Source organism: Mycobacterium sp. 1164985.4, assembly GCF_001668575.1.
In the GTDB taxonomy this organism is placed as follows: Bacteria; Actinomycetota; Actinomycetes; order Mycobacteriales; family Mycobacteriaceae; genus Mycobacterium.
This window is the reverse complement of the sequence record NZ_LZMD01000115.1, coordinates 1-56,093: the sequence shown is the minus strand read 5'-3', so window position 1 is coordinate 56,093 and position 56,093 is coordinate 1. Positions and strand designations below refer to the sequence as shown.

Sequence of the window (56,093 nt, the reverse complement as noted above, 5' to 3'; positions counted from 1 at the left end):
CCACCATCGTGGCCGCGGGACGGATGTCGCCGAACACTTCGGCATGCATGGCCCCGACATCGCGCCACAGCGAGATGTCGGTGACGTAGATGCGGGTGCGTACCACGTCGGACAGCGATGCGCCCGCCTCGTGCAGGGCGGTCTCGATGCGTTTGAGGGCGTCGCGTGTCTGAGCGGCGACGTCCACTCCAACGCCCGTGGTGCCTGCCACGGCGACGTAGGGGCAGGTGCGCACCGCCCGCGAGTAGCCCACCGCAGCCTCATACTGCGAGCTGGAAGCGATGTTGCGCCGCTCTGGCATGGCTTCAAAGTAGTTCACGCACGAGGCCGGACCGACCCTACGTACAATTACAAATCGTGGGCATTTTGTTAGGTCTGGCACCGTGGATCGTCTACTGGGTGCTCGTCGGCAATGTTCCGTTCACCGTCGCGGTGCTGATCGCTCTGGCGGTCGCGGTTGCCGGTTTCACGCTGGGACAGCTGCGGGGCGGTCCCGGAAAGATGCTCGAAATCGGCGCTCTGGCAACATTTCTGGTGCTGACGGTGCTGACCTTTGTGCTCGACGAATCGTTCCTCGAACGCTGGATCTTTCCGCTGAGCAACCTGGGGATCTTCCTCGTGACGCTCACCAGTGTCTTGATCGGCCAGCCGTTCGTGCGGGAGTTCGCCGAAGCGGGGCAGCAGGCTCATGTCGTCAAGAGCGACCTGTTCGCCCGCATCACCTCGCAGCTGACCTGGATCTGGGTGGCGGCGTTCGGCGGCATGACGGTGTCGTCGGCGATCCCACCGATCGTCGACCGCGATGCGACGGTCCTGGATACCGACACACCGCTTTCCTTCCTCTGCTACTGGGTCATCCCGTTCGCGTTGGTGGCGGGTGCGGCGTTCGCGACGCGGGTGCTGCCGGACCGGATCGCCGCCGGCGCGGACGACATCGTCCGCAAGACGTCGTTCGTCGCATTCGCCGAAGCCGAGATCGACCAGTTGATGTATCTGGCCACCGAGCACGCCAACCGGGAGGTAGGCCCCGGCAAGGAGGCTTACGACATCAAGATCGGAAGCAAAGGCATTCCGCTGACCGGCGACGAGACGCGCGAATCGTGGCCGTCGACGTACAAGGTGCGCGACAGGAGGCGGTGAAGGTTAGATCGGGGACGCTTCGACGATCGAGATCGGCGTGACGGTGTCGATGATGCGGTCGAGCCGGAAACCCGCGCGGCGCAACAGATCTGAGTAATCGGCGCGAGTGCGCTCCTTGCCGCCCACGGTGACGAGCATCTCGAGGTCCAGTTGGAAACCGATGAACGGCGTGGCCCGTTCCGGCAGAACCATTTCCAGCAGCAGCAGCTTGCCATGAGGGGCGATCGCGGTGCGGACGTTACGCAGGATCGTCAGCGAGTTGGCGTCGTCCCAGTCGTGGATGATGTTCTTCATCACGTAGGCGTCGCCGCCTTCGGGAACCCGCTCCAGGAACGAACCGCCCTCGGCGATGCAGCGGTCCGCTACTCCCGCGGCCTTGAACGTCGTGGGGGCGTCGGTGACCACTGACGGCAGGTCGTAGACGATGCCGCGGGCATCGGGCGCGCCGTTCAGGATGGTCGACAGCAGCAGGCCGTGGCCGCCCCCGACGTCGACGATCAACTTGAAGTCCTTGAAATCGTATTGGCCGAGGGCGATTTCGTTGGTGATGCCGCTCGTGGCCGTCATCGCCTTGTTGAACACCTGGGCCAGGTCGGGATCGGTGTCCAGGTAGTCGAAGTACGGCATGCCGCGCAACTTGATGACCGACGGTTCGCCGGTCTGTACCGAATGCAGCAGGCTGCCCCAGTCCTCCCAGCGAGCCCGGTGCCCGATGAACAACACCATGTCGCGCATCGACTCCGGGTGGTCGGTGCGCAGGGCGTCTCCGACCTTGGTCAGGCTGAACGTGTCGTCACGGTGATGGTCGAGAAGGCCCTTCGACGACAGCGCCCGCATCAGCCGGTACAGCGCATCGGGGTCCGCTCCGACCCGCTCGGCGATGTCGGCGGCGCGTGCCGGCCCGCTCGCGAGCTCGTCGGCGACGCCCAGTTTCGCGGCGACGTACATTGTCTGCGTCTGCCAGGCACCGGTCGCCATTTCGAGGATGGCGACGCTCGCGGGCACCGTAGAGCGGTGAAGATGTTGCAGGGTTGCGCGCACCCGGTTGACGACGCGGACCACGGGCATGGGCGGAACCATCGCAGGCTTATTCGGCACGGCGGGAAACACTACAGGTTCCACGCCGGGTGCGTTTGCTAGCCCTGGACGAACGGGAACGTGTCGCGACGGGCCGTCCCGTGAGATCGCGTCATTCGCCCCAACACTCGCGGGCCCCCCGTTGATCGTAATTGCGTCCAGGCCCGGTCGCCCGCGTTGCATACTGCCGACACGCGAGCCGGACACGAAGGAGTGGGCATGGGAAGCAGGGGGGTGACCGCGGCGGCATTTGTCGTCGCGGCAGGGATGGTGGCGATCGGTGTAGCCGCCCCGGCGAACGGCACGGACCAGATCACACAGAATGCGCTCGGCACCTACGAAGCCGCTTACGAGTGGGGCCCGACGACGTGGGTGGTCACGCCCTGTGAAGGCGATGCGTTCCAGTGCGTGCACGTCACCGAGTACGGCGCGGGCGACACCGAGCGGAAGTCGCCGGGATGGAGCGCGAACGCCTATTGGCAGGTCGGCTGGTGGATCATTCGAGACACCCTGACACCCGATGCGCTCACCTGTGAGGACGGCTCACAACACGACCTACCCATGAACTACGCCTGGGATGCCGCCAGCGGAAAGGGCGTGCGCTCCTACCACGAACCGGGGATATGTGGGGACGCCTATAACGGCGCCAACGAATTCCAGCTGAACAGGGTCGGACCGCCGCCGCCACCGCGGCCGGCGTAACGCGACTAGTCGAGGTAGTCGCGCAACACCTGAGAACGGCTGGGGTGGCGCAACTTTGACATCGTCTTCGACTCGATCTGGCGGATCCGCTCGCGGGTCACGCCGTACACCTGACCGATCTCGTCGAGCGTGCGCGGCTGACCGTCGGTGAGCCCGAACCGCAGCCGCACGACGCCGGCCTCTCGCTCGGACAGCGTCTCCAGCACCGACTGCAGCTGATCCTGCAGCAGTGTGAACGACACCGCGTCGACAGCTACGACGGCCTCGGAGTCCTCGATGAAATCGCCGAGCTGCGAGTCGCCCTCGTCGCCGATGGTCTGGTCCAGCGAGATCGGTTCACGTGCGTACTGCTGGATCTCCAGCACCTTCTCCGGCGTGATGTCCATTTCCTTGGCCAGCTCTTCGGGCGTGGGCTCGCGACCCAGATCCTGGAGCAGCTCACGCTGGATGCGGCCGAGCTTGTTGATCACCTCGACCATGTGCACCGGGATGCGGATGGTGCGGGCCTGGTCGGCCATCGCACGAGTGATCGCCTGGCGGATCCACCAGGTGGCGTAGGTGGAGAACTTGTAACCCTTGGTGTAGTCGAACTTCTCGACGGCGCGGATCAGACCCAGGTTGCCTTCCTGGATGAGGTCGAGGAACGCCATTCCGCGGCCGGTGTAGCGCTTGGCCAGCGACACCACCAGTCGCAAGTTCGCTTCCAGCAGATGGTTTTTCGCGCGGTCACCGTCGCGACAGATCCACATCATGTCGCGGCGCTGCGCGGCGGGCAGCTTCTCGCCCTTCTCGGCGAGTTCGGCCATCAACTGGGTGGCGTACAGCCCGGCCTCGATGCGCTTGGCCAGCTCGACCTCTTCTTCGGCGTTGAGCAGCGCGACCTTGCCGATCTGCTTGAGATACGCACGCACCGAGTCGGCGGACGCGGTGAGCTCGGCGTCCTTGCGGGCCTGCCGCAGCGCCTCTGATTCCTCTTCGTCCCAGACGAAGTCGCCGGACGCCTTGTCCTTCTCGGTCGGCTCGGCGATCTCGTCGTCCTCGGCGACGGCTTCGTCGCCGGCCTCGGCGGCGGGGGCGTCGCCCTCGGCGGCCTCCGCGGCCTCCGCGGTGTCCTCGGTGGCCTCGTCGTCGACCTCGAGATCCTCCAGGTCGATGTCGGCGTCCTCGGCCGCGAGATCCTCGTCGGGTTCGGCTTCGAGGTCGTCGGTCTCGAGTTCGTCGGTTTCGCCGTCGAGCTTGGTGTTGTCGGGTTCGCCGACGGTGGCTTTCTTGGCGCGTCCGCGCGGTGCTGCCGTCTTGGCGGCCTTCGCCGCCTTGGCGGGTGCCTTGCCTGAGGTGGGTGCCTTGGCGGCCTTCTTGGCCGGCGCCTTGGTGGCGGCGCGGGTCTTGGTGGCTTTCTTGGCCGGCGCCGTCCCATTGGCCGACTTCGCCGCGGTCTTCTTGGCGGGGGCGGTTTTGGTAGCGGTGCGCTTCACCGGCTCATCGGTTGCCGGGCTTGCCTTTGTCGCTGCCACGAACACCCTTTCCTTGTGCTACTCATCGTGGGCTGGGCCCACCGCGAAGCGCGGGGGAGGTGTGCCCCATCGATGAGCGTTGGCTGTCGAATATTGGCGGTTGATAATCGCCGCTATCCAGGCTGCGGCCGCCATCGACCATTGTAACGACAGTGTGGGATAACGCCGCCTCCACCGGCAAATATCGGGACTTCGGCGTGGCTACTTGGCGGTAGCTGTGACGTCCACCTCAGCGGCCATCGCGGCGCCCACGATGCCCGCGGTGTTCTGTAGGGCGGCCGCCACGACGGGCGTGCGGTTCTTCAGCAGCGGGATCCACTTCTCGGCCTTGCGGCTGATTCCACCACCGGCGATGAACAGGTCCGGCCAAATCGCGTTTTCGATGGCTACCAGCACTTTCGTCACCTCGACGGTCCACCGCTCGTAGTTCCAGCCCTTGCGTTCCTTGACCGACGAGGCGGCGCGGTGCTCGGCTTCTTTTCCGCCCACCTCGAGGTGACCGAACTCCGTGTTCGGCAGCAGCGCCCCGTTGTGGATCACAGCCGAGCCGATGCCGGTGCCGAAGGTGAGCAGCACGATGACGCCCGTGTTGTCCCGCCCCGCGCCGAACTTTTCTTCGGCCAAACCGGCGGCGTCGGCATCGTTGAGAACCGTGACGGGCTGCCCGTCGAGGGCCCTGCTGTAGAACTCGCTGGCATTGCTGCCGATCCATTCCTTGTCGACATTGGCGGCGGTGCGCACGATGCCGTCGGTGACGACCCCGGGGTAGGTGACTCCGACCTTCTCCGTCCAGCCGAACTCGCGAACGACGGCCGCGACGGTCTTGCTCACCGCCTCGGGGGTCGCGGGCTGCGGTGTTGCGAGCTTGAATCGATCGCCGATCAACTGCCCGGTATTCAGGTCGACGATGCCGCCCTTGACACCGCTGCCGCCGACATCGATCCCGAACCCCCGCCGTTGGCTGCCGTTGACACTCGGGACGACGGAGGGCGGATCGGTCGCGGTCATGTGCGCTCCTCTACTTCGGGCAGGCGTGCCGCAGCCAGGTATGCGTCCCACACATTAGTGGCTCGGCGGAGGCTACGCGGGCCTGTCGGGGCACACAGTCGGCGACAACACCGGGCGGACATGCTGCGATGGATGGATGCCTCAACACGACGCCGATCCCGTCCAGCTGCGCTCGGTCGCCGAGCAGCTCGCCACCGAAGCGGCCGCTTTTGTGCGGCGGCGTCGTGCAGAGGTTTTCGACGGCCCGTCACACGACGCCCCCGGTGTGCGGACCAAGAGCTCACCCACCGACCCGGTCACGGTCGTCGACACCGAGACCGAGCGGCTGATCCGCGACCGGCTGGCCGAGCTGCGTCCCGGTGAGCATGTCCTCGGCGAGGAAGAAGGCGGTTCGCCTGCGCGTGGGGACGCCCTCACCTGGGTGCTCGATCCGATCGACGGCACGGTCAACTTCGTCTACGGGTTGGAGGCGTATGCGGTGTCGGTGGCCGTGCAGCGCAACGGAAATTCGGTGGCGGGCGCGGTCGCGAACGTGCCCGCCGGCACGGTGTACTCGGCCGCTCTCGGCCACGGCGCGCATGTGCGAGGCGCCGACGGCACCACACCGCTGCGTGCGAGCGCCGCCGACGATCTCTCAATGTCGTTGTTGGGCACCGGATTCTCCTACGACCGCGACCAGCGGGCCCGCCAGGCGGAGGTGCTGACGCTGGTGCTGCCCGAGGTGCGCGATGTGCGCCGGATCGGATCGTGCGCCCTGGACTTGTGCATGGTGGCGGCGGGTCAACTCGACGCCTACTACGAGAACGGCGTGCACCTGTGGGACTGGGCCGCCGGAGCGCTCATCGCGGCGGAGGCGGGTGCCGCGCTACGTCAGCCGCAGGGGAGTGGGGCGACCGGCGGGCCGGGGTTCATCACGGCCGCCGCACCGGGCGTCGCTGCTGCGCTCGATGACCTGCTGCGTCGTGCCGGCGCACCATAAAAGATCGAAATCCGCTGTCGGACAGCGAGATAGACGTCAGCAGGTTCCCGAGTGAACCTTGGACAACAGCGACGAGTCGGATGCCTGGGTCGCGTCGGGCCGCAGGCTGGCCAGCACGGCTTCGATGTCGTCGCTGCTGCTCAGCTCGCTGAAGTCGGTACCGAGAGCCAGATCGACGGTGTCGTCTTCGCGGTCGTCCTGGAACAGTTCGGTGCACGGCGCGACCAGCCACACCGCGGCGGCCGCGGCGCGTCCGGCCTCACCGAATCGGATCTGCCCCTGGCATTCCAGGCGGGCGGTGGTGTAGATCGGGTCGTTGGCCGCGGTGGGCTCGGCGAACCCGAGGTCCTTCAGGGCGCCGGCTACCTCGGCGGCCTGCCCGCCTTGGCCGCTGGCGTTGAGCACCCGGATCTTGGTGTCGGCGAGTCGGGCGGGGCTGACCTCGACCATGTCGGCGCTCGAGATCTGTTGACCCAGCCTCGGGGCGGGGGCGTTCGGGTCGGCGGGTGCGGGCGGCGGATTACAGATGGCGGCCTCGGGCACGTCGGCGGGTCGGCTCAGCGCGATGACCCATACGAGCAGCGTCACCACCGACAGCGCGACCAGCAACAAGATGCCCGGCAGGTAGTTCCGCCGTCGGAAGGGGCGCCCGTGTTCGTCGAACGCGGTTCCCTCTGTGATTTGCGCGACCACGCCTGCACTCTAAAGCCCCTGCTCCCGGGTTCTTCGCGTGGGATGATCCGGTATGTGACATAAATCACAGTGCAACGGGTACTCATACGGGCACGAATCGTTTGGTGGATGCGTTCGACGCTGGTACAAAGCTCTGCTGCACAAGGTTTATCCGGAGGGGACCACGATGGCTACCGATTACGACGCCCCACGGCGTACCGAGACCGATGATGTCTCGGAAGATTCGCTCGAGGAGCTGAAGGCGCGGCGTAACGAGGCCCAGTCGGCGGTTGTGGACGTCGATGAGTCGGAATCCGCGGAGTCCTTCGAGCTGCCCGGCGCTGACCTGTCCGGCGAAGAGCTGTCGGTGCGAGTGATCCCGAAGCAGGCCGACGAATTCACCTGCTCGAGTTGCTTCCTTGTCCACCACCGCAGCCGGCTGGCCAGCGAGAAGAACGGCGTGATGATCTGTTCGGACTGCGCCGCCTAGTCGCTCGCGGTTCACCCACCGGTCCCGATTCGCAGCTCAGCTGCTCCGGCCCAAATTCGCAGCTCAGCTGCTCCGCCTGAATTCGCAGCTCAGCTGCTCCGGCCCAAATTCGCAGCTCAGCTGCTCCGGCCCAAATTCGCAGCTCAGCTGCGGAGCGCCGCCAGGACCTTGTCCGGATGACGACAACTCACCAGCCAGTACGGCGTGGGATCGTCCGGATCGTCGAGCACGATGAGAACCATCGGGCCAATCCATGCCCGATGAACGACGTAGGCGGCCGGATCGAGTTGACGTCCCAGAGCCGCGGATTTGGCGCTGCGAGGCACCTCGGCCGACCGGGCGATCACCTCGGCGGGCAGATGCGCGGCGCCCGCCCACAGCTCGGTGCCCTGCGGCCCGCTGACCACTCGCACCTCCATGCGGCCCAGCCACAGCAGGACGACCGCGGCGACCGGCAACAGCAGCGCGAACGGCAACCATCCGGGAATGGCGGGAACACCCATCTCGATTTCGACCGCAATCAGCGCCGCGAGACCCAGGCCCGGCGGCCACCACCACCACGGCACCCAGAGCCGCTCGCGGTAGCGCACGGATTGCGTCGTGGCGCGCGTGTCGGACACGCGGCCAAGAGTAATCTCTGACGTCGTGCCCACTTCTCTGGCGGTCGTGCGCCTCGACCCTGATCTGCCGATGCCCAGCCGTGCCCACGACGGCGATGCGGGCGTCGACCTCTTCAGTGCGCTCGATGTCGACCTGGCGCCCGGGCAGCGTGCGCTGGTTCCGACCGGCATCGCGGTGGCGATCCCACACGGGATGGTCGGATTGGTGCATCCCCGTTCGGGTTTGGCTGCGCGCGTTGGGCTTTCGATAGTCAACAGCCCAGGCACCATCGATGCGGGCTACCGCGGCGAGATCAAGGTGTCGCTGATCAACCTCGATCCGCAGCAACCGATCATCGTGCACCGCGGCGACCGCATCGCACAGTTGCTGGTTCAACGGGTCGAACTGCCCGAGCTGGTCGAGGTCACGTCGTTCGACGAGGCCGGTCTCGGTGAAACCACCCGTGGTGAAGGCGGCCACGGTTCCTCCGGCGGACATGCGAGTTTGTGAGATGGCATTCGGTAAACGCAAAGACAACGAGACGCCCGACGACGTCGAGGAGGTCGTCGAGCAGGACGCCGTCGACGACGAACTGGACGGCCCGTTCGACATCGAAGACTTCGACGACGCCGAGACTGCTGCCGCCGGCCGGCTGGACCTGGGCTCGGTCCTGATCCCGTTGCCCGAGGGCGGGCAGGTGCAGGTCGAGCTCACCCCGCAGGGAGTGCCGAGTGCGGTATGGGTCGTCACCCCGCACGGCCGGTTCACCGTCGCGGCCTACGCCGCCCCCAAGAGCAGCGGTCTGTGGCGCGAAATCGCCTCCGAACTCGCCGAGTCGCTGCGTAAGGACGGCGCCGAGGTATCGATCCAGGACGGGCCGTGGGGTCGCGAGGTCGTCGGCGTCGCGTCCGCCAAACAGGCCCAGGCGGCCCAGCAGGGACAGCCGGGCGTGGTGCGCTTCATCGGCGTCGACGGCTACCGGTGGATGATCCGCTGCGTCGTCAACGGCCCGCAGGAACACATCGACGCACTCGCCGCCGAAGCTCGAGAAGCGTTGGCCGACACCGTCGTTCGGCGCGGAGAGACCCCGCTGCCGGTGCGCACCCCGCTGGCGGTCGAGCTGCCTGAGCCGATGGCCAACCAACTGCGCGAGGCCGCCGCGGCACAGCAGGCCGCCGCCCAGCAGGCTCAAGAAGCCCAGCAGGCCGGCCCGCCAGAACCGGTCGCGCGCCGCAGCGAGCAGGGCTCCGCGATGCAGCAGCTGCGGACGATCACCGGCGGCTGACCGGAGACCCGTCAGCGACCCACTCCGCGTAGGACGTCAAACCTCCAGTAGCGCGGCCACGCACGCGGCGCCCAGCACTCCCGGATCGGCGCCCATCTCGTCGAGCGTGACCGTGCGCAGTGCCGCCTGGGGCGCCGCAGTCACCCACTCGGCGGCCACCTCGATCGGATGCACCGGATCGTCGGGTGCCGCCGCCACGCCGAGCGGGACGACGAGCCGCTGCAGGTCCTCACACGTGGGCGCGACGTAGTTCGCCGCCTCCTCCATCGCCTCCGGCAGCGACGGCCATTGCCCGAGCCATGATCGGGTCAGCTCGTCGCCCAGCCACCGCGGGCTCGACGCCCGCATCGCTGCGCTGGTGGCCGCTAGCCCGTCGCGGCGCAGCAGTTCCGCCGAATGGCGCGCCGCGGCCGCCGCGGGGGCGTGCTGCGGGGAGCCGGTCCACGCCGGAAGAGCCGCGAGCACCGCCACCGCCCGGCTCGGATGCGTCAACGCCCACGCAGTCGCGACCGCCGCGCCGATCGACACGCCCCCCACCGCAATGGGTCCTGCCCGCGCCGCGTTGTCGAGTGCGTCCCGGTAGCCGTCTACGAGACGGTGCGGCTGTGGCGGCGGTGTGACAAGCGTCGCACCCTGCTCGTGCAGGGCACTGGAAAAGGCCCGGTAGACGAAGTCGTCATCGGAGCCCGTGCCAGGTAGCAGCACCGCGGTGACGCCGCGCAGAGTGACCGTCATGACTCGATCCTGCCGTGGGCGAAAACCGCTCGGCGTGCCGAGGTGACCCCGCGTGGCATCTCGTAACTGAGAGGGTTACCGTGGCGATTATCGGGGTAGGTCCAAGGTGGATCTGCGGATAGTCAGGAGAGGCCATGGCGACGGCCGAACGTTATCTGCGCCGGCTCACGCGGCGGTTGACGGAAGACCCCGAGCAACTGGACGTCGAGGAGCTGAGCGACGAAGCCGCCATGACCGGCGCCCAGAAGGCGATCGACTGTGAACGCGGCCAAGAAGTCACGATGATCGGCACCCTGCGAAGCGTGGAGTGCAACGGCAAGGCGTGCGCCGGAGGCGTGAAGGCCGAACTGTTCGATGGCACCGATTCGGTGATGCTCGTCTGGCTCGGTCAGCGCCGCATCCCCGGGATCGAGTCCGGCCGAACCCTGAAGGTGCACGGACGCGTCGGCAAGCTCGACAACGGCGCCAAGGCCATCTACAACCCGCACTACGAGATCCAGAAGTGAGCGACCCCGGAACCGAACCGGGGCAGTCCAGAACCCAGCAGCCGACCAAGGCGAACGCCGTCCTCGACCAGATGGGCGGGATCAGCGGCCTGATCTATTCGTCGCTACCCGTCGTCGCGTTCGTCCCGGTGTCCCAACTCGTCGGACTGATCCCCGCCATCGTCACCGCGCTCGGCGTGGCCGGAATCATCCTGGCGTGGCGGCTGGCTCGGCGGGAAACGGCGCAACCCGCCATCTCCGGCTTCTTCGGTGTGGGAATCTGTGCGTTGATCGCCTACATCATGGGGGAGTCGAAAGGCTATTTCCTGCTTGGCATTTGGTCATCATTGCTCTGGGCGGCGGTGTTCACGCTGTCGGTGGTGATCCGTCGGCCGGTCGTCGGCTACGTCTGGAGTTGGGTCAACGGGCACGGTCGTGACTGGCGCCATGTCCGAAGGGCGGTCACGGCGTTCGACGTCGCAACCTTGTTCTGGGTGGCGGTGTTCGCCTCGCGCTTCGTCGTGCAGCGGCACCTCTACGACGCTGACCAGACCGGGTGGCTCGGCGTCGCGCGCATCTCCATGGGTTGGCCGCTGACCGCCGTCGCCGCGGTGGTGACCTACCTGGCGATCCGGTCCGCACAGAAGGCTGTCGACGCGCGGGAGGCCTCCGTCACCGCGCACGGGGGATCGCCGTCCGAGCTCGGCGACGCGACCCACCCGGATGCCCGCTGAGGCCACCGATCGGCCGCTCATCGCGGTCGCGGTGCTCGCCTCGTTCGTGGCGTTCCTCGACGGGTCCGTGGTCAACCTTGCGCTTCCGGCGATCGGCCGGACATTCGGCGGCGGGCTGGTACTGCAGCAGTGGGTCCTCGACGGTTATCTCTTGGCGCTGGGCGCCTTGATCCTGGTCGCCGGCGCCGTGTCCGACCAGTTCGGCAGGAGCAGGGTTCTGCGGATGGGCCTGTTGATCTTCGCGGTCTCGTCGGTGCTGTGCGCGGTGGCGCCCTCGGGGTGGGTGCTGGTCGCGGCTCGGGTGCTGCAGGGCGTAGGCGCGGCGTTCCTGGTCCCCAGTTCGCTCGCCATGATCAACGCGCGGTTCTCCGGCGCCGCCCAGGCGCGGGCGATCGGAACCTGGACCGCGTGGACGGGTACGGCGTTCGTCATCGGCCCGGTGCTCGGCGGCGTCCTGGTCGACGCGTTGAACTGGCGGTGGATCTTCGGGGTGAATCTCGTTCCGCTCGCGGTGACGTTGTATCTCATGACCAAACTGCCGCCAGAGAACCGCAATCGGGAGGGCGGCCGGGGACGTGTCGACGGTGTCGGGGCGACGCTCAACGCCGTCGGGCTCAGCGGTGTGGTGTACGGGCTCATCGAGGGGCAGCGCCTCGGATTCACGCATCCGGCGGTGGCAACCGGATTGGTGCTCGGCGGGATCTGCCTGGCGATCTTCCCGATCTGGGAGCGACGCGCGGCGCATCCGATGATGCCGTCCGCGATCTTCGCCGCCCGTAACTTCGCGGTCGGCAACCTGGCGACCGTGTTCCTCTACGCCGGGGTATCGCTGGGCATGTTGATCGTGGCGCTGTTTCTCCAGGAGACCGTCGGACTGTCCGCGACACGGGCCGGCCTGGTGACTCTGCCGATCCCCGTGCTGTCGTTCCTGCTGGCGCGGCGGTTCGGCACGCTGGCCGGCGTGCACGGTCCGCGGTTGTTCATGGCGGTGGGGCCGATCGTCGCAGCGGCCGGTTTCCTGTGGATGTCGACGGCCCACCCTCCGGTTGACATCTGGACCCAGTTGATGCCTGGGCTCGTCGTGTTCGGTCTTGGGCTGACGATCACCGTCTCACCGCTCACGGCCGCGGTGCTGGCCGCCGTCGATCCGGCGCAGAGCGGCATCGGATCGGCGGTCAACAATGCGATCTCGCGGATCTCCGGACTGATCGCGGTCGCGCTCACCGGCGTGATCGTCGGTGCCGCAGTCGATTTCGACGGATTCCCGCGGGGCGCACTGGTGACCGCCGCGCTTTTCGCGGTGGCGGGACTTGTCGCGGCGGTGGGCATCCGCAACGAGCAGTGCGACCTCGCTCGGGTACGGCCGGAGTCCACCGCCGGCTGTCATGACCGCGCGACGCCCCCACCGGCGCACCTCGCGCGCTGAGATCAGCGCTGCTGCGGATGCAGCAGCAGATCCTGCAGCTGTTCCTCGACCTCGGCGACCGCGACGAACAACAACTCGTCGCCGCCCTCGAGCGGTTCATCGGACTCGGGCACGATCACGCGCGGGCCGCGCAGGATCGTCACCAGCGCACAGTCACGCGGAAGTTCTAGGCGCTTGACCGGTTTTCCGCCCCACGGGGTGTCGTCGGGCAGCGTGATCTCGACGAGGTTGGCTTGACCCTTGCGGAACTCCATCAGCCGCACCAGGTCGCCGACCGCGACCGCCTCCTCGACGAGCGACGCCAGCATGCGGGGGGTCGACACCGCCACGTCGACGCCCCAGCTCTCGTCGAACAACCACTCGTTGCGCGGATCGTTGACGCGGGCCACCACCCGCTGCACGGCGAACTCGGTCTTGGCCAGCAGGCTGACCACCACGTTGACCTTGTCGTCACCCGTGGCCGCGATGACCACGTCGAACTGCTCGAGCTGAACGGATTCGAGCACGGTCAGCTCGCACGCGTCGCCCAGCCGCCACTGTGCCGCCGGAATCGCGTCGACGTCGATGTGGTCGGGATTGCGTTCGAGCAGTGTGACCTCGTGGGTGTCGACGAGTTCGCGGGCGATGGACCGGCCGACGGCGCCGGCCCCGGCGATGGCGACCTTCATCCCTCGAGGTCCTCGCTCGGCGGCAGCGCCGCGATGGCCAGGGCCTCGGCGATGTGCCCGGCGATCGCGGCCATGAAGACCTGGTCGCTGGCCTGGATGACGGTCTTGGCGTCCGGCAGCAGACCGGCGCCGAACCGGATCAGGAACGCGACCCGGCCGCCGGTGGCCGCCTCGAGGTCGGTGATCCGCCGGCCCACCCACGCCTCGTGCAGCGCCAATTCGGTGACGCCGACGTTGCCGGTGGGGTCACGCCACTTGGTGGTCTCGGTCTCGCGGGTCAGCACGTTGAGCAGGCGATCCGTCGTCCACGGCACCGTGGCCACCGTCGGGATGCCCAGCCGCTCGTAGACCGCGGCGCGCTTGGCGTCGTAGATGCGGGCCACCACACGCTCGACTCCGAACGTCTCGCGGGCGACCCGCGCCGAGATGATGTTGGAGTTGTCGCCCGACGACACCGCGGCGAATGCGCCTGCTTCTTCGATGCCCGCCCGCAGCAGCACATCGCGGTCGAAGCCCATACCCAGCACCCGCTCCCCGGAGAACTCCGGCGAGAGCCGGTGAAACGCCGTGCTGTCCCGGTCGATGACCGCGACGTCGTGGCCGATCCGGGAGAGGCTGTCCGAGAGCGACGCGCCCACCCGGCCGCAACCCATCACCACTACACGCACTCCACGGTCCTTCCTGCTGTCGAACCCGCGCAGTCGAACGCTACAGCTTTCCGACGGGCAATTGCTGCTGGGCTTACCCTTGGCACTCGTGTCCAAGCTATCCAGGTTCGCGCGGCGGGTGGTCCTCGGCAGGCCGTTTCGCAGCGACAGGATTTCGCACACTCTGCTGCCGAAGCGGATAGCGCTTCCCGTCTTCGCCTCCGATGCCCTGTCGTCGGTGGCCTACGCGCCCGAGGAGATCTTCCTGGTGCTGTCGGTGGCGGGACTGGCCGCCTACTCGATGACACCCTGGATCGGCCTGGCCGTGGCCGGCGTGATGGTGGTCGTAATCGCCAGTTACCGGCAGAACGTGCACGCGTATCCGTCCGGGGGCGGGGACTACGAGGTGGTCACCACCAACCTCGGGCCGACGGCCGGGCTGACCGTGGCGAGCGCGCTGCTGGTCGACTACGTGCTCACGGTCGCGGTGTCTATGTCCTCGGCGATGTCGAACATCGGCTCGGCCGTGCCGTTCGTCAACCACCACAAGGTGTTGTTCGCCGTGATCGCGATCCTCTTCGTCGCGGCGTTGAACCTGCGCGGGATCCGGGAATCCGGAACCGCGTTCGCCATTCCGACGTATGCGTTCATGGTCGGCATGTTCGTGATGCTCGGCTGGGGGTTCTTCCAGATCTTCGTGCTCGGTGATTCGCTTCGGGCCGAATCCGCCGACTTCGAGATGCATGCGGAACACGGCGAGATCCTCGGCTTCGCGCTGGTTTTCCTTGTGGCGCGGGCGTTCTCGTCGGGCAGTGCGGCGCTGACTGGCGTCGAGGCGATCAGCAACGGGGTGCCGGCCTTCCGGAAGCCGAAGTCGCGCAACGCCGCAACGACGCTGGCGCTGCTCGGCCTGGTAGCCGTCACCCTGTTCATGGGCATCATCATGCTGGCCAAGGAAACCGGCGTACAGATCGCCGAGCGACCGCACGAACAACTCGTCGGCGCCCCGCCGGACTACCACCAGCGGACCCTGATCGCGCAGTTGGCCGACGCGGTGTTCCACGACTTCGCCCCCGGGCTCTATCTCATCGCCGCCGTCACGGCGCTGATCCTCCTGCTGGCCGCCAACACCGCGTTCAACGGCTTCCCGGTGCTCGGTTCGATCCTCGCTCAGGATCGTTTCCTGCCACGGCAATTGCACACCCGCGGGGACCGGCTCGCGTTCTCGAACGGCATCCTGTTTCTGGCCTTCGCCGCGATCGCGTTCGTCGTGGCGTTCCGCGCCGAAGTGACGGCGCTGATCCAGCTCTACATCGTCGGGGTGTTCGTGTCGTTCACCCTCAGCCAGGTCGGCATGGTGCGGCACTGGACGCGGCTGCTGCGCACGGAGACCGAGCCGGTCATCCGGCGCAAGATGATGCGGTCCCGGGTGATCAACGCGATCGGTTGTGCGTGCACGGCCACCGTGCTGGTGATCGTGGTGGTGACGAAATTCGTTGCGGGTGCGTGGATCGCGATCCTGGCGATGACTATTCTCTTCGTGACGATGAAGCTGATCCACCGGCACTACGACACGGTGGCGCGCGAACTCGAGGAACAGGCCGCCGACGCGACCGACTTGGTGCTGCCCAGCCGCAACCACGCGATCGTGCTGGTGTCCAAGCTGCACCTGCCGACAATGCGCGCGCTGGCCTACGCCAGGGCCACCCGGCCGGACACGTTGGAGGCGATCACCGTCAGCGTCGACGACGGCGAGACGCGCGCGCTCGTGCACAAGTGGGAGGACAGCGACATCAGCGTCCCGTTGAAGGTGATCGCCTCGCCCTACCGGGAGATCACCCGCCCGGTGCTCGACTACGTCAAGCGGATCAGCCGGGAGTCGCCGCGCACCGTCGTCACCGTGTTCATCCCCGAGTACGTCGTCGGTCACTGGTGGGAGCAGGTCCTGCACAATCAGAGCGCCCTTCGGCTCAAGGGCCGGCTGCTGTTCGAGCCCAACGTGATGGTGACGTCGGTGCCGTGGCAGTTGAGTTCCTCCGAGCGGCTCAAGACGCTGCAACCTCATTCGGCGCCTGGCGACGCGCGCAGGGGATTCCTGGATTGACCGAAGACAAGGGTGGATCGACGGGCCTCGAGCTCACCGTCACCACTGGCCCGCCCGCCAACGGTGGCAGCTGTGTGGCGCGGGACGACGGCCGCGTGGTGTTCGTCCGCTACGCGCTGCCCGGCGAGCGGGTCAGGGTGCGGGTCGTCGCGGACCGCGGAAAGTATCTGCACGCCGACACCGTCGAGGTCATCGAGCCCTCGGCTGACCGCATCGACTCGCTGTGCCCGATCGCCGGAGCGGACGGCGCCGGGTGCTGCGACATGGCCTTCGCCGAGCCGGCGGCGGTCCGCGCACTGAAGGGCGCCGTCGTCGCCAACCAGTTGGCGCGGCTGGGTGGATTCCACTGGCGCGACGAGGCCGACGCCACTGCCGAGCCGGTCGGCGACGGCGCCGCGACCGGGTGGCGGACGAGGGTGCGATTGGACACCACCATCGAGGGCCGGCCCGGCTTTCACCGCTTCCACAGCGCAGAGCTGGTCACCGGCCTGAACTGCGCGCAGCTGCCCCACGGCATGGTCGACGGGCTGGCCGAGCGGACCTGGCCGCCCGGCTCGCAGCTGCACGTCGCGATCGACGACGAGGGCACGCGCCACGTAGTGCAGTCCGGGCCGCGAGGGCGCAGCAGCGGCCACAAGGCCCCGACCCGGGTGGTCGAGGGGGAATACGAAGCGGTGCAGCGGGTCGGCGACCGGACGTGGCGCGTGCCGGTGACCGCGTTCTGGCAGTCGCATCGCGACGCCGCTCGGCTCTACAGCGAGCTGGTGGCCGGCTGGGCCCAGCTGAGCCCGGGTATGACGGCGTGGGACTTGTACGGCGGCGCGGGGGTATTCGCGGCTGTGCTGGCCGAAGGGGTCGGGGAGAGCGGCAAGGTCCTCACGGTGGACACCTCGAGGGGCTCGTCGCGCGCGGCGCGTGCGGCGCTCGGCGACATGGGATGGGTGTCGGTGATCACCGACTCGGTGCGCCGAGCGGTCGCTGCTCAGCAAGATCGCGCCGATGTCGCGGTCCTGGATCCACCGCGGACGGGCGCGGGTCGCGAGGTGATCGATCTGCTGGCGGCCGCCGAGGTCCCGCGGATCGTCCACATCGGTTGCGAGGCAGCGTCATTCGCACGAGACGTCGGGCTCTATCGCGGGCACGGGTACGCCGTGGAAGAGCTGCGGGTGTTCGACTCGTTCCCGCTGACGCACCACGTCGAGTGCGTCGCGGTCCTCGTGCGCTGACTCTGCGCCCAGGGCGTAGATTGACCTGTCTTCCGCGCCCGGGACGCAGAATGAACGTGGCCAAACGGGTACCCCGCCGAGAATGCAGACGTTTTTGCCCTGCCCGGGCTTCGACGACACCGCCCGCGTTCTGGACACGAAGCGGCTGGGCAAGCAGCGGGTCGAGGCCATCCAGGTGGTGCGCGCGCTGACCGTGCCGGGCTACGGCTGGCGTCATCACCCCGCGGCGGCGATGTGGGCGGGCTACGAAGAGGCCCTGGTCCGCTACGGGCTCGACATCTGCGCCGCATGGTGCCGGCTGGGACACGCCGACACGTGTGCGACGACGATGGTCACCGACCTCACCCGCACGACCGGCATCGGCAGCCCGCGCACGCAGGGTGAGTTGGCGACGGCCGGGGAGGTGCCGCCGTGGCTCGGCGATCCGGTGTTTCACCGCAGCCATCAGTCGGTGCTCGTCCGCAAGGATCCGCAGCACTATCGCCAATTCTTTCCCGACGTGCCCGACGATCTCGACTATGTCTGGCCCGGATCCGACCGGCCGCGCCGCATCGCGATCTGACGATCAGCCGAAGTACCGCGCCAGCCGGCGCTGGCGGTGCCCGAACAGCGCCCCGATTCCCGCCGCGATCACGGGCGTGAGCACTCGCAGCGGCGTGCGAAGTTCGAAGGTGAGCCGATCGCGCACCACGGTTCGCCCTTCGCCCACCGGCTCCAGCGAGCGTTCGTGCCGCCACAGCCGCATGCTCAACATCGTCGATACCTCGTGAAACCCACGGCCGGGCCACAATTCAGCGATTGTCAGATGGTCGTAGTCGAATGGCAGCACACCGAACAACCGCATCCAACAACGGCCCACGGGCTCGCCGACGGGAATGGTGTCGACGGTCAGATCCTTGCGACCGCGCGGCATCGACATGCTCATCCACGGCCGCAGTTCGTCGTTGATGCCCTCCGGCGTGACGATGCGCTCCCACACCCGCGCGGCGGGCGCGTCGACGGTGCTCTGACGTTCGACGATCATCGCGGTTCAAGCTAGCCGAGATGCCCACCGCTGCGTGGCGCACCTCGCGTTGATACGTTGAGCGACAGGTGTGCCGGGAAGTCTGGTCGGCGATTCTTTGTCGACCGCGAAACACAGATCGGGACCCGCCGTGACCTCTAGTCCACTCCGCCGGTTCGCACAGCGGACGCTCTTCTCGCGCGGTTCGTGGTCCGAGACCGATCGCATCTCCTCGATCCTGCGCAAGGAAACCGTCGGCGGCGCGCTGCTGTTGGTGGCGGCGGCCGTCGCCCTCGTCTGGGCGAACTCCCCGTGGTCGGCGAGCTACTTCGCCTTACGCGATCTCGAGGTCGGCGGCGAACCGTTCGGCATGCACCTGAGCCTGACGCTCGGCACCTGGGCTGCCGACGGGCTTCTGGCGCTGTTCTTCTTCGTGGTCGGGTTGGAGCTCAAACGCGAGTTCGTCGCCGGCGATCTTCGTGACCCCGCCCGCGCGGCCCTGCCCATCGCCGCCGCCGTCGGCGGAATGGTCGTGCCGGCGCTGATCTTCGTCGCGGTGACCGCCCACGTCGGCGACGGCGCACTCCGCGGCTGGGCCATCCCGACGGCGACCGACATCGCCTTCGCCGTCGCGGTGCTCGCCGTCATCTCGACACACCTCCCGTCCGCGCTGCGCACGTTCCTGCTGACGCTCGCCGTCGTCGACGACCTGCTCGCGGTGCTGGTGATCGCCGTCTTCTACACCGAAGGCATCAACTGGCCCGCGTTGGCGACGGCGATGGCGCCGCTCGCCCTGTTCGCACTGTGCGTGCAGCGCCGCATCCGGTCGTGGTGGCTGCTCGTCCCGCTCGCGCTGGCCACTTGGGCCTTGATGCACGAGTCGGGAATCCACGCCACCGTCGCGGGAGTGTTGCTCGGCTTCACGGTGCCGGTGGTCCGCTCGGAGGCCGCGGGCGGGCCGGACGCGGGGCCGGGCCTCGCCGAGCACTTCGAACACCGCCTGCGGCCGCTGTCGGCGGGTGTCGCGGTCCCCGTGTTCGCCTTCTTCGCCGCGGGGGTGAACATCGGCGGCTACACCGGGTTCACCGAGGCCATGACCGACCCCATCACGCTCGGCATCGTGTTGGGCCTGATCATCGGAAAACCCGTCGGGATCTTCCTAACGACCCGGGTGCTGGCGGCCCTCACGCGGGCCAACCTCGACTCGGCGATCCGGTGGATCGACGTGCTCGGCATCGCCATGCTGGCCGGTATCGGTTTCACCGTGTCACTGCTGATCGGCGATCTGGCCTACGGCATCGGGTCCGAACGTGACGAATTCGTGAAGATCGGGGTTCTGACGGGATCGCTGGCCTCTGCGATGCTCGCTGCTGTCCTGTTGAGGCTGCGGAACAGGCAATATCGTGCGATTTACGAGCAGGAGACCGCCGACGCCGACCACGACGGTGTGCCCGACATCTACCAAGCTCGGCAGGACTGACTACGACGGCCGTGCGTAGACTGAACGAATGCTTGAACAGATCCGCGGGCCCGCTGATCTGCAGCACCTATCGCAGTCGCAGCTGAGCGATCTAGCACGTGAGATCCGCGAATTCCTGATCCACAAGGTGGCTGCCACGGGCGGGCATCTCGGCCCCAATCTCGGCGTCGTTGAGCTCACGCTCGCGCTGCACCGAGTGTTCGACTCGCCGCACGATCCAATCATCTTCGACACCGGACACCAGTCCTACGTGCACAAGATGCTGACGGGCCGAAGCCACGAGTTCGCCACCCTGCGCAAGAAGGGCGGCCTGTCGGGCTATCCCTCGCGCGAGGAGAGCGAGCACGACTGGGTGGAATCCAGCCACGCCAGTTCGGCGCTGTCCTACGCCGACGGTCTGGCCAAGGCGTTCGAGTTGTCCGGGCACCGCAACCGCCACGTGGTGGCCGTCGTCGGTGACGGCGCGCTGACCGGCGGCATGTGCTGGGAGGCCTTGAACAACATCGCGGCGGCCCGGCGGCCGGTCGTGATCGTCGTCAACGACAACGGGCGCAGCTACGCGCCGACCATCGGCGGGTTCGCCGAGCATCTCGCTGGCCTGCGGCTGCAGCCCGGGTACGAACGCGTGCTCGAGGAGGGCCGCAAGGCCGTGCGCGGGGTCCCCGTCATCGGCGAGGTGTGCTACCAGTGCATGCACTCCATCAAGGCCGGCATCAAGGACGCGCTGGCGCCGCAGGTGATGTTCACCGACTTGGGCCTGAAGTACGTCGGCCCCATCGACGGCCACGACGAACACGCCGTCGAGGTCGCGCTGCGCCGCGCCCGCGGCTTCAACATGCCCGTGATCGTGCACGTCGTCACCCGCAAGGGCATGGGATATCCGCCCGCCGAGAACGACGAGGCCGACCAGATGCATGCGTGTGGCGTCATCGACCCAGAGACCGGGCTGGCGACGTCGGTCCCCGGTCCCGGTTGGACGTCGACGTTCTCCGAGGCGCTGATCGGCTACGCGTCGCGGCGCCGCGACATCGTGGCGATCACCGCGGCGATGCCCGGCCCGACAGGGCTGAGCGCGTTCCGCCAGCGCTTCCCTGACCGGTTCTTCGACGTCGGCATCGCCGAACAACATGCGATGACGTCGGCGGCCGGGCTCGCGATGGGCGGTCTGCATCCGGTCGTCGCGATCTACTCGACCTTCCTGAACCGGGCGTTCGACCAGCTGATGATGGACGTGGCCCTGCACAAGCTGCCCGTGACGATGGTGTTGGACCGCTCGGGCATCACTGGCCCGGACGGCGCCAGCCACAACGGCATGTGGGACCTGTCGATGCTGGGCATTGTGCCCGGTATGCGGGTTGCCGCGCCGCGTGACGGCTCCCGGCTGCGCGAGGAACTCGGCGAGGCCCTCGAGGTCAACGACGGCCCGACCGCCATCCGCTTCCCGAAGGGCGATGTCGGTGAGGACATCTCGGCCGTCGAGCGGCGTGACGGTGTCGACCTGCTGGCCGTACCCGCCGAGGGGCTCGGCGACGACGTGCTGCTGGTGGCGGTGGGACCGTTCGCCTCGATGGCGTTGGCGGTCGCGGAGCTGTTGCGCAGCCAGGGCATCGGTGTAACGGTCGTCGACCCACGCTGGGTGCTACCGGTGCCCGAGGCGATCACCGCGCTGGCCCGCGAGCACAAGCTCGTCGTCACGCTCGAGGACAACGGCGTCAGCGGCGGCATCGGGTCGGCGGTCTCGGCGGCCTTGCGCCGCAACGAGATCGATGTGCCCTGTCGCGACGCCGGACTGCCACAGGAGTTCTTCGCGCAGGCGTCGCGCGGCGAGGTGCTCGCCGAGGTCGGACTGACCGATCGCACGGTGGCACGTCAGATCACGGGTTGGGTCGCCGCGCAGGGCGCCGCCGTGAACGAAACCGAAGTCAGCGAACGACTCGACTAGCCGTCGCCCCTGTTCGGCGAACGTGCGTGTTTGCACACGACACGCCGCGAATTCTCGACAGTTTGCGCACCTTCGCCGCGCACGAGCGTGCGCGCTCTCCGCGATGACGCCCGATAGGCTGTGGCAATGAAACTCGCTGGGCTGGTTCGCGTTTTGGCTGTCGCACTGCTGGTCGCGGTGGGCCTGGTGGTGACCCCCGGTGTGGCGCCCGCAGTCGCGCCACAGTGGTCCAACCTGGATGTACGAAGCTACGGCGGTCCGATCCCGGCGCCCGGATTACTGATCGAATCGGTGCCACTCGACCCGTCGCTGGCGGTGGCCGGCGCGGCGTCGGCCTACCGGATCCTGTACGCCACGATCGACCAGCACGAGCGCCCGGCGGTGAGCACGGCCGCCGTCTTCACGCCAAAAACGCCTCCGCCGCCGGGCGGATGGCCGGTCGTGGCGTGGGCGCACGGCACCGTCGGCCTCGGCGACGACTGCACGCCGTCCGCCCGTTCCCGCAGCGAGCGCGACGACGCGTATCTCACCCACTGGCTCGACCAGGGCTACGCGGTGGTCGGCAGCGACTACGCCGGCCTCGGCACGCCCGGCCTGATGAGTTACCTCAACAGCGTCACAACTGCGCGCGGGGTGGTGGATTCGGTGATCGCCGCCCACGGTCTGGGCCTGCCGTTGTCGCCGAAGTGGGCGGTCGTCGGCCAGTCGCAGGGCGGGGCCGCAGCGGTCGCCACCGCCCGGTGGGCCACCGAGTTCAGCGCCGGCTCGGGTCTGGACTTCCGCGGCGTCGTCGCCACCGGCACGCCGGCGCACGTCGAGAACATCGTCAAACAGGCGGGGCCGGACATGGCCGTGCCCCCGAAGCTGGGGCCGGTGGCCAACGCCTACACCGCCTACATCGTCGCGGCGTTGCGCGAAGCGCACCCCGAGCTCGACCTCGACCGCATACTCACCCCGGCCGGCCGCGCGGCCGCCGATCAGGCCGAGACTCAGTGTGCGGCTGAACTTTCCGCGGCGCTGATGGACGCGAGCCTGCCCTCGTTCTTCTCCGCACCCCTGGTCTCGGTCCCTTGGGCGACGGAAGCCGTCGACGCGTACATGGGCATCCCCGCCGACGGATACGACCGGCCGATCTTCCTCGGCGTCGGACTGCTCGATCGTGACGTCCCGCCGGATCTCACGCTGCGATTCGCCGATGAGCTCACCGCCAACGGACAAGACGTCACGCTCAAGGTGTACCCCGACGAGGACCACAGCGGCACCGTGCTGGCCTCGCTGCCGGATTCGACGCCGTTTCTGGCACGCCTGTTCAGGTGACGGCCGCCCCGTAATTCAAGAAAAGCCAGTTAGGCTGCGACGATGGACGCCGAGTTGGAGCGCTGGAAAGCCGCGGGACACTATTTCGACTACCTGGGGTTCGGAATCTTCTACCGTGTCGACGGCCTGCCACTCGGCCAATCGCCGACCCTTCTCGCCGTCCACGGCTATCCGTTCAGCTCGTGGGACTGGTCGCTGATCTGGCCGACGCTCACCGAACACTTCACCGTCATCGCGCCGGACATGATCGGGATGGGTTTCTCGGCCAAACCGGCCGCCTACGACTACTCGGTGCTCGATCACGCCGACATGCACGAGGCCCTGCTGGAGCACCTGAACGTCGAGCGGTGTCACGTCCTGGCCCACGACCTGGGCGATTCGGTGGGCCAGGAACTGTTGGCGCGCAGCGAATTCGGCGATCAGTCGTACGACCCTGTGCGGTATGAGTCGATCACCTGGCTCAACGGCGGGTTGTTCAACGAGGCCTACACGCCACGCACCATGCAGAAGTTGATGTCAGGCACTCCGCTGGGCGACCTCATGAGCCCGCTGCAGGGGCGCAGTTCGTTGTCGCGCAAGGTGCTGGAGTCGACGATCAACGAGATGTTCGGGCCCAACACGAAACCGTCGCGCGAGCTGATGACGCGGTTTCACGAGATCCTCGAGTTCAACGACGGTAAACGCGTACTGCACAAGGTCGGACGCTTCCTGGCCGACCGCTATACACATCGCAACCGCTGGGTGCGTGCGATGCGTCAAACCGCCGTCCCCATGCGGTTGATCGACGGGCCCATCGACCCCAACTCCGGCGCTCACATGGCGCGTCGGTACGCCGAGGTGATTCCCGAGGCCGACGTCGTGATGCTCGCCGACGACATCGGCCACTGGCCGCAGCTGGAAGCTCCACGGGAAGTGTTGCGGCACTTCCTCGCCCACGCCGCGAAGTTGGGCGGCTAGCCCGGCTCAGGGGTCATTGTTCGTCGGGAGCTGCCGACTGCTGGGCCAGCTTGGCGTCCGCCGCGGCCAGCGCTTCGGCCAGCGGAGGCACGGCGAGTCCGCGCTGCCAGGGCCGCGCACCCGCGTCGCGCAGGAACGCCTCGATCACCGCGGCGCGGTCCTCGACGGGCTCCCAGTCCCAACACAACCGGCGCACGGTGTCAGGGGACAGGAGATTCTCCGTCGGCACCGAAACCCGTTGCGACACTTCGGTAAGCGCCGCGCGCACCACCTCCAGTCGAGCGGCGGCTTCGGGTTTGCGCCTGGCCCAACGGGATGCCGGAGGGGGCCCGTTCGACGGCTCCTGCGATTTGGGTAGGTCCTGCGTCGTGCGAGCCCGGGCGAGCGCGTCGAGCCACACCTTCGCGCTGCGACGTTGCCGGTTACCGCCGAACACCGGAAGCGCAGTCAACTTCTCGACGGTGTCGGGGTCGGTGGTGGCCGCGTTGATGATCGCCGAGTCGGGCAGGATACGGCCCGGCGCGATATCGCGGCGCTGGGCGATGTGGTCGCGGGTGGTCCACAATTCGCGCACCGCGGCCAGCGCCCGTGCGTCACGGATCTTGTGGATCCCCGATGTACGACGCCAGCGGTCGCGTCGCGTCGGTGCGCCCTCGAAATTCTTCAGCTGTTCGAATTCCTGTGCTGCCCAATCCGTTTTGCCCTGCTTCTCGAGGACCGCGGCGACGGCGTCACGCAGGTCGATCAGCACCTCGACGTCGAGTGCGGCGTAGTTGAGCCAGTCGTCGGGCAGTGGGCGTTTGGACCAGTCGGCCGCACCGTGCCCCTTCATCAGCTGCAGCCCGAGCAGGCGCTGCACCATTGCCGCGAGGTTGACCTTCTCGAAGCCGGCGAGCCGGCCCGCCAACTCCGTGTCGTACACGCTGATCGGCCGGATGTCGAGCTCGGCCAGGCACGGCAGATCCTGGTCGGCGGCGTGCAGCACCCACTCGTCCGTGCGCAGCACCTCGGCCACGGGTGCCAGCGCCTCGACCGGATCGACGCCGTGGCTCACAGGGTCGATCAAGACGGTGCCGGCGCCGGCGCGCCGGATCTGCACGAGGTAGGCGCGATTGGAATAGCGAAATCCCGAGGCCCGTTCGGCATCGACCGCGAATGGTCCACGGCCGGACGCCAGAAGTTCGGCGGCCCTTCGGATTTCATTGACGCTGGCAGACAGCTGCGGTACACCATCGCGGGGCGTGAGGAGCGGCGTGGCCTCCGGCTCGCCCGCTTCAGCCTCGGCCGCCTCGGGGATGGCCTCGTCGGATTCCGGCATCGTCAGGCGCGGGTGCGGGAGCCGAGGTCGGTGACGCCCTGAGGCGGCAGCCCGGCAGCGTGCTCGAGCACCTCGCAGAACGCCTCGACATGCGGACCCAATTCGAGCGTCGTCGCCGTCCACGAGGCACGCAGCTCCAGCTGGTGCGCCCGGGGAGGGCCGGAAATGTCGCCGTAGCGCACCGAGGTGGTGGCGGTGACGGTGCCGCCCAGCGCGGTGACGTGTTCGGCGCGCTCGGCAAGCGCATCGACGAGCCAGCTCCACGCGACCTCGGGCAGCAACGGGTCGACGGCCTCGCTCGAGTCCAGGTCGGCCTGGATGTAGGCGACGAGCCGCATGGTGCCGTCCCACGCGTCGGCGCCCTCGGGATCGTGCAGCAAAATCAGGCGGCCGAACGCATCGCCTTCGGAGCGCTCCGGCACGATCGCCGTCTCGGGATGGCGGACCTCGGCGCCCAGCGCATAACTGAACGGCGCCAGCCGCTGCGGCGGGCGGATTGGGCCGAGCTCGATCTCCGGTCGGACGGTGGTGGCATTCATCGCCGCCACCGCTTCGCGGAACTGAGCCGGTTCGGCGGTGGTCACGACGTTTGACGGTAGACCATTCGAGCAGGTCTGTGCGCGTGGCGCGCCGATCTTGTAGGGACAACCGGTCCACCGAGGCGAAGCGGGCGCCGGCGGGTCGTCATGGCAGCATTGACAGCGATGAACACACGCCGTGAGCTGCCCGACTCGCCCTATCTGGCCGCCGCGAGCGGCCGCAAACCCGGCCGTGTACCGGTGTGGTTCATGCGGCAGGCGGGCCGTTCGCTGCCGGAGTATCGCGCCCTGCGGGCCAAGAACACGATGATGCAGGCCTGCTTCGACGCCGAGTTGATCACCGAGATCACGCTGCAGCCGGTCCGCAGGCACGGCGTCGACGCCGCGATCCTGTTCTCCGACATCGTGGTGCCGCTGCGGGCCTCCGGTATCGACCTCGACATCGTGCCCGACGTCGGCCCGGTGATCGAGCGCCCGATCCGCGCCGCCGCCGACGTCGCGGCCATGCAACCGCTGCAGCGCGAGCAGGTCGCGCCGGTGGCCGAGGCGGTCGGAATGCTGGTCTCCGAACTCGGTGACGTGCCGTTGATCGGGTTCGCGGGCGCGCCGTTCACACTGGCGTCCTACCTCGTCGAGGGCGGGCCCAGCCGCAACCACGAGCGCACCAAGGCGATGATGCTCGGAGAACCCGAAACCTGGCACGCGCTGATGACGGCGCTGACCGATGTGACCATCGCGTTCCTGCAGGTCCAGGTGGACGCGGGCGTCGACGCGATCCAGGTGTTCGACTCGTGGGCCGGGACGCTGTCGCTGGCCGACTACCGCAGCTATGTGCTGCCGCACAGCACCCGGGTGTTCGCCACGCTGGCCGCCTCGGGAGTGCCGATGACACACTTCGGTGTCGGTACCGCCGAACTCCTGGGGGCGATGTCTCAGGCCGCGTCCGGGCACGGCGCCCCAGCCGTCGTCGGGGTGGACTGGCGCACGTCGCTGCCCGACGCTGCCGCCCGAGTGGTCCCGGGGACGGCGTTGCAGGGCAACCTTGACCCAGTGGTTTTGCTGGCGGGCCTGCCGGTGGCCGAGCGCGCGGCGCGTGCGGTCGTCGATGACGGGCGGCGGGCGGTCGACGCCGGAGCCGCAGGACACGTCTTCAACCTCGGCCACGGCGTGCTCCCCGCGACCGATCCCGAGGTGATCACCGAAGTCGTGGCGTTGGTGCACTCACTGTGACTGCGTCGTATTGCGTTGTCGGCGGCGGTATTTCGGGTTTAGTCGCCGCGTATCGGCTGCGTGTTGCGGCCGGCCCGGACGCGTCGATCACGTTGTTCGACCCCGCGGACCGGCTGGGCGGCGTGCTGCGCACCGAGCGGATCGGCGGCCAATCGATGGACGTCGGTGCCGAGGCGTTCGTCGCGCGACGACCCGAGGTCCCCGCGTTGCTGGCCGAGTTGGGCCTGGCGAACCGGCAGACCGGCACGACTGGCGCACGACCGCTGATCTACAGCCAGGCCAGGCTGCACCCGCTGCCCGCAGGCACGCTGCAGGGGATCCCTGCGCAGCCGTCGGCGCTGGCGGGGCTGGTTGACGACGCGACCATCGTCTGGATGCAGGGCGAACGCGACCGCCCGTTCGCCTGGCGTCCCGGTGCCGATCCGTCCGTCGCCGAACTCGTCGGTGACCGGTTCGGGGCGCAAGTGGTCACCCGGTCCGTCGAACCCCTGCTGACCGGCGTCTATGCCGGCAACGCGGGCACCATCGGCGTCCGCTCGGCGGTCCCGACGCTGGCCGTCGTCCTCGATCGCGGCGCTCCCAGCCTGACCGACGCCGTCCGCGAGGCCGTGCCGCCGCCGGTCACCGGATCGGTCTTCGGTGCCGTCGAGGGCGGCTACCGGGTGCTGGTCGACGAACTCGTCCGCCGCGCCGGGGTGCAGTGGCGGCAGGTCACGGTCCAAGGGTTGCACCGCGACGCGCGGGGCTGGGAACTCGTCGACGACGAGGGCGCCTGCTACCACGCCGATGCGGTGGTGCTCGCGGTGCCTGCGCCGCGGCTGGCCCGGCTGGTTGCGGAGGTGGCTCCCCAGAGCGCCGCGGCGGCTGGTCGCATTCCGGTGGCGTCGACGGCGTTGGTGGCACTGGCGCTGCCGGGCGGCACACCGCTGCCGCAGCAGTCCGGTGTGCTGGCGGCCAGCGGCGAACGGCTGCGGTCGAAGGCGGTCACGCTGACGTCGCGCAAATGGGGTCCGCGCGGCAGCGTCGAGCTGGTCCGGCTGTCGTTCGGCCGGTTCGGCGACAATGTGGCCCGCAACGCGGGCGACGAAGAGCTGCTCACGTGGGCGGCGGAGGATCTGGCGACGCTTTTCGGGGTCAGGACGGAGCCAGTCGACTTCCACGTGCAGCGCTGGATCGACGCGATGCCGCAGTACGGCCCCGGTCACGGGGCGCTGGTGGCCAAACTGCGGGCGGGATTGCCGCCGACGATAGCGGTGGCGGGCGGATTTCTGGACGGCATCGGCGTTCCGGCGTGTGTGTCGGCGGCCACGAGGGCGGCGGCGTCGTTGGTCACCTCGCGCGTGGCACGATAGAACCATGGCCAAGCTCGACTACGACGCCCTCAACTCCGCCCTCCGGTACCTGATGTTCTCGGTGTTCTCGGTACGTCCGGGGGAACTGGGGGAGGACCGCGCGGCCGTCGCCGACGAGACCGCGACGTTCCTCAAACAGCAGGAGGAACGCGGTGTGGTGGTGCGCGGCCTGTACGACATCGCGGGTATGCGTGCCGACGCCGACTTCATGATCTGGACGCACGCCGACAACGTCGAGGCTCTGCAGGCCACCTACGCCGATTTCCGTCGCACCACGACCTTGGGCCGCGTCAGCAATCCGGTCTGGAGCAACGTCGCGCTGCACCGCCCAGCGGAGTTCAACAAGAGCCACATCCCCGCGTTCCTCGCGGGTGAGGAGCCGGGCAACTACATCTGCGTGTATCCGTTCGTGCGGTCGCTGGACTGGTATCTGCTGCCCGACGAGGAGCGCCGCCGCATGCTCGCCGAGCACGGCATGGCGGCGCGGGGCTACAAGGACGTCCGGGCCAACACCGTTCCGGCGTTCGCGCTCGGCGACTACGAATGGATCCTGGCGTTCGAGGCGCCGGAGCTGCACCGCATCGTGGACCTGATGCGGGATCTGCGCGCCACCGACGCGCGCCGGCATGTCCGCGAGGAGACGCCCTTCTTCACCGGACCGAGGATCAGCGCCGAGCAGCTGATCGATCGCCTGCCCTAAAGGGCCTCGCAGCCGGGGCCGCTTCGGTCATCATGGTCCGATGAGGACACAGATGCTGGTCGGCGCCGGCTTTCTGGTTGGCGCGCTCGCGACGGCGCCGACGGGTTTCGCGCAGGACCCGGACAGTGAGAAGTGCGCGCCGCGCTTCGGTCAGGTCATCGACATCACGGCGGGCGACATCGACTGCATCACCGCGTCGGACTACGCGGTGAGGTACGACATGAATGGCGACAAGTATCAGGTCATCGGCCCGTTCACGTGCTACTCAGGCAACGCGATGACCGCGCTGTTGCTATTTCAGTGCGTCGCCGACACCGAGGACCGCGCCGAGTTCGCCGTCTACCCGGCGTAACTCATTGCTCGTGCGACTTTTTGCGCTGAGCGCACATTCGCTTCAGGAGGTCGGCTTCAGCCGCAGCGAGATCGAGTTGATGCAGTAGCGCTGGTCGGTTGGGGTGGGGTAGCCCTCGCCCTCGAAGACGTGACCCAGGTGGCTGTGACAGTTTGCGCAGAGCACCTCGACGCGGTGCATCCCGAGCGAGTCGTCGGTGCGCAAGATGACGGCCTCCGAGGCGGCGGGATCGAAGAATGAAGGCCAGCCACAGTGCGATTGGAACTTCTCGGTGCTACGGAACAGTTCGGCGCCGCAGGCGCGGCACTCGTAGATGCCCTCGGTCTTGGTGTCGGTGTACTCGCCGGTGAAGGGTCGCTCGGTGCCGGCCTCGCGCAGGACGTGGAACTCCTCGGGGGTCAGCTTCTTGCGCCACTCGTCATCGGTCAGCTGCAGTTTGGGAGCCGGTGTGGTCATGTCTCCACGCTACTAGTGCCGGCACGGCGCACAACCTCCTCCGCGTACGCGAAGGCCGCGTCCTCGTCGTCCACATCGAATTGGCATATGTGCCTGGTGAGCCCGTCGCTGAACTCGCCCACGATGAGTCGGCTCCACTCGTATCGCTCGCCGTCGTGGCCGATCGCCTCGCGTTCGTGAAGCGTCACCCCGACCGTCGGTGAAACCCATCGTTCAATCGAGTGCCACGAACGGACCGAGGCGACCATCGAGCAGAGGTTCTCGTAGCTGGCGCGCAAGTCGGCGACCGAACGGTCGGGGAAGCCGGATCGCGCGCGGCTCACTGCGTGCATGTCGGGGGTCGACATTTCGCCGAACACCCGGTCCCACTCCCGTCGGTTGATGGCCGCGAGATACCTGGCGTTGTGCACTGTGCCCTCGGCTACCGGCGCTCCCTCGCCCTCGCAGTACCGGCGCGTGAGTTCTTGGTAGGCACTCTCGAAGTCGTCCTCGTCGAAGCGGCCCTCGTAGATGAAATGTCCAGTGTCGTCGACCTCGTAGACGTGTAGATAATTCGTCGCGTTGCCGGAGTCGTCCGACCAGACGCTCGAGTGCATGCTCAGATAGTCGCCCCGGATCGCGAGAGTTCGCCACTGGAAGTGGCTGTACTGAGCCAGGATGCGTTCCCCGGCCAGCCGCAGCCCTGCGGCAGTGCGAATGGGATCTCCGCTGAGCCGGCGTCGATCCTCATACACGGATGGATTCGCGTAGCAGCCGATACCCCCCTCGAGGTCCCTCGCGCACAGCGCATTCTGGAGGGCGGCGACAGTCTCGCAGGACCGGTTGGTCAGTCTGAATCGGCTGTGCACGGTGTGGGCGCGCTCCTCGGCGTACGCGAATGCAGCTTCCTCGTCGTCGATGTCGAATCGACAGACGTGCGCGGCGCGGCCATCGCGAATCTCACCGACGTCGATGCTGGACCAGGTGTATTGCTCGCCGCCCCTGCCGACGGCTTGCCTTTCATTTCGAGCGACGACACAGTCCGGAGACAGCCAATGCTCTGCGACGTTCCACTGACGAATCGTCGTCATCATCGCCCACAGGTCCTCGAGGCTCGCTCGCAGTTCGGCTGCCGATCGGTCCGGGAATGCCGTGCGAGAACGGTTCTCGATACGGAAGTCTGGCGACGTAAGTGCAAACGCACCGTCGAAATCGCCCGCGTTCAGCGCAGACATCCACTCGGTGACGATGCTCGCCGACTGACTGAAGTCGGCGGCCTCTCCGGCGCAATAGCGCCGCGTGAGCTCGCGGTAGGCGCCCTCGAAGTCGTCCTCATCGAAGCGACCGTGATACAGAATCCGTCCGGCGTCATCAACCTGATGAACGGTCAGATAGCGGACCTCGAAACCGTCGTCGTTCGCCCACCGGGCCCAACCGAGGTGGAGGCGTTCACCGCGCACTGCGAGCGTGCGTGACTCGAAGGAGGTGTAGTCCTCGAGGATGCGTGCGAGTGCTGTGCGCGTGTCTCCGACGGGATTGCCGTGCAGGCGGCGGTGATCGCCGAACGTGAATGACTCGGCGGCGAGCTCGGCTGCGGCGTCGACATCCTGCGCTTGCAGAGCCCTCCAGAGGTTCTCGACGGTACGGGTCGCAAGATTGCTCACTGTGAGCCGGCTGTTCGCCGACCGTATCACGTCCTCGGCGTACGCGAATGCAGCTTGCTCATCGTCGGTTTCGAACAAGCAGACCGAGCTGAACCGCCCGTCACGGATCTCGACGACATCGATATGCGTCCATGCGAACCGCTCGCCATCGGCCCCGACGGCAGTCTGTTCGAAGCGAGCGACCACCACCGCTGGTGACAGCCAACACACCGCGGCGTGCCACACCCGCAGCGACGAGGCCCTGGCAAGCAGTTCGTCGTAGGTTGACCGGAATTCGCCGGCGGAACGTTCGCCGAAAAGCGAGCGCGATCGGTCGTCAATACGTAGTCCCGGAGTAGTGAGGCGATCGAAGACGCCGTCGATGTCTCCGTTCATGAACCCGATCGGATACTCCGCAAGTGTCGCCTCTGCCTCGGCGACCGCTGCACCTTCACCCACGCAGTATCGGCGCGTGAGTTCGCGATAGGCGTGCTCGAAATCGTCCTCGTCGAAACGACCCTCATAAGTGATGCGCCCGCTGTCATCGACCTCGTGCAGAATCAAGTGGGTCGTTTCGTATCCGGCGTCGGTCGACCAGCGACTCCAACCCAGTTGCAGCCGGTCACCGCGGACGGCCAAAGTGCGTCCCTCGAAGCGGTTGTACTGCGCCAAGATGCGTTCCGCGCCGCTGCGCACATCGGGTAGTGGATTGCCCGCCAGCTTTCGCCGATCGTCGTACTCGAAGTGCTCGGAATACTGTCGGACCATCGCGTCGACGTCGTGCGCGTTCGCAGCCCGCTCTCCCGTGAGGAACGTCCGGGTGGCCATGTTGGTGACCGGCAAGCGAGTCGCGGCCTCGAGGACGAGTTCCTCGGCGTAGGCGAAGGCCGCGTGCTCGTCGTCGGGTTCGAAGACGCACATGGACGCCATTCGCCCGTCGCGGACTTCGAAAACCATCAGGCGTGTCCACGAGTATCGCTCACCGTCGTGTTCGATCGCCTCCCGCTCATGACGTCCGACGCAGACATTGGGCGATAACCAGCATGACGCCGAATGCCACTCGCGCACCGACGCGACTATCGAGCTGAGATCTTCGAGGGTCTTACGAAGCTCCGTGGCGGAACGGTCAGGGAAAGCAGAGCGCGACCGGTTCTCGATGCGCAGCCCGTCAACACTGAGTTCGCCGAAGAGTCGGTCCAGATCGCGGTTGTTCAACGCTGCTGCATACTCGATGGTTACCACTCCCGCCTCGGCGAACAACGCGCCCTCGCCCGCGAAGTATCTGGTGTCGAGCTCGCGGTAGGCGGACATGAAGTCGTTCTCGTCGTAGGTGGCCTGAAAAGCGATACGTCCGTCGTCGGCGAGCTCAATGACGAGGAGATGTGCTGTCTCGTTTGCAGCGTCGTCTGACCACCGGGTGTGGGCGAGCTGCAAGCGTTCTCCGCGAACAGCCAATGTGAGACCTGTGAAGTGGCTGTAGTGCTGACGAAGTCGCGTCCCAGCGCTCTTCAGTTCCGCATGAGTCGTAACAGGGTCACCACTCAAACGCCGATGATCGTCATAGGCAAAGTGGTCGGAGTATGCGGCGACGACGGCATCGATGTCCCCAATCTCGAAATCCCGGAGTACTTTGGCCCCTACGTCGCATGCGCGATTGTGAACAGTCAGCCGGCTTACCGGTGCGTGGACACGTTCCTGGGCATAGTCGAACGCCGCTTTCTCATCGTCGATTTCGAAGATTCTCGTCCAAGCGAGTCGCCCGTTGTCCACTTCAGCGACCGTTATGAAGCTCCACACGTAGACTTCGCCGTCGTGACCGAGTGCTTCTCGTTCCAACCGGCCGACCACAACGGTCGGTGACAGCCAGCGCATCGCTGAGTGCCATGACCGCACCGAGTCGACCATCGCCTGCAGTTCTTCACGGCTGGAGCGGAATTCAGTCGCAGATCGATCACCGAAGACCGACCGTGAGCGGTTCTCCACCCGGAAATCCGCGGTGGTCAACTCCCCGAATAGCCGCTCGAAGTCACCCCGGTTCTCAGCGCAGGCATAGTCGGTGAGAACAACAGCGGCGTCGGCGTATGCGGCGCCCTCGCCGACGCTATAGCGGCGGTCTAATTCGCGATACGCGCCTTCGAAATCGTCCCCGTCGAAGCGGTAGTCGTAGATGCACAACCCGTCGTCACCGATTTCGGAAACATGAAGCTGTGTGGTCTCGTTACCCGCCTCGTCCCACCAGCGACTGCGCACCATCGCCAGTCGGTCTCCACGTACCGCCAGCACGTGGGCCTCGAATCGGCTGTACTGATCGAGAACCCGCTGGATCGCTGCACGTATCGCGTCACGTCCGACGATGGGATCGCCACTCAAACGCCGTCGATCGACGTAGACGAAGGCATCAGCGTAGGTGGCCACAAGGCCCTCGACATCGTGACTTCGCATTGCTTGCCAACCGGCTTCGACGACGTCCGTAGCTCTGTTCTTGACCGCCAGTCGGCTGCTAGCGGCACGAACGCACTCCTCGGCGTAAGCAAATGCGGCCTCTTCGTCCTCGATGTCGAACTGGCACAGTGCATTCGTTCGACCATCCCTCACTTCGACGACGAGTGCGGATGTCCACTTGTAGAGCTCGCCGTCATCGCCGGTTGCCTCGCGTTCGACGCGACTGACGCTCCACTGCGGTGACAACCAGCTGATTACCGACGGCCAGCTTCGCGAGCTAGATACCATGGCGTCGAGTTGACCCCAGCCCGACCGTAATTGGTTGGCTGAACGATCGGGAAAAGCGGTGCGCGACCGGTTTTCGATACGCATATCTGGAGCGACGAGCTCAACGAACACCCGGTCGTAGTCTCCACGATTGATAGCCGCGAATGTCGCCATGGAAACCGCACCGCCCTCTGCGAACTCCGCGCCTTCGCCGGCGTAGTACCTTCGTTCGAGTTCACCGAGCGCTTCTTCGAAGTCATCTTCGTCGAACCGACCGTGATATATGGTCAGGCCGTCGCCGTCGGTCTCTAGGACGTGAAAACCGCTCGTTTCGTTTCCCGCGTCATCCCACCACCGACTCCAGCCGAGCTCCAGTCGCTCGCCGCGAACCGCCAACGTGCGCCATTCGGAATGTGGGTACTGGTCGAGAATACGAACTGAAGCGGATCGCAACCCGTCGAGGCCCTCGATTGCATTGCCGCTCATCCGGCGTCGGTCGTCATAAACAAATTCATCCGAGGAACCGGCCATAGCCGCGCCGAGATCGCCGACCTGGAATGCTCGCCACGCGACGTTGGCCGCCTGGCTGGCCTTATTTGCGACAGCGAGGCGGCTCGTGGTCGCCCGCACCCGATCCTCCGCATAGGCGAACGCCGCATCCTCGTCTTCGAGGTCGAAGCGACACGCGGAAGCAAGCCGGCCGTCGCGAATCTCGCAGACATCGAGCCAAGTCCACGAATAGCGTTCACCGTCGCGACCAACAGCTTCCCGCTCGAAGCGGAAGATACCAATTTTCGGCGACAGCCAACAGACGGCGGCCTCCCAAGAGCGGGCTGAGGCCACCGCGGCGTCGAAGTCTTCAAAGGATCTTCTGACATCCGTTGCGGTGCGGTGGTCGAAGGCAGAGCTCGACCGGTTCTCGAGGCGATAGGATTCAGACGTCAGCTCATCGATCAGTCGGTCGTAGTCGCGATCGTTGAGTGCGGTGATCCACTCCCTCGTCACCGCTCCCGCCTCTGCGTAAGCCGCGCCTTCTCCGAAGTAGTAGCGACGTTCGAGCTCGCCATATGCGCCAGTGAAGTCGTCTTCGTCAAATCGACCCTGGTAGAAGATCCGCCCCTCCTCGTCGATCTCGTGAAGATGTAGACCCGCCGTTTCGTTCCCCGCGTCATCCCACCAACGACTCCATCGGAGCTCAACCCGTTCGCCCCGGACCGCCAAGATGCGCCACTCGGATTGCTGATACTGCTCATAGAACTGAGCCGCTGCGACGCGCAGTTCCTCGAGACCCGCAATCGGGTTGCCGCTCAACCGCCGTCGATCGTCGTATGCGTACCGAGTGGAGTACCGAGCTATGGCGCCTTCAACGTCACCAGCTAGTCGAGCGCGCCACGAGGCATCGGTCTGTTGGCTGGCGTGATTTATCACCTCAAGACGGCTGGTCGCCGCCCGCACTCGCTCCTCAGCGTAGGCGAAAGCCGCTGCCTCGTCATCGACTTCGAACTGGCACATCGACGCTAGTCGGCCGCCACGGATCTCCCCGACGTGGATTCTCGCCCACTCGTATTTCTCGCCCTCGTGGCCGATTGCTTCCTGCTCGATTCTGATCACCACGCAGTTCGGCGACACCCACTGCAGAGCGGAAATCCACAGTCGACGAGATGCGACCATCGCATCGAGTTCTTCGAGAATGCCGCGGAACTCCGATGCCGAAAGATCGGGGAGCATCGCGCGCGACCGGTTCAGGACACGGAAGTCGTCGGCGGTGAGTTCGCCGAATGCCCGATCTAGGTCGCCACGATGGAGCGCGGATCCGAACTCGAGCGCGACCGCACCCGCCTCGGCGAAGGCTGCGCCATCACCGGCGTAGTACCGCCGTTCGAGTTCGAGATAGGCGCTTTCAAAATCGTCCTCGTCGAAGCGGATGTGGTAGAGAATGCGCCCGTCGTCATTGGTTTCGTTGACGTACAGCGTCGTAGCGGCATTGCCGTCGTCGTCGGCCCAGCGACTCCACAGGAGATGTAGATGGCGGCCGCGTACAGCGAGTACGCGGACCTCGAAGTGCGTGTACTGCTCGAAGACACGCTCGATCGCGGTCCGCATCGCGCCCACGCCGACGACAGGGTCGCCGCTCAGTCGCCGCCGGTCGTCGTAGACGAATTCCTCCGAGAACCAGAGCAGGGCGCTCTCGACGTCGTGTTCCTTGATTGCCCGGATGAACCTCGGCAGCAGTCGGCAGGAGTCATTGTCGACCGCGAGCCGGCCGGACGTCGCGGGCGCACGTTCCTCTGCGTGGCCGGGTGCTGTCCGGGCGGGTTCCTCCGATGGCGCGACAACGGGTTCGCCGACGAGTCCGACCGGGATCGACGCCTCCTTCGCCGCGTACAACGCTCGGGCATCGGCTCGGGCCGCCCTGGCGCCCTTGATGTCGCCCGCCTGGTCCAGTACACGGCTTAGTGCCAGACACGCCTCGGCATGGTCGAGCACGATGTCGGTCCCACTGGCGACCGCCACCGCATCCCGGGCCATTGCAGTCGCCTCACCGTGGCATCCTTGCGTCGCGAGGATCTCGGCCCGCACCGCGCGCCACGCGATCGCCGTCTTCAGGTTGTGACCGGCGAGGCGCTCACTTTCGGCCGCATAACGGTCGGCCTCTTCCATGCGGCCCTGCGCGAGAACTGATCTCGCCAACAGGGCGGCGGCCAAGCCCGCGTCGGCGCCGGCGCCCAACGCGTCGAGGCCTTCGAGCGCCATCCGGAAATGCGGTTCGGCAGCGACGGGGTCGCCGCTCATCGATTCGATGATCCCAGCGAAAAGCTCCGTCTCCATCAGCCCGTGTCGCAGACCCAGGTCGGCCACGATCTGGCGCGCCTCGCCAAGCATCTTGCGCGCCTTGTCCGGTCGACCTCGCAGGAGTTCCAGTACAGCCAGATGGCGCAACGACGTCGCTTCAAGAGACGGCGCGGCCGTCGTCATCCGTTGCATCCGAACCACGTCGAGGCATCGGCCGCCGGCCTTGGGCACCGGGCTCGGCCCCCACAGCGCCGCTCCCGGCGCCGCGCTCAATGCCGCGGTGATCTGTCGGTGATCTTTACTCTGTCGAGCCGCGATCAGCGCTTCGAACAGGTCGACTTCGCCGTCGCCGACCCGTCCGAGGCGCAGCCGCGCGCTCGCTCGGACGCGGTGCGCCTTGGCGAGTCCCGCGGGGTCCGCGCGACGGGCGAACTCGTCGATGGCGCCTTGGAGGAGCGCGTCGTATTCCAACAACCGGTCCGGATCGGTGTACACGCCGAACTGGCATCGATAGCACGTCGCCCATGGGGCCAACGCGTCTCCCGCGATGCGCTCGAGATCCTCGACGAGGGCGGCGGCGGTGGTGACGTCGCCTGCGGAGAGGAGCGCCTCGCACCCCGTCATCAAAAGCTCAGCGTGTATGGACTCGGCGGCGCCGGCGAGCGCCGCGCCTCGCGTGGCCTGGGCGCCGGCGGAAACCAACTCGTCGCGGTCCAGTGCGCGTCGCGCGGATGCCGAGTAATGGCGGGCGGCACGCAGAGCAAGATCGTTCGTGTGCTCGTCAAGCGTGCCCAGTTCGCTTCGGTAGGTGTGTGCGGCCTCCAAATGGCGGGCGATCATCTCGTCAGCCTCGAACGCCACACTGGCGCCGCCCGATTCGACCCAGTCGGCGAGGCGCTCGTGCAGTCCTGCGCGTTCCGACTTCAACAACCGCCGGTAGGCGACGTCGCGGATCAGCACGTGATGGAATCGCCAGACGGCCTCGTCGCCGACGTACGTCCCGGTGGGTTGAGCGAGTTCGAGACGCCGAAGTCGATTGAGCGACAGCTTGATCGCGTCCGCGTGACCGCCGGCGAGCGCTCCAACCGTGCCTACAGAGAAGTCGCTGCCGATCACCGAGGCGATCTCGAGTATGCGTCGGTCACCGGTGTCCAGCCGTTCCAGTCGCGATGCGAGCAGGGCTTGAATCGTCGGTGGAATGGTGATGGCCTCGACATCGATGGTCAGTCGCCAGCCGTTCGCGTGCTCGACGAGAACGCCGTCGTGCGCGAGCATCCCGACAAATTCCCGGACGAACAGGGGATTGCCCCCGGTGGACGCGGGAAGGCGATGCAGAAGCTCGGGCGGCAGCTCGGTGGCGCCCAACACCTTGGCGGCAAGCTCGGCCGTCGCCCCGGCGTCGAGGCCGTCGAGATGGAGTGTGTCGGTGACCCAGCGGCTGGCGGCTACGAGGTCCGGCCGGATCTCGCGCAGCTCGGGCCGGGCCAACGCCAGCACGAGCACCGGCACATCCTTGATCCACTCGACCACGTGCTCGATGAAGTCCAGCAGCAAGCTGTCGGCCCATTGAATGTCGTCGAGTGCGAACACAACTGGACCGCTCCACGCCAGCACCTCGACGAACCTGCGCAGGGCCCAGAAGTTCTCTTCGACAGAGCCCGGTACGCCGGTCGCGAGGCCTTTGAGGTCGCGCAGCAGACGATCTCGCTCCGAGGTTCCTGCCGGGATGTCGGATTCGAGATCCCGGGCCCGCAACATCTCGACGATCGGCGCCAGTGCGACCGAGCCCTCGACGGCGCATCGAGCTTGAAGAACGCACGCATCCGATTGGGCGGCAAGGAATTCGGTCGCCAGCCGGCTCTTGCCGACGCCGGGGTCGCCGATCACGGTCACGAGCCGGGCTGCACGCGCCGCGATCGCGTCGTCGAGGACGTTTTGAAGCCGCTTTATTTCCTGCGACCGGCCGACGAACGGTGCCGCGTCCGCGACATCCGAATGCCGTCCGACCCACTGGTACACCGCAACCGGCGCGTGGCGGCCCTTCACCTGCACTTGCCCGAGCGACTCGTAGCCGTATCGCCCTCGCGTGGCCCGCCAGGTCTCCTCACCGACCACCACCCGCCCGCGCGGACACTCGGCCTCGAGACGAGCACCGACGTTGAGCGCGTCGCCCACCAGATCGGCGTCACCTGCTCCGACGACGACCTCACCGGTGTTCACGGCGACGCGCAGCGCCAGTTCGGTGCGGTGCGTCTCGGCAACCTGGGCGGCCAGGTCGACGAACCGGTCCTGCAATTCGACCGCGGCGTCGACGGCGCGCAGCGCGTCCTCGGGGCCGATCTCGGGAACACCCCAGACGGCCATGAAGCCGTCGCCGATGTACTTGGTGACGCCCGCACGGTGTCGCTGCGCGGTCGACCGCAGCAGCTCGTGGTAGCGACCGATCACCTCGCGTGCCGTCTCGGCATCGACCTTTTCCTCGAAAGTGGTCGATCCCGCCAGATCGGCGAACATCACCGTGACGGTTTTGCGTGCCGGACCCGCGATGGGCGGTTCCGTTGTGGGGGTGGCCAGTTCGTCGAGCGGCGCGCCGCAGCCGCGGCAGAACCGAGCGGTCGCTCTCGCCTCCAGGCCGCACGTCGCACACACCCGTGCGAGTGAGCCGCCGCAGCCCTCGCAGTAGCGCGCGTCCTCCTCGTTCGCCGTCCCGCAGGAGGAGCAGGTACGGCGGTTCTCGGCCATGGTCAGTCCGGTCCCAGGGAGAACGCGTTGTGGTCTTCGAGGGCCGCGACGGCACGGCGAAACATCGCGCGGGCCAATCGCTTGTTGCGGTCGTTGACGATCTCGATTCGACCCTCGGCCATGACGGGATAGACGAAGCACCAGGCGGTGGCGATTCGGTAATCGTGCTGCAATTGTCCTGCGGGGTAGTCAATTCCGTGCTCGGCGAGGCGCTTGCGATAGCGGGCAAGTAATTCTGTCTCATGGTTGCGGCGCGTCTCGGGAGTAAGACTTTGGCTCAGGAAGTAGCCGACGTCGTAGGCGCCCCGACCTCTGGTCGATACCTGCCAGTCCAGCGCCGTCAGCGGCGGGTCGTCAGTGCTAGTAGCGAAGAACAACTGATCCAACCGAAGATCCCCGTGCAGGAAGGTCTGGGGCTGACGGCAGACTTCTTCGAGGAACCACGGCACCATCGTCGCGAACCGGTCGCCGTAGTCGCGGACCGCCGGCGTCAACTCCGAGCCCAGCCGCTCGACACACTTGTGCCAGGCGGCGTGGTAGTTGCTGATGGCTACATCGGGAAATGGCGGTTCGGTGTGCGCCTTCAGCCACCGCAGCGACGCGAGGCGATCGCTTTCCCACCAGTACGCGTGGTGGCGGGCGATCGCGTCGATGACGGTTTCAGCGTCAGCGACCGAGCAGCCGACGAGCTGGTCGACGTTGCGGAGCCGACCCAGGTCTTCGAGAACCAGGACGAAATCGTGGGTCGCCTCGTCGAAGGCCGCGAAATACGGCCGTGCCGACGGCAACGGGTTCCCTTGGCCGATCTCCTGGTAGAACCGGACTTCTCGGCGGTAGAACTCGAGATCCTCGCAGAGGTTGGTGCGCGTGGTCGTGTCCAGCGTCGGCAGCTTGACCACGACCGTCGGCGGCACATCCGGATCGCCGTCGAGATGGGCCCGGTAGAGGCGGCCGAGAAGCCCGACACCTATCGCGAACTGCTCGAGCTTGCAGACCCGCACTTCGGCTTCGAGAACCTCGCTCAACCATTCCGCCGTGATGGACTGCGGGTCTACCGGGATTCTCGGCATGTTGCGCCCCCCTTCAGACCCCGCGAGCGAATCAATCGTACGAGATCGGGGTCGCGTCAGCACTGGTTATAAGGGGCGTGCCACCCGTGAGGACGTTGCGTTAGCAAATACTATTGTTGCTGTCAGCTGATCGGTGGTGCGACCGGCCGCGCCGGCTCGGTCGAGGCGACCTGATCCGAGGGCGGCGCCTTCGTCAGCCACGTCGGGTCGATCCCGTCGTCGAGACGGCCTTCTGCCTTGGCGTCCAGATAGCGGAAGTACAACACCGAGAACACCACGACCAGCATCAGACCCCACCCGTAGGTGAACTTCATGTACTCGAGGAATCGACCCGTCGTCGGCCAGTGCCCGAGCAGCCAACGGTCGGCACTCATGAAACCGTAGATCGCCAGCCACGCAGGCCAGTTCCGCAGCACCGAGTTCGGTAGCACCACCGTCATCAGGAACGGGAACAGCATCATCGAGTAGTAGCCCTGCCCCAGCGACAGCACGAGGAACGAGGTGATCAGCAGGACGCCGGACGACGTCGTCATCCAGAACAGTGGGTCACGGGTGCGGTAGTACTTGTACAGCAGCCACAGCGAGATCACCGCGATGACGGCAAAGGCGATGCGCAACAACAGGATCAGCCAGGTCGGCAGGCCGTAGTAGACGCCGTTGCCGGCGATCGAGCTGTTGAAGTAGTCGCGGGTGGTGAGGATGTAGGGGACGGTGCGGGTGAAGAAGTTCATCGGGTCGCTGATCAACGGCCATGCCGCGACGTTGAACGCCAACGGCACCGCGACGGCAGTCACCAGCGCTCGCCATTGCCGGTTCAGCAGCGGCAGCAACAACAGCGGCGCCAGAAGCGGTTTGACCACCAGAGTCAAGCCGATCGCCGCGCCCGCCAACCATTCGTGGTTGCGCTTGCCAGGCTGATTGCCACTGAGCAGCCAGCGGAAGAACAACACCTCGGCCAGCAGGATGCATCCGTTGATGTTGCCGAAAACCAGTGTGTTGATCACGCTTTCGGTGCAGAACATCGCGGCCAGCAGCGCGGGCAGCGCGACTGAACGGAAGCCGTAACCGAAGAGCCGCACAAGGAAGTAGGCGGCCAGCACGATCGCGATCGTGTTGAACGTGATGAACCAGTAGCGCGATGCGTCAACAGGCAGATAGCCGAACGGCGCCATCAACAACGTGCCGCCGGGCGGGTAGAGGTAGTGCGGGTCGACGTGGTCGAAGTGCTCGTTGTAGATGTCCCAGCCCATCTTGAAATTGACGACCGCCCGGTACACGGGCCCGTAATCATCGGTGATGTAGCCGTTGGTGGCCAGGACGTAGCTGCGGTGGATGATGAACAGGATCGCCAGCGGCCACAGGATCAGCTTCAACACAGACGCCACGTTGGGCGGGGAGGTCCGGGGCCGGAACGGGGCGGTCACAAGATCGCGCACGACCGCACGGTACCCGACCACCGACCGCGTCAGGCGTCAGGCAGGGCAGAACGTGTCGGTGTCCGGCAGGTTGCCGCTGTCGAGGTAACCCAGCACCGGAGGCAGTGTGCACGGCGAGTAGATCGAAGCGCCGTGTCCGATGCCCTGCCACATGACCCGCCTGTTGGCCGAGCCGGCGTTGATCGCCGTGGCCGCGACCGCGGCGACGCCCTCGTTGCCCACGATCGGGTCGTTCTGCGTACCGAGCAGCAGCACGGGGATCTTGAGGTTCTTCGGCTCCTCGGGCGTCGAACCGCTCGGCCAGTTCAGGCAATTGACCAGGTTGAGCGCACCGACCGTGCCGAATTGCGGATAGAGCTTGTCCCAGGCCACCACGAGCTCACGCACCCGGTCGGGAGTGGGGCGGTTCAGCGAATCGCTGCAGCTGTTGACGAACTGACCGTCGGTATCGCGCAGGGTCTCGGCGCGAGCGATCAGATCTGTGAACGGAGCCGGATCTCCCGATTGCGCGGCCGCCACCGCGGCGGCCAGCGCATTAACCGACTCGACCCGGTCGTCGCGCGGATAGGCCAGTGCGGTGGCGATCGCATTGGCCACCGTGGCGACAGCAGCGCCGTTGGGACCTCGGCCCTGGCGGGCGGCCGAGACCAGTGCGTCGACCGCCGCCTTGGGATCCGGGCCCAGGACGCAATTGGTGGCGGCGCACTGGCCGGCCCAGGCGTTGAGCGCGGCCTGCTCACCTTTGACGCGCTGCTCCATCGCGGCTTCGGCGGCGATGCCCAGCGGCAGCGGCGAATCGAGCACGAGGCGCGCGATCTTGTTGGGGTGCGATCCGGCGTAGGCGAGGGCGATCTGCGCTCCATTCCCGACACCCAGCAGCGCAAGCGCGGGCACGTCCCAGGTGCTGCGCAGCCGCTCGATGTCCTCGGCGGCATGCGAGTTGTCGTAGGCGGAGTCGCCGGGGGCGATGGTGTCGGTGCAGCTTGTCGTCGCGGTCTGAACGATGGCGCCCAGGTTGGCCACCGGGTCGTCGCCGGACTGGAACTGCGCCTGGTCGAGCATCTCCTGGCGGTCGAACAGGTCGCGGCAGTCCAGTGCACCCGACATGCCCATTCCGCGGCGGTCGACGGCGACGATCGGATGGGTGTTGAGCACATCGGTGCCTGCCCGCGAGAGCCACACCGGCAACTGGATGGACGACGGCAGATCCGTGCCCGTCGTCATCACCAGCGGGCCGGCGTCCTCGGGCGTCTGCGGACCGCGCGCCCGCACCACGCCGATGCTGACCGAGCCCGACGCACCGTTGATCGGGTCGAGGTCGGCGTCGTAGGTGGCGCAGTCCAGCGTCACACCCGGTACGGCGGGCACAGCGGCGTCGGTGAACACCCGCGACGTGCATTCCCGCCAGGCCAGGTCGTTCTTCGGCGCCTCGACGGCCGGCGGACCCTCGGCCGGCTTGGTCGTTTCCGGCTCGCCCTGGGGCCCCGCGCCGGAGTCGGTGGCGAAGCGGGGATTGGCGGCGAGGCCCGGCGAACACGCCGCGACGAAGGCGACGACGGATGCCAGGCTGAGGAGCCGAACCAGCTGACCACGCCGATGCATGCCGACCACAGTACTGATCCGCGGCTCAGCCGAGCCGCACGTAGCGCGTGTACAGATAGCCGTCGTCGTCGGTCAGCACATGCGCCGGGCGCATCCGCGTCAGTACCTCGCCGGGGCCGGTCGCGATCCGTGGCGCCTTGCCGCCGACCAGGAACGGCGCGATCGTCAGGCACAACTCGTCGAGCAGATCGCTCTCGATGAGCAGGCTCAGGATCAGCGGACCGCCCTCGGTGAGCACCCGGAACAACTTGCGTTCGGCCAACACGTCGAGCGCGGTCGCCGCATCGACCTCGTCGGGCCGGGGGCCGGAGGCATCGATCACCTCGGCAAGCCCGCCGAGACGGCGGCGGGTGCCGTCGCAGGCGGCGGAGCTCGTCAAGACCAGCGGCGGCACCTCGGTGCGGGTGAAGAAACGCGCCTCCGGGTCGAGGTTGCCCGACCGGGTGACGACGGCGATCGGCGGCACCTCGGCCTGGCCGCGCGCCTGCCGCTCGCCGCGCTGCGGGACGGGCACCTGCGCGCCGGAGTAGTTCTCGGTGCGCACGGTGGCGGCGCCGACGAGGATCACATCGGCGGCGTAGCGCATCTGCTCGAAGACTCTGCGATCGCCGGCGCCTCCCAGCGCCGCGGTCTTGCCGCCGGCGGTCGCTCCGCCGTCGACGGTGGCGATCATGTTGCCGCGCACCCAGCACCTTCGCAGGTCGGCGGGGTAGGCGTAGAAGTCGGCGAGCCTCCCGTCGGCGCCGTCGATCGGGGCGCCGTCAGGCCCGAGCACTGTGAACTGCGCCGCAGCGGCGGTATCGGGCATGAAGACGATTGCAGCACGTCGATAAGGTGCCTGCATGGACGGGTCCGGAGCGGTGCAACATCTGGTCGACCGGCACCCCGACGTCACACCGGACCGGCTGATCGCTCAACTCGTACCGCCACCCACGTTCTCCGACGTCAGCTTCGACAGCTACATCCCCGACCCGGCCGAGCCGTCACAGGCCGCGGCCGTGCAGTCCTGCGTTCGGTTCTGTGATCAGGCGGAGCAGCGCCGGGCGGGCAAGAAGAAGCTGTTCGGTCGCCGGGAGGTGCTGCCCGGGGTCGGCTTGTATCTCGACGGGGGATTCGGTGTCGGCAAGACCCACCTGCTGGCGTCGTCGTACTACCGGCTGCCGGAACCGAAGGCATTCGCCACCTTCGGCGAGTTGACCCAGCTGGCAAGCGTTTTCGGGTTCGTCGAATGCATCGCACTGCTGGCCGATTACGTGGTGGTGTGCATCGATGAATTCGAACTCGACGATCCCGGCAACACGACGCTGATCTCGCGGCTGCTGTCGCAACTCGTCGAGCGCGGCGTGTCGGTGGCTGCGACGTCGAATACGCTGCCCGAGCAACTGGGGGAGGGGCGATTCGCGGCGCAGGATTTCCTGCGTGAGATCAACACGCTGGCAGCCATTTTCGAGACGGTGCGCATCGACGGACCGGACTATCGCCATCGCGATCTCCCGCCGGCGCCCGAACCGTTGAGCGACACCGAGGTACGTGAGCGCGCCGAACGGTCGGCGGGTGCGACCCTCGACGACTTCGACGCGCTGTGCGCGCATCTGGCCACCATGCATCCGTCGCGTTACCTGACACTGATCGAAGGGGTCGGCGCGGTGTTTCTCACCGGCGTGCACACGGTCGACGACCAGAATGTGGCCCTGCGCCTGGTGTCGCTGACCGACCGCCTGTACGACGCGGGAATCCCGGTGGTGGCGTCGGGGGCCAAGCTGGACACCCTGTTCAGCCACGAGATGTTGGCGGGTGGATTCCGCAAAAAGTATCTGCGCGCGACGTCGCGACTGCTGGCGCTGACGAGGGAAGGCACCGAACTGGGCTCGTCATCTTCGCGCGAGCAGACGTAAAGTTGCCTACTTTCGGGCGGCCAATTACCTGAGTTGTGCGTCTGTTCGCGGTTGAACGTCGAGCACCATCACGTAGTCGTTCTCGATGGCCGCGCCCAGCCGGAACGTCTTGGTGCCGCTGACGACGAAACCGTGCTTGGCATAAAACCGTTGCGCGCGTTGGTTCAGCTGGTTGACACCGAGCCACACCGCTGCGGCGCCCAGGTCGGTGGCCTTTTGCACCGCCGCGGTCATCAATGCAGTGGCCACACCGGCGCCATGGTGGTCGGGCAGCACATAGATCTTCGAGACCTCGACCGCCGGGCGGGCTTCGACGGCACGCTGGACGTCGCTGTCGTCGGGGATGCCGCGAATCAGCATGGCGTAGCCGACGATTGCGTTGTCGGCGCGCGCGACGAACACGGCCCGGTCGGGGTCGACGAGGTAGTCGCGGAACCGGGACTGCGACAGGTTTCCCTCGATGAACGCTGCGACGTTGTCGGGTGTGGCCGCCGGGGGACAGGCGAGCGGAAAGGTGCGGGCGGCGACGTCGGCGAGTTCGGGCAGGTCGGCTTCGACGGCCGCCGTGACGTCAATGCCCAACGGCGACTACACGTTCCACTGAGCCAGGTGCTCGCCGGTGACCTTGTCGAGCAGCACCACGTTGGACACCAGGTCGCGGTAGCAGTCCCAGAACACCGCGCCGCTGACCGTGGAGCCGGCCGGCGCGTTGTTCAGCTGCGGTTGCAGTGCGTCCGGAGCGTCGGTGTTGCGGGGTTCGTAGCTGTCGCCGGTCGGCGTGACACCGCGGAAGCTGTAGGTGATCGACTGCGCATACGGCGTCGGCACCTGAATCGAATGCACCGTCACCCAGGCTCGCCAGACCTGCTGACGCGGGGGCCGCGGGGGATAGCCGAAGCCGGGCGGGATCGGCGACGGGTCGACGCTGTGAACGGTGATGTCGGCGACCAGGCCCTTGAACTTCACCTGCAAGGTGTCGCCCAGTCTGCCGATCGGAGCGGTCACCGCCGATGCGGGTGCAGCGACTATCCCGGCGGCGGTCGCCATGGCGACCATGAGCAGCACGAACCAGCGACGCATCACCGAATGATCGCACACACTGAAACGTGTTACAGACGCTTCCCGGTCAGGACATCCACGGCCCGACGCCGCCGACCTTGTCGATGCGGATCCGTGTCAGGTACCCGGGCGGAGTGTCCTGGGGTGGGAACCCCGAGTCCGGGCTGGACAGCGTCTGGGCCAGATCCCTCAGCAGTTCGGGCGCACCGCCCTCGACGACGCGGGCGGTGCCGTTGATCGCCAGATACGGCCGCATCGCCTGCCCGACACCTTGCGGCGACAGGATCGTCACCGCGACGCGGGGGTCGCGACGGACGTTGCGGACCTTCTGATGCTCGGCGAGGTGTGCGGTGACGAGTTCGTCGCCCTCGGGAGTCGACTTCAGCGCCACCCACACCAACGTCACCTGTGGGCTGCCGTCGGGATTGAGGGTGACCAGCGTGGCGTCTGCACCCTGCCCGATCAGGGCGCGGGCGGCGTCGTTGAGTTTCATGCGAGGTTCTACCGCCCGGCCCGCCGATTCATTCCCTCAGGCGGCTTCGAGGCTCAGCAGCGTCGACTTGGCGTTCGGGCCGCCGACGTATTGGCCGGGCGATCCGTCCGAGCGCACGACACGGTGGCACGGAAATACCACCGGCAGCGGGTTGTGGGCGCACGCACTGCCGACCGCGCGTACCGCGCGGGGGTTGCCGACGGCGGCGGCGACCGCCGCGTAGCTTTCGCGTCGGCCGTAGCCGATTTCGCGCAGATGCTCGATCACGCTGCGGCGAAATCCCGCTGCGAGCCGAAGGTCGACGGGTACCTCGAATGCGGTGCGGCGCTTGGCGAAGTACTCATCGAGTTGGTACGCGACGGTGTCTAGACGGGCCGGTGCGCGCAGAATGCGAGGGCTCACCGTCTGTGCGAGACGGGCGAGAACCGTGTCATGGCCTTCGACATCGAACGCAACGCGGACCAGTCCGACGGTGGTGGCGGCCAACAGGAGCGGGCCGACAGGGCTGTCGACCATGCGGTAGGCGACATCGAGGACACCCTCGTCGCCGGCGGCGCATTCCAGCTGTCGGTGCAACCGGTCGAGTGTCTCATCGTCGCGGGTTAATCCATCGAAGATGTTGGTGGTCATCGGCATTGGTCCTCACGGTAGATCCTGCGAAGTGTCTTGATGCCGTCGGCGGCAGCCCGGCGGGCGGCGTCGGGAGAGTTGCCGAGCAGGTCGGCGATATCTGCGAACGGTAGGCCGGCGATGTGGTGGTAGGCGATGGCCCGGCGCTGCTTGGCGGGCAGGCGGGCCAGCGCGTCCCACAGGTCGGGGTCGCGGGTCGCCGGATCCCCCCGCGGCGCGGCGCGATCCGGCATGTCGTCGGTGGGTATGGGTCTTCGCGACCGAGCCCGGCCGACGTCGAGCGCGCGACGGTGGGCGATGGTGACGAGCCAGGCCTCGACGTTGGCATCGGCAGGTAACTGCGGGTAGGCGCGAAGTGCCGATAGAAACGTCTCGGACCAAGCGTCCTCGGCGTCGACGGGACCGACGACGGCGCGGCAGACGCGCAGCACGGTCGGACCGTGCTCGGCCACCACGTCTTCGAACGGTCGCACTCTCACATCATGAAGACGTCCATTTGCCGACCGTTGTGAGATCACTCGTTGGCGAAGGCCTGTAACGCGTCGAGCAGTTCGGCTTCGAATCGGTCTTTGTCGACGCCGATGCGGTGCAGAGGGCCGCTGTCGTCCTCGGCTTCCCATAGCGCCAAGAAGATGTGTTCGGTACCGACGTAGTTGTGTCCCAAGCGAAGTGCTTGCCGGAAGGTCAGTTCGAGAACCTTTTTGGCGCTGCTGGTGAAGGGGATCAGAGCGGGAAGGGCACCTTCGGCCCGAGGCGGAAGTGACACCGTCTTCGTCACGGCGTCGGAGTCGACGCCTTGGGCGGAGAGCAGCTTGGCGGCCAGTCCGTTCGGGTCCTGGAACAGTGCCAGCAGAAGGTGATCGGATCCGATCTCGACGTTGCCGGCCGCGTGGGCGAGGTTCTGAGATTCGACGACGACGTTGCGGGCGCGGGGAGTGAACCTGCCGAATCCTGCGTTGGGATCGAGGAGTTCGGCGTCGGTGGGCGTCTTGGGGACGAAGCGCTTCTGCGCGGCCTGTTTGGTGACGCCCATGCACTTGCCGATGTCGGTCCACGACGCGCCGGAGCGGCGGGCCTGGTCGACGAAATGGCCGATCAGGTGGTCGGCGATCTCGCCGAGGGACTCGGCCGCCAGTACGGCGTCGGTGAGCTGGTCGAGAGGTTCGGTGTGCACGGTCTTGATGACGTCGATGAGGTCGTCGAGCCGGACCGGGTTGGTGATCTTGGCGGGCTGCGTCATACCGTCAACCGTAGGTTGACGAGTGGAACGCGTCAACCTACGGTTGACGAATGCGGGTAGCCGCGCCTGACCGTGCGGTCGAGAATGCCCAGCGTCGCGCGCAACGCGTTCTCGGAGACGACGGGGGAGATGCCCGCCTCGCGCCAGTGCGGATCGATATCGGACCAGTCGTAGAACGACGTCACCAGCGTTCCATCGGCGGTGGACTCCAGGCGATAGCCGTAGAGGTGCCCGACTTGCTGTCCTGCTCGAAATCGCGGATCGAGACGGTGACGTCGTACTTGCCCATGGGGAAGTCGTTGAGAGCTTCGCGATCCGTGTGGACGACGAAGCTGTCGCCGGCCGCGCGAACCAGTTCTCCCTCCGCGTCCTGCAGCATCCGGTGGCGTCAATCGCGACATGGCCTCGGGGGTGCGCCGGACGGCGAAGACGTCGGACGCGGGTGCGGCGATGGTGCGCTGGACTTCGATGCGATCGTTCATCAGCAAATCATGTCTTGGGTGTGAAACGCGTCGTAAGCCGTTTCGGTTATCGGCGCAGGGGTATCCGACGATTGCTATGCGCAACCATGTGGACCCGGCTCGCGTTCAGTCCGCCCTGCTGCGGCGCGCGATCACGTTCATCAACGAGAACGCCCACAGGGAAATAACACTCAGAGATATTGCCACTGCCGTCAATGTGACGCCGCGTTCGGTCCAGTACGCGTTCCGGCGACACCTCGGGACGACGCCGCTCGAGTATTTGCGCCGCGTGCGACTCGACCGAGCACACCGCGAACTGCAAATAGCGGACCCGCGCAGCGACACCGTGATGGCGATCGCGGGCCGGTGGGGGTTCACGCACGCAGGGCGCTTCAGCGGCGTCTACAAACGCACCTACGGAACTCCGCCGAGCGAGACGTTGCGCGCCTGACGGCTTACCTCGGGAAGAAGCCCTCGCGGGTGAAGAAGCCCGGCTGCCATCCCCGGGCGCCGAGGCACAGCATCGGACGACCATCGGGGGATTGGGCGGCGGCTTGAGGCTTGGGGCACGGGGCGCCGACGTCCTGGACACCAAAAAGTTCATAGGACGCCTGCCAGAACCCCTGGTTGGTAGGGATGGGGGGCCACTGGTTCTCGATCCAGCGGCACTGTAAGACCTCGCCGCCGGGGCCGCGCCCGAAGGTGAACCGCTCGAGGTTGAAGCACGGCCCGGTGAGGTGGGCGTCGTAGTTCATGCCGGGTACGTCGGAGGCATACCGGCCGGGGGTGTCGGGATAGTCGTTGTCGTCCGCAGAGGCGAACGGTGCCGCGCAGATGGCGGCGCCGGCGATGGCGGCAGCGGCGAGCAGTTGGCGAATCATGTCCCACCCTCGTGTCGTGACCGGTCGGTCTCTGCAAAGCGTAGTTGGTGTCACACAACGGCCGGGGGTTTTCAGGTCTTCTTCGCTGGTTTCCGATCACGTAGTTGATCGGCGTTCGAAAATCCGAAGGGTCGCATCGGATGCACTGAAAGTTGGCTGTGACAACTGCTTTGGGTGAAAGCGGCCGCCGGGTCACCCGTTGTGGGCCATATGGAACCGTGCTCCTGCTCTCTTCTTAACGAAGGGGACGATGCGGCCCTTACACGAAAACCACGCAGTTTCACCCGGCTTGTACGGAACAACGCTATGGTTCGCTATGCGCCACAGACGTGTCCAGCAGCGGGTACGTCTCGGGAGTGGTCGCCAGAAAGTCTGCGGGGCCTTCGCCCAGACATCCGATTGAAGGGGCAACATATGAGCGCGACCATTGTGACCGTCAGGCGCGATGACGAAGGGAACGTGGTCGCTCATTGGAGCGGCTCAGTGACCTTCCACCCGAACACCTACAGCGACCCCAGTTCGTTTAGGTCGCTGATCGACGAATGCGTTGAGAACTTCACGCGGGAATTGCAGTCGGAAATCAACGCAGATTTTGCGGGATTTTCTGGACAGTCACCGGGCTGAGACACAAACGCGCAATAGCGGCCCTCCGTTGTATCGGCGATTGAAGGCCCACATCGAGTCTCCACACGCTTCCTTTTGGCGTGTCGCAGTTGGATATACGCAGCGTTGCTGACCCGCGGTGGGATTATACCGACGTGGGCGACGGTCGCGAGGGTGTAGCGGCAGCGGAGCTGTCGTGCGCTTCGTGTGGCGTTGTGTTGCCGCCGGCATCGAAGTTCTGTAACGAATGTGGCGTGGCCGTCTCGTCGTCGCCGGCGCCTGCTGCAAAGCACGAGCGCTCGCCAGACGAAGCCAAATCAGAGAATGCGGGCGACGAGGCCCCAATGACCACCGCCGAGGTGCCCGGGACGCCAAAACGGACGCGGGGCATCCTGCGGAAGTTCGTCGCGGTGGCCGCCAGCGTGGTTCTACTTCTCGTCGTTCTATATGCGTTCGGGGCGAGGTTCGTCGCCCAGCCTTACCCGATCCGGTCGGACGCGATGGCGCCGACCCTGAGAGCGGGCGAGCGCGTCATCATAGACAAGCTGTCATATCGTTCGTACCGTCTCGGTAGCAGGCCGAGGTCGGGCGACGTGATTGTGTTCCGCGCTCCGCCAACATGGAACGTGGGCTCCGAGCCGATCCGCTCGCACAATGCGGCAGTGCGGTGGCTGCAGAACTTCCTCTCGGGTGCCGGATTTCTTCCGCCGAACGAGAACGAGCTGATCACACGGATCATCGCGACCGGGGGGCAGAAGGTGGAATGCCGGGAAGATTCTGGACTCACGGTGAACGGCGAGCCGGTCATCGAGCCATACCTCGACTCGGCGACGCTTGGTGTAGATCCCGACGTCGACCGATGCCTCGGTGCCGAGTTCGGACCCGTCACGGTGCCGCGCGGCCGACTGTGGGTGATGGATGACAATCGCACGCATGCGCAGGATTCCCGCGCATACTGCGCGAGTGTCGACGCCGACGCCGAACGCGGGATCTTGTGTACCGGAGACCCCGGGGCGGGCACCATCGCGGAGGAGGCTGTCATCGGCAGGGCCTGGCGATTCTGACCGTCGGCCGGCCATGGCGGAGATGTGACCAGTGCTCAGGCCACGTCGGCTCGTGAGCCCTTCCACGAAGGGTGTCGCAGTGTGTTGCCGAATCCCGGTAGTCGATTACGCCGGCCAGCCCGGCGTGGACCCAGCGAGTACGGTGTGCGCGATATCGGTGGGACATTCGGGAACGGTGAAGTGTTGCAGCGTAACGAATCTAAAGCTGCGGCAATTCGTCGCCGCTCCACCTCGCTGAGGCTGGCGCCGACCACTCCGAAGAATTGCAGACGATTTCCGGCGTAGGCCCCGAAGACAGCGCATCAATTGTGCGGCTGGTTGGACCCATGCTGGGAAGCCAGCCGCCGATCACGAACTCGCTTCGCAACCGATAGGGCGTATTGATTTGATCCTGCGACCGGATCCCGGGCTTGTACGCAGAACCTAAGTGCTTGCACACGATGCCCTCGACCCCAGACCAAGACGCCCGTGCGCTGATTGATACCAGCGGCGCGCAGCGGTGCACCTCGTCGGGCATGACTGGGGTGGCGTGGTGGCGTGGGGGTCGCGGCGGAGATTCCCCGATCGCCTGGTGCCACTGTCGACATTGTCTGTCCACACCCCGACGCTTTCCTGCGGGCGCTGATAACGAGCAGGCAGGCTTTCGCGTCGTGTTACATGTATTTCTTCCAGTTGCCCCGCATCTCAGAGCGGGTTCTGCTCGGCAGTGCCCAACCGGGGCAGTCTTGGTCGAAAGTGGGCATTATCGTCCCTGACACAAACGATTCGATTAAGGCGTGACATACGGCCCTGCGGGCAGGTCGCGACCCAATTGCTGTCTTGTAAGTGGGCAGCGGCGGTCCAGAACGGGTTCTAGTGGTGGTGCAATCTGCCCCGCATGGCGTCATAGTCAACAATGGCTTGTTGGTGTGCCGTCGACAGTGACGGTGTAGTCGCCGTTAAAAGCGTCCACGACGACGGCTATCGCCGCGTCCGGTCGCGCGGACGCGGCGACCTCGGCGATGTGCTCCACCGACTCGGGCAGCTCGTCGGAGAGGTCGACCCGAGGACGGCGCGGGCTGCCGGCTCTGCAACGACGCGCAAGATAGGCCGACGCCGAGTCGAATTTCGATCTGACGATCATCCATTCTCAGTAAGCGCGTAGACATTAGCCGAGCGATATGGCGGGCAGTCACTGGTCAGGACCGAGACGTCGCTGGTCTGCGTGTATGTGCAGACATGATCACCGGCTTTTGAGGTGCGGGTTGTCGCCTTGCAAGTGCAGATCACTTTGGAATGCCTCTATCGCTCCAAGTTGAAGATGAGTGCAGTCCGGACCGCACGGCGTGAAAGTCACGGACACGTATCGCCGACGTTCAAGTCAATGGCCGGGTTACCTCTCGTCACAGTGGCGGTGTAGGAACCGCTGAGAGGCTCAGCCCACGCCGGGACGGCCACCCGAACCGCTGCGCCAGAAAGCACTACGCCAACTGCCGACCCGCGAACAAACATCCCCATGGGTATCCCCTGCAGGAGCCAAACCGTTCTACCGCCAAACGTTTGAACTGCCGAGGCCGGCTTGAACTTAAGTCACCGACAGAATCTGTACAGCGAATACCCGAGAACCATGTCGCCGCTTACTGCAAACCGGCAGCAAATAGTATTCATTAGCTTGGGGACGTCGAGGGCAAACCTCATCCGTGGACACTTTCTACCAATGTCCCAACCGGCATGTCGCAGCGGACTTCGCAATACTTGTTCCGAGGCCCTGCTTATGGCCGCGGGAGGGTCATCGGCAGGTCGACTAACTGTCGCAGGCCGAGGCAGCGGCGAGCTTCAGCAACAGCACTGCGTCGGCAGCGGTCGTATGCAAGTCATCGTTGAAGGCGTCTAAGTCCGGCCAGTTCATTGCGTCGGCAGAATTGGCCAGCCGAACCAGTACTAGTTCCAGCCGATCGACCTGCTGTTGCACCGCGTAGGGCTGCCCGCTGTGCCAGTAACCAGCCGCAGCACGTAGCGCCCCGCCCAGGCAGAAGCTGCATGGGGCGGCCACGGGCTCGATAAGTGTCCTGTAGCCTCCTGCACCAACGTGCTCGGTGCGAACCCGCACCCAATTGCCCGGCGAGTCGACTGCCGGGTGCACCTGAGTGCCATCGGCATCGCGGTAATAGGCGCCTTGGGTCCACCCGCCGTCGGCCTCGATGAGCGCCAGGGCGCCCTCGATTACCTCCCGGTCGGTATTCATATCAGCCATACCTTCAAAGTACGAAGTATGGCCGCGCGACAACACGAGGTTGGCCTCCCAAGTTTTGGGGGTTAACCCCCATAAGCACAGTATTTGTACGACGACCCCCGCCGCTTAGGGTGCCAGCACTGCCCCAGTACTTACGTTTGCTCGATGCGACTCCGCAGCGGCGGAGCAGATGGACATCGCCGTACACGGGGGTGTAGTTACCGCGCCAGGACGGGGGAAAACCCCCTTACTGAAGCCGGGGCAGAACCGGCAGAGTAATTATCAGGTCCGCTGGGCCGACCCCCCGCGGCCCGGCGTACCTTCCGCCGCAACCAGCATCAAGTCTCGAGTCGACGGTGTCGAATTGCGCACCCCGCCACTGATTCAGTCAATTGGTGGAGTTCACCACCGCGATTGGTCTCGACCTGCGGCCGAGATAGGAGGGTGTTAGGAAAGTTTGATCTTCGCCCAGCCGACGTGCGCGTATAGCTCCTCCAGGTATTTGGGGCAGTAAGCCGAAACGGCAGCAGCGAGGAGCCCGTACATCTGCGTCTTGGTCATCTCGTTCGAAGCATTGGCGAACATCATGTTCGCGCCCGTCGCGATGGGACTCTCATTCTGTCGCCCGCCGCCGCCGTTTTGTCCATCTCCTGGCAGGTTGGCTGGGCCACGCCAATGTCATGTTCGCCGGCTCTGAACCCCATCCTGTTCATTACTCCGAGATACCACGTATTGGTTTGCTCGTCAGCTGGCTCGGGCGGGGGTCGGTGGGGACGACACGGTTACGGTGACTGTGGATGTCGCCGCATTCTCGTCACTCCCGCAAGCTCGACTACCCGCTCGGTGCATGGGTGGGGACGCAACGTGCGTGGCACGCCAACGGCAAGCTCGATCCTGATCGCCAACGCCGACTCCAGGAGTTGCCGGGCTGGACATGGAAGGCGAGCTCGTCGACCTAGCTAGGCAAAGTTGAATATGGTTGCATCATAACAACTTTCATTCCCACGCCCCGCGTCGCAGATCGGTCGACGGCTGGGTCTGCGCCTGCGTAGCGTTTGACCCATCGCGCCATCGTGCGAGCGGGGCGCAACATGTTCGGGGTGATCTTCCGCAAGTTCTACATCGGGGCTGTGCGTTTGCATTGCCAGCATTCAAAGGTCGGGTCGCCCACGGGTATGTTCGTCACCGCATTGCATCTGGCGCATTGGACCGCTTGCATTCCTTTAGGTGTCGATGGAGTCCCGGGGGTCGCAACTGCCGCCACGATGATGCCGATCACTCCCAAGAAAAAGCCCAAGACGGCATAGACGGTGGTCGATAGGTTTTTTGCGCTTTGCGATCGACTCCGCAACGGCTGTCGGTTCCGGTCGAAAATTGAGCAGGTAGTTCCGGGTTGGGTTCTAGTCAACGTCGCAACACCAACCGACTTTCAGAGGTTAGCAG

Annotated in this window: 52 protein-coding genes and 1 pseudogene (1 of these 53 running past the window's edge); 25 read left to right on the top strand and 28 right to left on the bottom strand. The window is 66.5% G+C overall.

Annotated features, from left to right (window positions below):
- A protein-coding gene (locus A5650_RS25705) for a RidA family protein (protein ID WP_067298953.1) crosses the window boundary here: on the bottom strand, positions 1-301 show its 5' portion. 74 nt of this gene lie to the left of the window's left edge; 301 of the gene's 375 nt are visible here — the first part of the coding sequence; it begins with the start codon at positions 299-301; its stop codon lies off the left edge, out of view.
- Positions 302-357: 56 nt separating this feature from the next.
- On the opposite strand from A5650_RS25705, the gene A5650_RS25700 reads away from it, so the two are divergent.
- Positions 358-1,140, top strand: a complete 783-nt coding sequence (locus A5650_RS25700) for a hypothetical protein (RefSeq protein WP_067298951.1) — start codon at positions 358-360, stop codon at positions 1,138-1,140.
- Between the two features lie 3 nt (positions 1,141-1,143).
- Here the strand turns inward: A5650_RS25700 and A5650_RS25695 are convergent, their stop codons facing one another.
- Positions 1,144-2,208 (bottom strand): methyltransferase, encoded by a 1,065-nt coding sequence (locus tag A5650_RS25695; protein WP_231992809.1) that lies wholly within the window; start codon positions 2,206-2,208, stop codon positions 1,144-1,146.
- Positions 2,209-2,436: 228 nt separating this feature from the next.
- On the opposite strand from A5650_RS25695, the gene A5650_RS25690 reads away from it, so the two are divergent.
- Complete coding sequence (locus A5650_RS25690; RefSeq protein WP_156744349.1) at positions 2,437-2,919, top strand: hypothetical protein; 483 nt, start codon at positions 2,437-2,439, stop codon at positions 2,917-2,919.
- A gap of 5 nt (positions 2,920-2,924) precedes the next feature.
- Here A5650_RS25690 and A5650_RS25685 read toward each other — a convergent pair whose 3' ends face one another.
- Entirely contained in the window at positions 2,925-4,433 is a 1,509-nt protein-coding gene (locus A5650_RS25685; protein WP_067298967.1) for an RNA polymerase sigma factor, read from the bottom strand.
- A 201-nt stretch (positions 4,434-4,634) separates the two neighbouring features.
- Positions 4,635-5,441: a polyphosphate--glucose phosphotransferase gene (gene ppgK, locus A5650_RS25680; RefSeq protein ID WP_067298945.1), complete on the bottom strand. Its 807-nt coding sequence runs from the start codon at positions 5,439-5,441 to the stop codon at positions 4,635-4,637.
- A gap of 136 nt (positions 5,442-5,577) precedes the next feature.
- Here ppgK and A5650_RS25675 point away from each other — a divergent pair, with 136 nt between their 5' ends.
- On the top strand, positions 5,578-6,420 hold the full coding sequence (locus A5650_RS25675; protein ID WP_067298943.1) for an inositol monophosphatase family protein: 843 nt from the start codon (positions 5,578-5,580) through the stop codon (positions 6,418-6,420).
- 36 nt (positions 6,421-6,456) lie between these two features.
- Here the strand turns inward: A5650_RS25675 and cei are convergent, their stop codons facing one another.
- Positions 6,457-7,113: an envelope integrity protein Cei gene (gene cei / locus A5650_RS25670; RefSeq protein WP_067298941.1), complete on the bottom strand. Its 657-nt coding sequence runs from the start codon at positions 7,111-7,113 to the stop codon at positions 6,457-6,459.
- A gap of 166 nt (positions 7,114-7,279) precedes the next feature.
- Between cei and A5650_RS25665 the strand changes: the two genes are divergently transcribed.
- Positions 7,280-7,582, top strand: coding sequence for a DUF4193 domain-containing protein (locus tag A5650_RS25665; protein WP_014815424.1), 303 nt, complete (start codon positions 7,280-7,282; stop codon positions 7,580-7,582).
- Positions 7,583-7,725: 143 nt separating this feature from the next.
- On the opposite strand, the gene A5650_RS25660 is transcribed toward A5650_RS25665, so the two are convergent.
- Positions 7,726-8,202 (bottom strand): DUF3093 domain-containing protein, encoded by a 477-nt coding sequence (locus A5650_RS25660; protein WP_067298939.1) that lies wholly within the window; start codon positions 8,200-8,202, stop codon positions 7,726-7,728.
- 25 nt (positions 8,203-8,227) lie between these two features.
- Between A5650_RS25660 and dut the strand changes: the two genes are divergently transcribed.
- Entirely contained in the window at positions 8,228-8,692 is a 465-nt protein-coding gene (dut, locus tag A5650_RS25655; RefSeq protein ID WP_067298937.1) for a dUTP diphosphatase, read from the top strand.
- Between the two features lies 1 nt (position 8,693).
- A complete protein-coding gene (locus A5650_RS25650) occupies positions 8,694-9,467 on the top strand; it encodes a DUF3710 domain-containing protein (protein ID WP_067298935.1) in 774 nt (257 codons plus the stop codon).
- A 36-nt stretch (positions 9,468-9,503) separates the two neighbouring features.
- Here the strand turns inward: A5650_RS25650 and A5650_RS25645 are convergent, their stop codons facing one another.
- A complete protein-coding gene (locus tag A5650_RS25645) occupies positions 9,504-10,202 on the bottom strand; it encodes an alpha/beta hydrolase (protein WP_067298932.1) in 699 nt (232 codons plus the stop codon).
- A gap of 134 nt (positions 10,203-10,336) precedes the next feature.
- On the opposite strand from A5650_RS25645, the gene A5650_RS25640 reads away from it, so the two are divergent.
- The 3 genes from A5650_RS25640 to A5650_RS25630 are packed head-to-tail and all read left to right on the top strand — an operon-like array spanning position 10,337 to position 12,847.
- Complete coding sequence (locus A5650_RS25640; protein ID WP_067089886.1) at positions 10,337-10,708, top strand: OB-fold nucleic acid binding domain-containing protein; 372 nt, start codon at positions 10,337-10,339, stop codon at positions 10,706-10,708.
- Positions 10,705-11,421 (top strand): DUF3159 domain-containing protein, encoded by a 717-nt coding sequence (locus A5650_RS25635; protein WP_067298930.1) that lies wholly within the window; start codon positions 10,705-10,707, stop codon positions 11,419-11,421. Before A5650_RS25640 ends, A5650_RS25635 begins: the two co-directional genes overlap by 4 nt.
- Positions 11,411-12,847, top strand: coding sequence for an MFS transporter (locus tag A5650_RS25630; protein ID WP_067298927.1), 1,437 nt, complete (start codon positions 11,411-11,413; stop codon positions 12,845-12,847). The genes A5650_RS25635 and A5650_RS25630 overlap by 11 nt, the downstream gene beginning before the upstream one ends.
- A gap of 2 nt (positions 12,848-12,849) precedes the next feature.
- Here A5650_RS25630 and A5650_RS25625 read toward each other — a convergent pair whose 3' ends face one another.
- Entirely contained in the window at positions 12,850-13,515 is a 666-nt protein-coding gene (locus A5650_RS25625; protein ID WP_067089878.1) for a potassium channel family protein, read from the bottom strand.
- Positions 13,512-14,183, bottom strand: coding sequence for a potassium channel family protein (locus tag A5650_RS25620; RefSeq protein ID WP_082950946.1), 672 nt, complete (start codon positions 14,181-14,183; stop codon positions 13,512-13,514). The genes A5650_RS25625 and A5650_RS25620 overlap by 4 nt, the downstream gene beginning before the upstream one ends.
- 88 nt (positions 14,184-14,271) lie before the next feature.
- Here A5650_RS25620 and A5650_RS25615 point away from each other — a divergent pair, with 88 nt between their 5' ends.
- The 3 genes from A5650_RS25615 (at position 14,272) to A5650_RS25605 (ending at position 18,054) form a co-directional block, all read left to right on the top strand.
- Positions 14,272-16,266: an APC family permease gene (locus tag A5650_RS25615; protein WP_067298923.1), complete on the top strand. Its 1,995-nt coding sequence runs from the start codon at positions 14,272-14,274 to the stop codon at positions 16,264-16,266.
- Positions 16,263-17,492 carry a class I SAM-dependent RNA methyltransferase gene (locus tag A5650_RS25610; protein ID WP_067298921.1) on the top strand — a complete coding sequence of 410 codons (1,230 nt, stop codon included), beginning with the start codon at positions 16,263-16,265 and terminating at the stop codon, positions 17,490-17,492. Before A5650_RS25615 ends, A5650_RS25610 begins: the two co-directional genes overlap by 4 nt.
- 82 nt (positions 17,493-17,574) lie before the next feature.
- On the top strand, positions 17,575-18,054 hold the full coding sequence (locus A5650_RS25605; RefSeq protein ID WP_067298919.1) for an MSMEG_6728 family protein: 480 nt from the start codon (positions 17,575-17,577) through the stop codon (positions 18,052-18,054).
- Positions 18,055-18,057: 3 nt separating this feature from the next.
- Here A5650_RS25605 and A5650_RS25600 read toward each other — a convergent pair whose 3' ends face one another.
- On the bottom strand, positions 18,058-18,516 hold the full coding sequence (locus A5650_RS25600; protein ID WP_067298917.1) for an Rv1443c family protein: 459 nt from the start codon (positions 18,514-18,516) through the stop codon (positions 18,058-18,060).
- A 130-nt stretch (positions 18,517-18,646) separates the two neighbouring features.
- Here A5650_RS25600 and nhaA point away from each other — a divergent pair, with 130 nt between their 5' ends.
- The 4 genes from nhaA to A5650_RS25580 all read left to right on the top strand — a co-directional run bounded on the left by nhaA (position 18,647) and on the right by A5650_RS25580 (position 24,191).
- Positions 18,647-19,975, top strand: a complete 1,329-nt coding sequence (gene nhaA, locus A5650_RS25595; protein WP_067298915.1) for a Na+/H+ antiporter NhaA — start codon at positions 18,647-18,649, stop codon at positions 19,973-19,975.
- A 28-nt stretch (positions 19,976-20,003) separates the two neighbouring features.
- Positions 20,004-21,917: a 1-deoxy-D-xylulose-5-phosphate synthase gene (gene dxs / locus A5650_RS25590; protein ID WP_067298913.1), complete on the top strand. Its 1,914-nt coding sequence runs from the start codon at positions 20,004-20,006 to the stop codon at positions 21,915-21,917.
- A gap of 126 nt (positions 21,918-22,043) precedes the next feature.
- Entirely contained in the window at positions 22,044-23,234 is a 1,191-nt protein-coding gene (locus A5650_RS25585) for a prolyl oligopeptidase family serine peptidase (protein WP_067298911.1), read from the top strand.
- A gap of 42 nt (positions 23,235-23,276) precedes the next feature.
- Entirely contained in the window at positions 23,277-24,191 is a 915-nt protein-coding gene (locus A5650_RS25580; protein ID WP_067298909.1) for an alpha/beta fold hydrolase, read from the top strand.
- A 13-nt stretch (positions 24,192-24,204) separates the two neighbouring features.
- On the opposite strand, the gene A5650_RS25575 is transcribed toward A5650_RS25580, so the two are convergent.
- Entirely contained in the window at positions 24,205-25,509 is a 1,305-nt protein-coding gene (locus tag A5650_RS25575) for an HRDC domain-containing protein (RefSeq protein ID WP_067298907.1), read from the bottom strand.
- A gap of 2 nt (positions 25,510-25,511) precedes the next feature.
- Positions 25,512-26,048: a DUF3000 domain-containing protein gene (locus A5650_RS25570; RefSeq protein WP_231744895.1), complete on the bottom strand. Its 537-nt coding sequence runs from the start codon at positions 26,046-26,048 to the stop codon at positions 25,512-25,514.
- A gap of 165 nt (positions 26,049-26,213) precedes the next feature.
- Here A5650_RS25570 and hemE point away from each other — a divergent pair, with 165 nt between their 5' ends.
- The 4 genes from hemE to A5650_RS25550 are packed head-to-tail and all read left to right on the top strand — an operon-like array spanning position 26,214 to position 29,682.
- Complete coding sequence (gene hemE, locus A5650_RS25565; RefSeq protein ID WP_067298905.1) at positions 26,214-27,278, top strand: uroporphyrinogen decarboxylase; 1,065 nt, start codon at positions 26,214-26,216, stop codon at positions 27,276-27,278.
- Entirely contained in the window at positions 27,275-28,630 is a 1,356-nt protein-coding gene (locus A5650_RS25560; protein WP_067298904.1) for a protoporphyrinogen oxidase, read from the top strand. The genes hemE and A5650_RS25560 overlap by 4 nt, the downstream gene beginning before the upstream one ends.
- A gap of 4 nt (positions 28,631-28,634) precedes the next feature.
- The gene (gene hemQ / locus A5650_RS25555; protein WP_067298902.1) at positions 28,635-29,330 is read left to right on the top strand and encodes a hydrogen peroxide-dependent heme synthase; all 696 of its coding nucleotides are present in this window, start codon (positions 28,635-28,637) and stop codon (positions 29,328-29,330) included.
- A 40-nt stretch (positions 29,331-29,370) separates the two neighbouring features.
- Positions 29,371-29,682: a hypothetical protein gene (locus A5650_RS25550; RefSeq protein WP_231992808.1), complete on the top strand. Its 312-nt coding sequence runs from the start codon at positions 29,371-29,373 to the stop codon at positions 29,680-29,682.
- A 42-nt stretch (positions 29,683-29,724) separates the two neighbouring features.
- Here A5650_RS25550 and msrB read toward each other — a convergent pair whose 3' ends face one another.
- The 6 genes from msrB to A5650_RS25520 form a co-directional block, all read right to left on the bottom strand.
- Positions 29,725-30,138: a peptide-methionine (R)-S-oxide reductase MsrB gene (msrB, locus tag A5650_RS25545; RefSeq protein ID WP_067298899.1), complete on the bottom strand. Its 414-nt coding sequence runs from the start codon at positions 30,136-30,138 to the stop codon at positions 29,725-29,727.
- Positions 30,135-40,004 (bottom strand): nuclear transport factor 2 family protein, encoded by a 9,870-nt coding sequence (locus A5650_RS25540; RefSeq protein WP_067298898.1) that lies wholly within the window; start codon positions 40,002-40,004, stop codon positions 30,135-30,137. Before A5650_RS25540 ends, msrB begins: the two co-directional genes overlap by 4 nt.
- A 2-nt stretch (positions 40,005-40,006) precedes the next feature.
- Entirely contained in the window at positions 40,007-41,074 is a 1,068-nt protein-coding gene (locus tag A5650_RS25535) for an oxidoreductase family protein (protein WP_067298896.1), read from the bottom strand.
- A 122-nt stretch (positions 41,075-41,196) separates the two neighbouring features.
- The gene (gene aftC / locus A5650_RS25530; RefSeq protein ID WP_156744348.1) at positions 41,197-42,543 is read right to left on the bottom strand and encodes an arabinofuranan 3-O-arabinosyltransferase; all 1,347 of its coding nucleotides are present in this window, start codon (positions 42,541-42,543) and stop codon (positions 41,197-41,199) included.
- 3 nt (positions 42,544-42,546) lie between these two features.
- On the bottom strand, positions 42,547-44,112 hold the full coding sequence (locus A5650_RS25525) for an alpha/beta fold hydrolase (RefSeq protein WP_067298894.1): 1,566 nt from the start codon (positions 44,110-44,112) through the stop codon (positions 42,547-42,549).
- A 25-nt stretch (positions 44,113-44,137) separates the two neighbouring features.
- Positions 44,138-44,920 carry a pyrimidine reductase family protein gene (locus tag A5650_RS25520; protein ID WP_067298892.1) on the bottom strand — a complete coding sequence of 261 codons (783 nt, stop codon included), beginning with the start codon at positions 44,918-44,920 and terminating at the stop codon, positions 44,138-44,140.
- 34 nt (positions 44,921-44,954) lie between these two features.
- On the opposite strand from A5650_RS25520, the gene zapE reads away from it, so the two are divergent.
- Positions 44,955-46,007 carry a cell division protein ZapE gene (zapE, locus tag A5650_RS25515; protein ID WP_067298890.1) on the top strand — a complete coding sequence of 351 codons (1,053 nt, stop codon included), beginning with the start codon at positions 44,955-44,957 and terminating at the stop codon, positions 46,005-46,007.
- A 24-nt stretch (positions 46,008-46,031) separates the two neighbouring features.
- On the opposite strand, the gene A5650_RS25510 is transcribed toward zapE, so the two are convergent.
- The 7 genes and pseudogenes from A5650_RS25510 to A5650_RS25480 all read right to left on the bottom strand — a co-directional run bounded on the left by A5650_RS25510 (position 46,032) and on the right by A5650_RS25480 (position 49,911).
- Positions 46,032-46,589: a GNAT family N-acetyltransferase gene (locus A5650_RS25510; protein WP_067298888.1), complete on the bottom strand. Its 558-nt coding sequence runs from the start codon at positions 46,587-46,589 to the stop codon at positions 46,032-46,034.
- Between the two features lie 6 nt (positions 46,590-46,595).
- Positions 46,596-47,087 carry a hypothetical protein gene (locus A5650_RS25505; protein WP_067298887.1) on the bottom strand — a complete coding sequence of 164 codons (492 nt, stop codon included), beginning with the start codon at positions 47,085-47,087 and terminating at the stop codon, positions 46,596-46,598.
- A 46-nt stretch (positions 47,088-47,133) separates the two neighbouring features.
- Complete coding sequence (locus tag A5650_RS25500; RefSeq protein WP_067298885.1) at positions 47,134-47,559, bottom strand: PPOX class F420-dependent oxidoreductase; 426 nt, start codon at positions 47,557-47,559, stop codon at positions 47,134-47,136.
- A gap of 36 nt (positions 47,560-47,595) precedes the next feature.
- Positions 47,596-48,189 carry a methylated-DNA--[protein]-cysteine S-methyltransferase gene (locus A5650_RS25495; RefSeq protein WP_067298963.1) on the bottom strand — a complete coding sequence of 198 codons (594 nt, stop codon included), beginning with the start codon at positions 48,187-48,189 and terminating at the stop codon, positions 47,596-47,598.
- Positions 48,186-48,662, bottom strand: coding sequence for an RNA polymerase sigma factor (locus A5650_RS25490; protein WP_067298883.1), 477 nt, complete (start codon positions 48,660-48,662; stop codon positions 48,186-48,188). The genes A5650_RS25495 and A5650_RS25490 overlap by 4 nt, the downstream gene beginning before the upstream one ends.
- A 41-nt stretch (positions 48,663-48,703) precedes the next feature.
- Positions 48,704-49,429, bottom strand: coding sequence for a Clp protease N-terminal domain-containing protein (locus A5650_RS25485; RefSeq protein ID WP_067298881.1), 726 nt, complete (start codon positions 49,427-49,429; stop codon positions 48,704-48,706).
- 32 nt (positions 49,430-49,461) lie between these two features.
- Positions 49,462-49,911, bottom strand: a pseudogene (locus A5650_RS25480) (SRPBCC family protein).
- 76 nt (positions 49,912-49,987) lie between these two features.
- Here A5650_RS25480 and A5650_RS25475 point away from each other — a divergent pair.
- Positions 49,988-50,341, top strand: a complete 354-nt coding sequence (locus A5650_RS25475; protein ID WP_067298879.1) for a helix-turn-helix transcriptional regulator — start codon at positions 49,988-49,990, stop codon at positions 50,339-50,341.
- Between the two features lie 4 nt (positions 50,342-50,345).
- On the opposite strand, the gene A5650_RS25470 is transcribed toward A5650_RS25475, so the two are convergent.
- Positions 50,346-50,771, bottom strand: a complete 426-nt coding sequence (locus A5650_RS25470; RefSeq protein ID WP_067298548.1) for a hypothetical protein — start codon at positions 50,769-50,771, stop codon at positions 50,346-50,348.
- 414 nt (positions 50,772-51,185) lie between these two features.
- On the opposite strand from A5650_RS25470, the gene A5650_RS25465 reads away from it, so the two are divergent.
- Both A5650_RS25465 and lepB read left to right on the top strand, forming a co-directional pair.
- A complete protein-coding gene (locus A5650_RS25465) occupies positions 51,186-51,395 on the top strand; it encodes a hypothetical protein (protein WP_067298547.1) in 210 nt (69 codons plus the stop codon).
- A 323-nt stretch (positions 51,396-51,718) separates the two neighbouring features.
- A complete protein-coding gene (gene lepB / locus A5650_RS25460) occupies positions 51,719-52,438 on the top strand; it encodes a signal peptidase I (RefSeq protein ID WP_082950945.1) in 720 nt (239 codons plus the stop codon).
- Positions 52,439-53,327: 889 nt separating this feature from the next.
- Here the strand turns inward: lepB and A5650_RS25455 are convergent.
- A complete protein-coding gene (locus A5650_RS25455; RefSeq protein ID WP_067298545.1) occupies positions 53,328-53,561 on the bottom strand; it encodes a hypothetical protein in 234 nt (77 codons plus the stop codon).
- Positions 53,562-54,221: 660 nt separating this feature from the next.
- The gene (locus A5650_RS25450; RefSeq protein ID WP_067298544.1) at positions 54,222-54,671 is read right to left on the bottom strand and encodes a DUF6197 family protein; all 450 of its coding nucleotides are present in this window, start codon (positions 54,669-54,671) and stop codon (positions 54,222-54,224) included.
- 776 nt (positions 54,672-55,447) lie between these two features.
- Here A5650_RS25450 and A5650_RS27030 point away from each other — a divergent pair.
- Positions 55,448-55,609, top strand: a complete 162-nt coding sequence (locus A5650_RS27030) for a helicase associated domain-containing protein (RefSeq protein ID WP_156744346.1) — start codon at positions 55,448-55,450, stop codon at positions 55,607-55,609.
- Positions 55,610-56,093: the final 484 nt, after the last annotated feature.

What these genes read in the sequence shown, in the direction of transcription:
- A5650_RS25650 (WP_067298935.1), top strand. Translation starts at nt 8,694, where the DNA reads ATGGCATTCGGTAAACGCAAAGACAACGAGACGCCCGACGACGTCGAG.
- msrB (WP_067298899.1), bottom strand. Translation starts at nt 30,138, where the DNA reads ATGACCACACCGGCTCCCAAACTGCAGCTGACCGATGACGAGTGGCGC.
- A5650_RS25675 (WP_067298943.1), top strand. Translation starts at nt 5,578, where the DNA reads ATGCCTCAACACGACGCCGATCCCGTCCAGCTGCGCTCGGTCGCCGAG.
- ppgK (WP_067298945.1), bottom strand. Translation starts at nt 5,441, where the DNA reads ATGACCGCGACCGATCCGCCCTCCGTCGTCCCGAGTGTCAACGGCAGC.
- A5650_RS25550 (WP_231992808.1), top strand. Translation starts at nt 29,371, where the DNA reads ATGAGGACACAGATGCTGGTCGGCGCCGGCTTTCTGGTTGGCGCGCTC.
- A5650_RS25500 (WP_067298885.1), bottom strand. Translation starts at nt 47,559, where the DNA reads ATGAAACTCAACGACGCCGCCCGCGCCCTGATCGGGCAGGGTGCAGAC.
- A5650_RS25485 (WP_067298881.1), bottom strand. Translation starts at nt 49,429, where the DNA reads ATGACGCAGCCCGCCAAGATCACCAACCCGGTCCGGCTCGACGACCTC.
- A5650_RS25665 (WP_014815424.1), top strand. Translation starts at nt 7,280, where the DNA reads ATGGCTACCGATTACGACGCCCCACGGCGTACCGAGACCGATGATGTC.
- A5650_RS25495 (WP_067298963.1), bottom strand. Translation starts at nt 48,189, where the DNA reads ATGACCACCAACATCTTCGATGGATTAACCCGCGACGATGAGACACTC.
- A5650_RS25690 (WP_156744349.1), top strand. Translation starts at nt 2,437, where the DNA reads ATGGGAAGCAGGGGGGTGACCGCGGCGGCATTTGTCGTCGCGGCAGGG.
- A5650_RS25505 (WP_067298887.1), bottom strand. Translation starts at nt 47,087, where the DNA reads ATGCGTCGCTGGTTCGTGCTGCTCATGGTCGCCATGGCGACCGCCGCC.
- A5650_RS25630 (WP_067298927.1), top strand. Translation starts at nt 11,411, where the DNA reads ATGCCCGCTGAGGCCACCGATCGGCCGCTCATCGCGGTCGCGGTGCTC.
- A5650_RS25465 (WP_067298547.1), top strand. Translation starts at nt 51,186, where the DNA reads ATGAGCGCGACCATTGTGACCGTCAGGCGCGATGACGAAGGGAACGTG.
- dxs (WP_067298913.1), top strand. Translation starts at nt 20,004, where the DNA reads ATGCTTGAACAGATCCGCGGGCCCGCTGATCTGCAGCACCTATCGCAG.
- A5650_RS25580 (WP_067298909.1), top strand. Translation starts at nt 23,277, where the DNA reads ATGGACGCCGAGTTGGAGCGCTGGAAAGCCGCGGGACACTATTTCGAC.
- A5650_RS25475 (WP_067298879.1), top strand. Translation starts at nt 49,988, where the DNA reads ATGCGCAACCATGTGGACCCGGCTCGCGTTCAGTCCGCCCTGCTGCGG.
- A5650_RS25600 (WP_067298917.1), bottom strand. Translation starts at nt 18,516, where the DNA reads ATGATCGTCGAACGTCAGAGCACCGTCGACGCGCCCGCCGCGCGGGTG.
- A5650_RS25570 (WP_231744895.1), bottom strand. Translation starts at nt 26,048, where the DNA reads ATGAATGCCACCACCGTCCGACCGGAGATCGAGCTCGGCCCAATCCGC.
- A5650_RS25645 (WP_067298932.1), bottom strand. Translation starts at nt 10,202, where the DNA reads ATGACGGTCACTCTGCGCGGCGTCACCGCGGTGCTGCTACCTGGCACG.
- hemE (WP_067298905.1), top strand. Translation starts at nt 26,214, where the DNA reads ATGAACACACGCCGTGAGCTGCCCGACTCGCCCTATCTGGCCGCCGCG.
- zapE (WP_067298890.1), top strand. Translation starts at nt 44,955, where the DNA reads ATGGACGGGTCCGGAGCGGTGCAACATCTGGTCGACCGGCACCCCGAC.
- A5650_RS25585 (WP_067298911.1), top strand. Translation starts at nt 22,044, where the DNA reads ATGAAACTCGCTGGGCTGGTTCGCGTTTTGGCTGTCGCACTGCTGGTC.
- A5650_RS25455 (WP_067298545.1), bottom strand. Translation starts at nt 53,561, where the DNA reads ATGATCGTCAGATCGAAATTCGACTCGGCGTCGGCCTATCTTGCGCGT.
- A5650_RS25605 (WP_067298919.1), top strand. Translation starts at nt 17,575, where the DNA reads ATGCAGACGTTTTTGCCCTGCCCGGGCTTCGACGACACCGCCCGCGTT.
- A5650_RS25625 (WP_067089878.1), bottom strand. Translation starts at nt 13,515, where the DNA reads ATGAAGGTCGCCATCGCCGGGGCCGGCGCCGTCGGCCGGTCCATCGCC.
- hemQ (WP_067298902.1), top strand. Translation starts at nt 28,635, where the DNA reads ATGGCCAAGCTCGACTACGACGCCCTCAACTCCGCCCTCCGGTACCTG.
- A5650_RS25520 (WP_067298892.1), bottom strand. Translation starts at nt 44,920, where the DNA reads ATGCCCGATACCGCCGCTGCGGCGCAGTTCACAGTGCTCGGGCCTGAC.
- A5650_RS25695 (WP_231992809.1), bottom strand. Translation starts at nt 2,208, where the DNA reads ATGCCCGTGGTCCGCGTCGTCAACCGGGTGCGCGCAACCCTGCAACAT.
- A5650_RS25525 (WP_067298894.1), bottom strand. Translation starts at nt 44,112, where the DNA reads ATGCATCGGCGTGGTCAGCTGGTTCGGCTCCTCAGCCTGGCATCCGTC.
- A5650_RS25535 (WP_067298896.1), bottom strand. Translation starts at nt 41,074, where the DNA reads ATGCCGAGAATCCCGGTAGACCCGCAGTCCATCACGGCGGAATGGTTG.
- lepB (WP_082950945.1), top strand. Translation starts at nt 51,719, where the DNA reads ATGACCACCGCCGAGGTGCCCGGGACGCCAAAACGGACGCGGGGCATC.
- A5650_RS25640 (WP_067089886.1), top strand. Translation starts at nt 10,337, where the DNA reads ATGGCGACGGCCGAACGTTATCTGCGCCGGCTCACGCGGCGGTTGACG.
- A5650_RS25540 (WP_067298898.1), bottom strand. Translation starts at nt 40,004, where the DNA reads ATGGCCGAGAACCGCCGTACCTGCTCCTCCTGCGGGACGGCGAACGAG.
- A5650_RS25450 (WP_067298544.1), bottom strand. Translation starts at nt 54,671, where the DNA reads ATGGCTGATATGAATACCGACCGGGAGGTAATCGAGGGCGCCCTGGCG.
- A5650_RS25470 (WP_067298548.1), bottom strand. Translation starts at nt 50,771, where the DNA reads ATGATTCGCCAACTGCTCGCCGCTGCCGCCATCGCCGGCGCCGCCATC.
- A5650_RS25575 (WP_067298907.1), bottom strand. Translation starts at nt 25,509, where the DNA reads ATGCCGGAATCCGACGAGGCCATCCCCGAGGCGGCCGAGGCTGAAGCG.
- A5650_RS27030 (WP_156744346.1), top strand. Translation starts at nt 55,448, where the DNA reads ATGTCGCCGCATTCTCGTCACTCCCGCAAGCTCGACTACCCGCTCGGT.